General features: G+C 63.6%; 54 protein-coding genes (2 of these 54 cut by a window edge). 24 read left to right on the top strand and 30 right to left on the bottom strand.

Annotated elements, in window-relative coordinates:
• From CR105_RS18855 to CR105_RS18810, 10 genes are all read right to left on the bottom strand, one after another.
• Window positions 1–1,149, bottom strand: the 5' portion of a protein-coding gene (locus CR105_RS18855) for a cation:proton antiporter (RefSeq protein ID WP_229414009.1). Its footprint begins 51 nt before the window's first position; the window shows 1,149 of its 1,200 coding nt (coding positions 1–1,149); its start codon is at window positions 1,147–1,149; its stop codon lies off the left edge, out of view.
• A 40-nt stretch (window positions 1,150–1,189) separates the two neighbouring features.
• A complete protein-coding gene (locus CR105_RS18850; RefSeq protein WP_099791010.1) occupies window positions 1,190–2,491 on the bottom strand; it encodes a sugar MFS transporter in 1,302 nt (433 codons plus the stop codon).
• A 42-nt stretch (window positions 2,492–2,533) separates the two neighbouring features.
• Entirely contained in the window at window positions 2,534–3,526 is a 993-nt protein-coding gene (locus CR105_RS18845; RefSeq protein ID WP_099791008.1) for a glucokinase, read from the bottom strand.
• Complete coding sequence (locus CR105_RS18840) at window positions 3,523–6,063, bottom strand: glycoside hydrolase family 3 protein (protein ID WP_099791006.1); 2,541 nt, start codon at window positions 6,061–6,063, stop codon at window positions 3,523–3,525. Before CR105_RS18840 ends, CR105_RS18845 begins: the two co-directional genes overlap by 4 nt.
• Window positions 6,064–6,177: 114 nt before the next feature.
• Entirely contained in the window at window positions 6,178–7,572 is a 1,395-nt protein-coding gene (locus tag CR105_RS18835; RefSeq protein WP_099791004.1) for a GH1 family beta-glucosidase, read from the bottom strand.
• 85 nt (window positions 7,573–7,657) lie between these two features.
• Complete coding sequence (locus CR105_RS18830; RefSeq protein WP_099791002.1) at window positions 7,658–8,680, bottom strand: LacI family DNA-binding transcriptional regulator; 1,023 nt, start codon at window positions 8,678–8,680, stop codon at window positions 7,658–7,660.
• A complete protein-coding gene (locus CR105_RS18825; RefSeq protein ID WP_099791000.1) occupies window positions 8,680–9,768 on the bottom strand; it encodes an ABC transporter ATP-binding protein in 1,089 nt (362 codons plus the stop codon). Before CR105_RS18825 ends, CR105_RS18830 begins: the two co-directional genes overlap by 1 nt.
• A gap of 20 nt (window positions 9,769–9,788) precedes the next feature.
• A complete protein-coding gene (locus CR105_RS18820; RefSeq protein ID WP_099790998.1) occupies window positions 9,789–10,640 on the bottom strand; it encodes a carbohydrate ABC transporter permease in 852 nt (283 codons plus the stop codon).
• On the bottom strand, window positions 10,637–11,431 hold the full coding sequence (locus CR105_RS18815) for a carbohydrate ABC transporter permease (protein WP_229414013.1): 795 nt from the start codon (window positions 11,429–11,431) through the stop codon (window positions 10,637–10,639). Before CR105_RS18815 ends, CR105_RS18820 begins: the two co-directional genes overlap by 4 nt.
• Window positions 11,432–11,533: 102 nt before the next feature.
• Complete coding sequence (locus CR105_RS18810) at window positions 11,534–12,802, bottom strand: ABC transporter substrate-binding protein (RefSeq protein WP_099790996.1); 1,269 nt, start codon at window positions 12,800–12,802, stop codon at window positions 11,534–11,536.
• Window positions 12,803–13,177: 375 nt separating this feature from the next.
• Here CR105_RS18810 and CR105_RS18805 point away from each other — a divergent pair, with 375 nt between their 5' ends.
• From CR105_RS18805 to CR105_RS18780, 6 genes are all read left to right on the top strand, one after another.
• On the top strand, window positions 13,178–14,047 hold the full coding sequence (locus CR105_RS18805; RefSeq protein ID WP_099790994.1) for a glycoside hydrolase family 16 protein: 870 nt from the start codon (window positions 13,178–13,180) through the stop codon (window positions 14,045–14,047).
• A gap of 176 nt (window positions 14,048–14,223) precedes the next feature.
• Window positions 14,224–17,196 carry a TonB-dependent receptor gene (locus CR105_RS18800; protein ID WP_099790992.1) on the top strand — a complete coding sequence of 991 codons (2,973 nt, stop codon included), beginning with the start codon at window positions 14,224–14,226 and terminating at the stop codon, window positions 17,194–17,196.
• Between the two features lie 109 nt (window positions 17,197–17,305).
• Window positions 17,306–18,841, top strand: a complete 1,536-nt coding sequence (locus tag CR105_RS18795) for a tryptophan halogenase family protein (RefSeq protein WP_229414008.1) — start codon at window positions 17,306–17,308, stop codon at window positions 18,839–18,841.
• A gap of 25 nt (window positions 18,842–18,866) precedes the next feature.
• Window positions 18,867–19,580, top strand: a complete 714-nt coding sequence (locus tag CR105_RS18790) for a SapC family protein (RefSeq protein ID WP_099790988.1) — start codon at window positions 18,867–18,869, stop codon at window positions 19,578–19,580.
• On the top strand, window positions 19,577–20,584 hold the full coding sequence (locus CR105_RS18785) for a cupin-like domain-containing protein (protein ID WP_099790986.1): 1,008 nt from the start codon (window positions 19,577–19,579) through the stop codon (window positions 20,582–20,584). Before CR105_RS18790 ends, CR105_RS18785 begins: the two co-directional genes overlap by 4 nt.
• Window positions 20,585–20,611: 27 nt before the next feature.
• Entirely contained in the window at window positions 20,612–22,123 is a 1,512-nt protein-coding gene (locus CR105_RS18780) for a tryptophan halogenase family protein (RefSeq protein ID WP_099790984.1), read from the top strand.
• 113 nt (window positions 22,124–22,236) lie between these two features.
• Here the strand turns inward: CR105_RS18780 and CR105_RS18775 are convergent, their stop codons facing one another.
• Both CR105_RS18775 and CR105_RS18770 read right to left on the bottom strand, forming a co-directional pair.
• On the bottom strand, window positions 22,237–23,277 hold the full coding sequence (locus CR105_RS18775; protein WP_099790982.1) for an isocitrate/isopropylmalate dehydrogenase family protein: 1,041 nt from the start codon (window positions 23,275–23,277) through the stop codon (window positions 22,237–22,239).
• A gap of 117 nt (window positions 23,278–23,394) precedes the next feature.
• Entirely contained in the window at window positions 23,395–23,586 is a 192-nt protein-coding gene (locus tag CR105_RS18770; protein ID WP_099790980.1) for a DUF2970 domain-containing protein, read from the bottom strand.
• A 204-nt stretch (window positions 23,587–23,790) separates the two neighbouring features.
• Here CR105_RS18770 and CR105_RS18765 point away from each other — a divergent pair, with 204 nt between their 5' ends.
• Complete coding sequence (locus tag CR105_RS18765) at window positions 23,791–23,997, top strand: ribbon-helix-helix protein (protein ID WP_099790978.1); 207 nt, start codon at window positions 23,791–23,793, stop codon at window positions 23,995–23,997.
• Between the two features lie 7 nt (window positions 23,998–24,004).
• Here the strand turns inward: CR105_RS18765 and CR105_RS18760 are convergent, their stop codons facing one another.
• Window positions 24,005–24,223 carry a hypothetical protein gene (locus tag CR105_RS18760; protein ID WP_099790976.1) on the bottom strand — a complete coding sequence of 73 codons (219 nt, stop codon included), beginning with the start codon at window positions 24,221–24,223 and terminating at the stop codon, window positions 24,005–24,007.
• A 309-nt stretch (window positions 24,224–24,532) separates the two neighbouring features.
• Between CR105_RS18760 and CR105_RS18755 the strand changes: the two genes are divergently transcribed.
• Window positions 24,533–24,886, top strand: coding sequence for a YkgJ family cysteine cluster protein (locus CR105_RS18755; RefSeq protein ID WP_099791046.1), 354 nt, complete (start codon window positions 24,533–24,535; stop codon window positions 24,884–24,886).
• Between the two features lie 153 nt (window positions 24,887–25,039).
• Here the strand turns inward: CR105_RS18755 and CR105_RS18750 are convergent, their stop codons facing one another.
• Window positions 25,040–25,813, bottom strand: a complete 774-nt coding sequence (locus CR105_RS18750) for a fused MFS/spermidine synthase (RefSeq protein ID WP_180288237.1) — start codon at window positions 25,811–25,813, stop codon at window positions 25,040–25,042.
• Window positions 25,814–26,151: 338 nt separating this feature from the next.
• Here CR105_RS18750 and CR105_RS18745 point away from each other — a divergent pair, with 338 nt between their 5' ends.
• Window positions 26,152–26,520, top strand: coding sequence for an STAS domain-containing protein (locus tag CR105_RS18745; RefSeq protein WP_180288236.1), 369 nt, complete (start codon window positions 26,152–26,154; stop codon window positions 26,518–26,520).
• Window positions 26,521–26,614: 94 nt separating this feature from the next.
• Here the strand turns inward: CR105_RS18745 and CR105_RS18740 are convergent, their stop codons facing one another.
• The 7 genes from CR105_RS18740 to arsA all read right to left on the bottom strand — a co-directional run bounded on the left by CR105_RS18740 (window position 26,615) and on the right by arsA (window position 34,661).
• Entirely contained in the window at window positions 26,615–27,841 is a 1,227-nt protein-coding gene (locus CR105_RS18740; protein WP_099790970.1) for an ABC transporter permease, read from the bottom strand.
• Complete coding sequence (locus tag CR105_RS18735; protein WP_099790968.1) at window positions 27,841–28,587, bottom strand: ABC transporter ATP-binding protein; 747 nt, start codon at window positions 28,585–28,587, stop codon at window positions 27,841–27,843. The genes CR105_RS18740 and CR105_RS18735 overlap by 1 nt, the downstream gene beginning before the upstream one ends.
• Window positions 28,584–29,939, bottom strand: coding sequence for an efflux RND transporter periplasmic adaptor subunit (locus CR105_RS18730; RefSeq protein ID WP_099790966.1), 1,356 nt, complete (start codon window positions 29,937–29,939; stop codon window positions 28,584–28,586). The genes CR105_RS18735 and CR105_RS18730 overlap by 4 nt, the downstream gene beginning before the upstream one ends.
• Window positions 29,936–31,423: an efflux transporter outer membrane subunit gene (locus CR105_RS18725; RefSeq protein ID WP_099790964.1), complete on the bottom strand. Its 1,488-nt coding sequence runs from the start codon at window positions 31,421–31,423 to the stop codon at window positions 29,936–29,938. The genes CR105_RS18730 and CR105_RS18725 overlap by 4 nt, the downstream gene beginning before the upstream one ends.
• Before the next feature lie 115 nt (window positions 31,424–31,538).
• Window positions 31,539–32,087, bottom strand: coding sequence for a cytochrome b (locus CR105_RS18720; protein WP_099790962.1), 549 nt, complete (start codon window positions 32,085–32,087; stop codon window positions 31,539–31,541).
• A gap of 109 nt (window positions 32,088–32,196) precedes the next feature.
• Window positions 32,197–32,652, bottom strand: a complete 456-nt coding sequence (locus tag CR105_RS18715; protein WP_218968723.1) for a VOC family protein — start codon at window positions 32,650–32,652, stop codon at window positions 32,197–32,199.
• Window positions 32,649–34,661 carry an arsenical pump-driving ATPase gene (gene arsA, locus CR105_RS18710; RefSeq protein WP_099790960.1) on the bottom strand — a complete coding sequence of 671 codons (2,013 nt, stop codon included), beginning with the start codon at window positions 34,659–34,661 and terminating at the stop codon, window positions 32,649–32,651. The genes CR105_RS18715 and arsA overlap by 4 nt, the downstream gene beginning before the upstream one ends.
• Window positions 34,662–34,911: 250 nt before the next feature.
• Here arsA and CR105_RS18705 point away from each other — a divergent pair, with 250 nt between their 5' ends.
• The gene (locus CR105_RS18705; RefSeq protein WP_229414007.1) at window positions 34,912–36,627 is read left to right on the top strand and encodes a PHA/PHB synthase family protein; all 1,716 of its coding nucleotides are present in this window, start codon (window positions 34,912–34,914) and stop codon (window positions 36,625–36,627) included.
• Between the two features lie 96 nt (window positions 36,628–36,723).
• Here the strand turns inward: CR105_RS18705 and CR105_RS18700 are convergent, their stop codons facing one another.
• The 4 genes from CR105_RS18700 to CR105_RS18685 are packed head-to-tail and all read right to left on the bottom strand — an operon-like array spanning window position 36,724 to window position 38,442.
• On the bottom strand, window positions 36,724–36,915 hold the full coding sequence (locus tag CR105_RS18700; protein WP_099790957.1) for a YgaP family membrane protein: 192 nt from the start codon (window positions 36,913–36,915) through the stop codon (window positions 36,724–36,726).
• Between the two features lie 26 nt (window positions 36,916–36,941).
• Window positions 36,942–37,262 (bottom strand): chaperone modulator CbpM, encoded by a 321-nt coding sequence (locus CR105_RS18695; protein ID WP_099790955.1) that lies wholly within the window; start codon window positions 37,260–37,262, stop codon window positions 36,942–36,944.
• Entirely contained in the window at window positions 37,259–38,203 is a 945-nt protein-coding gene (locus CR105_RS18690; RefSeq protein WP_099790953.1) for a DnaJ C-terminal domain-containing protein, read from the bottom strand. The genes CR105_RS18695 and CR105_RS18690 overlap by 4 nt, the downstream gene beginning before the upstream one ends.
• Window positions 38,200–38,442 carry a hypothetical protein gene (locus CR105_RS18685; RefSeq protein ID WP_099790952.1) on the bottom strand — a complete coding sequence of 81 codons (243 nt, stop codon included), beginning with the start codon at window positions 38,440–38,442 and terminating at the stop codon, window positions 38,200–38,202. Before CR105_RS18685 ends, CR105_RS18690 begins: the two co-directional genes overlap by 4 nt.
• Window positions 38,443–38,631: 189 nt before the next feature.
• Between CR105_RS18685 and CR105_RS18680 the strand changes: the two genes are divergently transcribed.
• The gene (locus CR105_RS18680; RefSeq protein WP_229414006.1) at window positions 38,632–39,222 is read left to right on the top strand and encodes a hypothetical protein; all 591 of its coding nucleotides are present in this window, start codon (window positions 38,632–38,634) and stop codon (window positions 39,220–39,222) included.
• Window positions 39,223–39,249: 27 nt separating this feature from the next.
• Window positions 39,250–41,838, top strand: coding sequence for an ATP-dependent chaperone ClpB (gene clpB, locus CR105_RS18675; protein ID WP_099790950.1), 2,589 nt, complete (start codon window positions 39,250–39,252; stop codon window positions 41,836–41,838).
• A gap of 66 nt (window positions 41,839–41,904) precedes the next feature.
• On the opposite strand, the gene CR105_RS18670 is transcribed toward clpB, so the two are convergent.
• Together CR105_RS18670 and CR105_RS18665 are read right to left on the bottom strand one after the other, a co-directional pair.
• Window positions 41,905–43,575 carry a bifunctional protein tyrosine phosphatase family protein/NAD(P)/FAD-dependent oxidoreductase gene (locus CR105_RS18670; protein ID WP_099790948.1) on the bottom strand — a complete coding sequence of 557 codons (1,671 nt, stop codon included), beginning with the start codon at window positions 43,573–43,575 and terminating at the stop codon, window positions 41,905–41,907.
• Window positions 43,576–43,605: 30 nt separating this feature from the next.
• The gene (locus tag CR105_RS18665) at window positions 43,606–44,487 is read right to left on the bottom strand and encodes an MBL fold metallo-hydrolase (protein ID WP_099790946.1); all 882 of its coding nucleotides are present in this window, start codon (window positions 44,485–44,487) and stop codon (window positions 43,606–43,608) included.
• A gap of 233 nt (window positions 44,488–44,720) precedes the next feature.
• On the opposite strand from CR105_RS18665, the gene CR105_RS18660 reads away from it, so the two are divergent.
• From CR105_RS18660 to CR105_RS18630, 8 genes are all read left to right on the top strand, one after another.
• Window positions 44,721–46,043, top strand: coding sequence for a sigma-54 interaction domain-containing protein (locus CR105_RS18660; RefSeq protein WP_099790944.1), 1,323 nt, complete (start codon window positions 44,721–44,723; stop codon window positions 46,041–46,043).
• 144 nt (window positions 46,044–46,187) lie between these two features.
• On the top strand, window positions 46,188–46,388 hold the full coding sequence (gene cydP, locus CR105_RS27880; protein WP_131021702.1) for a cytochrome oxidase putative small subunit CydP: 201 nt from the start codon (window positions 46,188–46,190) through the stop codon (window positions 46,386–46,388).
• Window positions 46,385–47,956: a cytochrome ubiquinol oxidase subunit I gene (locus CR105_RS18655; protein WP_099790942.1), complete on the top strand. Its 1,572-nt coding sequence runs from the start codon at window positions 46,385–46,387 to the stop codon at window positions 47,954–47,956. The genes cydP and CR105_RS18655 overlap by 4 nt, the downstream gene beginning before the upstream one ends.
• On the top strand, window positions 47,949–49,085 hold the full coding sequence (gene cydB, locus CR105_RS18650) for a cytochrome d ubiquinol oxidase subunit II (protein ID WP_099790940.1): 1,137 nt from the start codon (window positions 47,949–47,951) through the stop codon (window positions 49,083–49,085). The genes CR105_RS18655 and cydB overlap by 8 nt, the downstream gene beginning before the upstream one ends.
• Before the next feature lie 27 nt (window positions 49,086–49,112).
• Window positions 49,113–49,235: a cytochrome bd-I oxidase subunit CydX gene (gene cydX / locus CR105_RS18645; protein WP_099790938.1), complete on the top strand. Its 123-nt coding sequence runs from the start codon at window positions 49,113–49,115 to the stop codon at window positions 49,233–49,235.
• The gene (locus CR105_RS18640) at window positions 49,232–49,519 is read left to right on the top strand and encodes a cyd operon YbgE family protein (RefSeq protein WP_099790936.1); all 288 of its coding nucleotides are present in this window, start codon (window positions 49,232–49,234) and stop codon (window positions 49,517–49,519) included. Before cydX ends, CR105_RS18640 begins: the two co-directional genes overlap by 4 nt.
• Before the next feature lie 152 nt (window positions 49,520–49,671).
• Entirely contained in the window at window positions 49,672–49,884 is a 213-nt protein-coding gene (locus CR105_RS18635) for a YgaP family membrane protein (protein ID WP_099790934.1), read from the top strand.
• A complete protein-coding gene (locus CR105_RS18630; protein WP_099790932.1) occupies window positions 49,884–50,240 on the top strand; it encodes a carboxymuconolactone decarboxylase family protein in 357 nt (118 codons plus the stop codon). The genes CR105_RS18635 and CR105_RS18630 overlap by 1 nt, the downstream gene beginning before the upstream one ends.
• A 311-nt stretch (window positions 50,241–50,551) precedes the next feature.
• Here the strand turns inward: CR105_RS18630 and CR105_RS18625 are convergent, their stop codons facing one another.
• Entirely contained in the window at window positions 50,552–50,863 is a 312-nt protein-coding gene (locus CR105_RS18625) for a cupin domain-containing protein (RefSeq protein WP_099790930.1), read from the bottom strand.
• A 138-nt stretch (window positions 50,864–51,001) separates the two neighbouring features.
• Between CR105_RS18625 and arsN2 the strand changes: the two genes are divergently transcribed.
• Entirely contained in the window at window positions 51,002–51,445 is a 444-nt protein-coding gene (gene arsN2 / locus CR105_RS18620; RefSeq protein ID WP_099790928.1) for an arsenic resistance N-acetyltransferase ArsN2, read from the top strand.
• Between the two features lie 434 nt (window positions 51,446–51,879).
• On the opposite strand, the gene gcvA is transcribed toward arsN2, so the two are convergent.
• Window positions 51,880–52,866, bottom strand: a complete 987-nt coding sequence (gene gcvA, locus CR105_RS18610; protein WP_099790926.1) for a transcriptional regulator GcvA — start codon at window positions 52,864–52,866, stop codon at window positions 51,880–51,882.
• 136 nt (window positions 52,867–53,002) lie between these two features.
• Here gcvA and CR105_RS18605 point away from each other — a divergent pair, with 136 nt between their 5' ends.
• Window positions 53,003–54,493 carry a dipeptidase gene (locus CR105_RS18605; RefSeq protein WP_218968722.1) on the top strand — a complete coding sequence of 497 codons (1,491 nt, stop codon included), beginning with the start codon at window positions 53,003–53,005 and terminating at the stop codon, window positions 54,491–54,493.
• 89 nt (window positions 54,494–54,582) lie between these two features.
• Here the strand turns inward: CR105_RS18605 and CR105_RS18600 are convergent, their stop codons facing one another.
• Window positions 54,583–54,804: a type 2 periplasmic-binding domain-containing protein gene (locus tag CR105_RS18600; RefSeq protein ID WP_099790922.1), complete on the bottom strand. Its 222-nt coding sequence runs from the start codon at window positions 54,802–54,804 to the stop codon at window positions 54,583–54,585.
• A 167-nt stretch (window positions 54,805–54,971) separates the two neighbouring features.
• Between CR105_RS18600 and CR105_RS18595 the strand changes: the two genes are divergently transcribed.
• Together CR105_RS18595 and CR105_RS18590 are read left to right on the top strand one after the other, a co-directional pair.
• The gene (locus tag CR105_RS18595; protein WP_099790920.1) at window positions 54,972–55,448 is read left to right on the top strand and encodes a tautomerase family protein; all 477 of its coding nucleotides are present in this window, start codon (window positions 54,972–54,974) and stop codon (window positions 55,446–55,448) included.
• A 271-nt stretch (window positions 55,449–55,719) separates the two neighbouring features.
• Window positions 55,720–56,797: the 5' portion of a pilus assembly protein TadG-related protein gene (locus CR105_RS18590; RefSeq protein WP_099790918.1), read on the top strand. Its footprint extends 371 nt past the window's final position; 1,078 of the gene's 1,449 nt are visible here — the first part of the coding sequence; its start codon is at window positions 55,720–55,722; the stop codon falls past the right edge of the window.

The raw sequence follows: 56,797 nt of genomic DNA, 5'->3' as shown, positions 1-56,797 counted from the left end.
CACCGGCACCGTCAGCATGGTGCTGGCCACCGCCATCAACAGCAGCGCGGTGAAGGTGGCGGCGGTGATGATCTGCTTGTCGAGCAGTACGTTGGCGAAAATGATCATGATCAGCGCCTTGGTCTGCAGCAGCCAGCCGATGATGCCCGCTTCGCCCGGCTCCCAGCCGAGCACCTTGCCGGCGATGTGGGTGCCGATCAATTTGCCGCCGATCGAGGCGACCAGTAGCGCGGCGGCGGCGACGAAGACGGCGGCGCCGCCCAGCTCCCAGCTGGTGCGCAGGCCGGTGCTGAGGAAAAAGACCGGCATCAGGACGATCAGCACGTGATTGCGCAGCATGTCCATCTTGCTTTGGTCGAACCAGGCCGCATCCATCACCACGCCGGCCAGGAAGGCGCCGACCATGTAGTGCAGGCCCGACCAGTCGGCGCCAAAAGCGCAGGCGGCCAGCCAGATCAGCGCCACGTACCAGCGGTCGGCATGGGGAATGCGCACCATCAGGCGGCGGTACAGAATAGTAGCGATGCCGAAGGCGAGCAGAAAGCCCACCTGGCGGCCGACTCGTTCCCAGTCCAGCAGGATCAGCGCCAACACGCCCCAGATGGCGATGTCGTCGATGCTGGCGTAGCGCAGGATGCGCTGGCCGATCGGCTGGCGCAGTATCTCCAGTTTTTCAAGCAGCAGCACCAGGATCGGCAATGCCGTGACGGCGCACGACATGCCAACGCCCAGCACGAACTGCCAGGGCAGCGCTTTGCTGCCGACCCATCCCGCATAGCCCAGCAAGGCGATGCCGACGACGCTGCCGGCGACCATCGGCACGCCCAGCGCCAGCGAGGCGGTGACGGCGCTTTCGCGGCGGTGCTGCCAGGCCTTGGCGAGATCGAGCTCGATCCCGGCAATCATCACGAACAGCATCACCGCCCACCAGGCAATGCCGTTGAGGGCGCCGATGACGGCGGGGTTGAAGATGAACTGGTAATACTCGGGATAGGCCCGGCCCAGCATGCCCGGTCCGAGCACGATGCCGACGATGATCTGCACCACCACCAGCGGCGCCCAGTAATCGGTGCGGCCAAGGCGCCAGATCAGCCAGGGAATCGAAAAGATCAACAACATCGCCAGCAGAAAAATCTCGGTGGTGTTCAAGACGACTTCCTTTCAGTGGACGCGAATCAGTGGGTAATGCTCAGGCGCTCTTGTGCAGGGCCGCGTACTTGAGGCCGAAGAACACGATGAAGGCATAGCACAGCGCCGGCACCACGAAGCTGATGCGCAGCCCCATGGTGTCGGCCATCAGGCCCTGGGCGAACGGCACCAGCGCGCCGCCGACGATGGCCATGCACAAGATGCCCGAGCCCTGGCCGGTGTGCTTGCCCAGGCCGTGCAGAGCCATGCTGAAAATAGTGGGGAACATGATCGAGTTGCACAGGCCGACGGCGAGGATCGCCCACATCGCCACCGGACCGTCGGCGACGATGGCGGTGACCACCAGGGCGATCGCGAAGCAGGCGTTGAAGGCCAGCGTTTTGCCGGGGCTGACGGTGCGCATGACGGCAAAGCCGATGAAGCGGCCGACCATGGCGCCGAGCCAGTAGACGCTGACGTACTTGGCGGCGGTGGCCGCCGGCATGGCGGCCACGTCCCCTTCGCCGAGGAAGTTGACCAGAAAACTGCCGATGCTGACTTCACCGCCGACGTACAGGAAGATGGCCAGCGCGCCCCACACCAGGTGGCGGTGGGCCAGCGCGCTGTCGCCATCGGCCTTGCCGGCGGCGTCCGGCGCATGGACGATTTTCGGCAGGCGCACGGCGGCAAAGGCCAGCGCCAGCACCGCCAGCGCGATCGCCAGCCCAATGTAAGGACCCTGCACCGTGGCCACTTCGCGCGCCCGGTAGGCTGCCTGCTCGGCCGCCGGCAAGGCCGACAGCTGGTCGGCCGCCAGCGCGCCGGCCGACAGGATCAGGATGCCGCCGACAAACGGGCCGACCGCGGTGCCGAGCGAATTGAACGCCTGCGTCAGCGTCAGGCGGCTCGATGCCGTGCGCGCGGCGCCGAGCACGGTGACGTAGGGATTGGCCGCCACTTGCAAGATGGTGATGCCCGAGGCGAGCACGAAAAACGCGAACAGGAACAGCGCATAGCCGCTTTGCGAAGCCGGATAGAACAGCGCGCAGCCGCCGGCGGCGATCAACAGGCCCACCACCGCGCCCTTCTGGTAGCCGATGCGGCGAATCAGCGCGCCGGCCGGAATCGATACCAGAAAGTAGGCGCCGAAAAAGCAGAACTGCACCAGCATCGCCTGGAGGTACGTGAGCGTGTAGATGGCCTTGAGGTGCGGGATCAGCACGTCGTTGAGCGACGTGAGCAAACCCCACATGAAAAACAGGATGGTGACGATCACCAGCGCGCTGCGGTGCGAACGTGCGCCGTCGCTGTCGATGTGGTCCTGGCCGGGCGAGAGCGCTGCGGGTTTGACTGCGGTTTCCATGCTGGTTCCTTTTGTTTGGTGACGATATGGACTTAACGCCCGCTAGTGTGCGTTGCCGGTTTGCGTGCCTGCGCCGCCGTCTTCCTCGATGGCCGCCGCCAGCATGGCCGCCACGCCGACCAGGGCCGGGTATTGTTCGGTGATCAGCCAGGTCGGAATGCGTGCGAGGTAGCTCGACAAGCGGCCCTTGTCTTCGAAGCGGCGGCGAAAGTCGGAGGCGGCGAACAAACGCCCAAGTCGCGGCACGATGCCGCCGCCGATGTACATGCCGCCGGTGGCGCCCAGGGTCAGGGCGACGTTGCCGGCCACGCTGCCAAGCACTCCGCAAAAGCACGCCACGGTGCGCTCGCACGCCGCATCATCGCCGGCCAGCGCGCGCCTGGTGATGTCGGCGGCGGCCAGGCGTTCGCCGGCCAGCACCCGGTGGATCAGCTCCAGGCCCATGCCCGACAGCAGGCGCTCGGCGGAGACGTGGCCGAAGTCCTGCCACAACGCCTGCAGGATGCGCAGCTCGTCGTCGTTACCCGGCGCGAAACTGGCGTGGCCGCCCTCGCCTGCCAGCGCCATCCAGTGTTCGCCGCAGGGCATCACGGCCGACACGCCCAGTCCCGTGCCGGGGCCGATCAGGCCAATCGGCTTGCCGGCCGTCTCGACGCCGCCGCCGATGCGCTCGCGCTGGTCGGCGCGCAAGAACGGCAGGGCCATCGCCAGCGCGGCGAAATCGTTCACCACCAGCAGCGTGCGCAGGCCGCGCTCGGCGCGCAGGCGGGCGATCGAAAAGCTCCAGTGGTGGTTCGTCATGCGCACCAGGTCGTCCTCGACCGGATTGGCAATCGCGATCGCCGCGCGGGCGATGGCGCCGGTGTCGATGCCCTGCTGCGCCGCGCGCGCCAGGTAGGCGTCGATGGCGTCGCCCAGGGTCGGGTAGTCGGCGCAGGCCAGCACGTCGATCGCTTGCAACGCGCCGGCGGCGCCCTGCAGCGCAAAGCGGGCGTTGGTGCCGCCGATGTCGGCCAGCAGGCGCAGTTCGGTCATCGCAGCGCTCCGCAGGGCACCGTGTCGGCGGCGCCGGCGGCGCCGCCCAACACTTCGATGTTGGCGAACGACGCGGCGAAAGGCCCGTCGGCGCTGACCGCGAACGGCGCATCGATGGCGGCCAGGTCGGCGCCGGCGGCGGTAAAGCAGGCCAGCGGAATCTTGACGGTCTGCTTGCCCTTGCCGGCCAGGCCGGCGAACAAGGCGGTGGCGGGAAGCGAAGCGCCGCAGGCATTGCCGTTACAGAGCATGCCGACGGTGACCTTGACGCCGGCAGCCGGCGCGCTGCCCACGATGGTATCGAAGCGCAGCACGCCGCCTTCGAGTACCGATTTCGGCAGCACCATCGGCCTCGTGCCGCGCGCTTCGAAAGCGGCCGGCCCGCTCCAGGTGGCCATGCGGGCGTCCTGCTGGGTGTTGATCTGCGCGGTTTTCACTGTCAGGCCAGGCACGCTGATGATGGCATTCAGGTCGGCGCCGAGCAAGGTGGCGACACCGCCGGCGCGCACCTGCAGCGGAAAGCTGGCGCGGTCGGCCTGGCCATGGATCGGCAGGCTGTTGCTGACGCCGCAGCCGCCGGCCGGATAGGCCGCGTCCAGCTGGCCCAGGCGCGAGCGGGCGGCGGCGCGCAAGCCGTAACCGTAGGCGAACAGCGGCGCGTAATTGGCGTCGCCGAGATTGAGCGACGTCTGGCAGGCGGCGCGCGGCCACGAGAAACTGAGCTTGCCGCTGAAGTCGACCCGCTTGCGGCCGGCCACCAGCAGGTCGGCGACGCCGCCGCCCTCGGTGCCGGGCAGCCAGGCGGCGACAAATACGTCCGACAGGTTGAGCAGGTCGTTGACGAACAAAGGTCGCCCGGCGACGAACACCGTCACCACCGGCTTGCCTTTGCCGGACACTGCCTGCAGCAACGCCAGGTCCTCGGGATAGCGGCTGCTGTGGCGCAGCGTGCCGGCCGGGCCGATGTCGCCGTCGCCCTCGGCGTAAGGGCGCTCGCCGATGACGGCGACGACGGCGTCGAACTGCCTGACGTCGAGCGCCTTGCCATCGCTGTCCCGGCCATCGAGGCTGTAGGTGACGTTGGCGGCGCCGGCGGCCTGGCGGATGCCGGCCAGGATGGTGTCGGCGTGTGGGAAATCGGCGTTGACGTTGTCGCTGCCCTGCCAGGTCAGCGACCAGCCGCCGGTCTGGTTGGGCAGGCTGTCGGCGCTTTTACCAACCACCAGGATTTTTTTGCCCGCGGCGATCGGCAGCGCGGAACCCTTCGCTTCGTTCTTGAGCAGCACCAGCGACTGGCGCACGGCGCGCCGCGCCAGCGCGCGGTCCTGCAGCGCGGCGTCCTTGCCAGCGTATGGATTGTCGGACGGCCGCTTGCCGAACAGGCCGGCGCGCAGCTTGACGCGCAGGATGCGGGTGACGGCGTCGTCGATGCGCGCCATCGGGATCTCGCCGCGCTCGACCTGGGCGATGGTATTGGCGATGAACGCTTTCCAGGCATCGGGCACCATCACCATGTCCATGCCGGCGTTGATCGCCTGCGGGCAGCTGTCGTCGCGGCAGCCGGGTACTTCGCCGATGCCGTTCCAGTCGCTGACGACAATGCCGTCGAAACCCATCTTGGTCTTGAGCAGATCGGTGAGCAGCGCGCGGCTGCCATGGATCTTGCCGTAATCTACGCCGGCGGCGGCGTCGTGCCAGCTGTTAAACGAGGCCATCACGGTCTGCGCGCCGGCGCCCAGCGCGGCGCCGTAGCCTTGCGCGTGGACAGCGCTCATCTGCGCGGCGTCGATGCGGGTCACGCCGCGGTCCTTGCCCTGGTCGGTGCCGCCGTCGCCGATGAAGTGCTTGGCGGTGGCGATCACGCCGTCGGCACTACCGAGTTTTCCCTGCAGGCCGGCCACATACGGCCCGGCATAGCTTCTCACCAGTGCCGCGTCTTCCGAAAAGCTCTCGTAGGTGCGCCCCCAGCGGTCGTCGCGTACCACGGCGATGGTCGGACCGAACACCCAGGCGATGCCGGTGGCGCGCACGGCGCGGGCGGTGGCCGCGCCAATTTGCTGCACCAGCCGGCGGTCGCGCGCGGCGCCAAGGCCAATATTGTGCGGGAACAGCGTGGCGCCATACACGTTGCTGTTGCCGTGGATGGCGTCGATGCCCCACACCACCGGCACCTTGACGGCCATGTCGGTGGCCATCGAGGCATCGTGATAGCGGTCGGCCAGCGCCAGCCAGGCGGCGGCGGTTGCGTGCTTGTCGTTGTTCGGCCAGCTGCCGCCGCCGTTGAGGACCGAGCCGAGGTAGTAGCGCCGCACATCGTCCGGGGTGGCGTTCTTGATTTCCGGCTGGGTCATCTGGCCGACCTTCTGCGCCAAGGTCATGCCGGCAAGGATCGAGGCCACGCGCGCTTCGATGGCGGCATCGCGGGCGATCGGGCTGCTGGCGACGGGCCAGGCGGCTGTGGGAGCGGCGTGGGCAAGGCTGGCAGTCATCGCTGCCAGGGCGCACGCCAGCGCCAGGGGACGCAGTTGAATGTTCATGCAGTGTCTCGACTTTATTATGGTGGTAAAAATGTCCCCGGCAGGCGCTTCGGCATGCTTTTGGAAACGATTCCAATTCTCGCCGCAAAGACAGGCGGCGTCAACATAAATGCATCAGGATTCCGCCCTACTCTTCGCGTTGCCCTCTCTCTTCAGGAACTGGCCGTACCACTGGCCGCTCGCCTTCAGGCGCCGCTGCTGGGTAGTGTAATCGACATGCACCAGGCCGAAACGGCGCCGGTAACCCTCGGCCCACTCGAAATTGTCGATCAGGCTCCAGGCGAAGTAGCCCTTGACCGGCACGCCGCCATCGATCGCCTGTTTCAACGCGGCCAGGTGGCGCTGCAGATAGTCGCGCCGGCCGACATCGAGCACGGCGCCGTCGGCTTCCACCGTGTCGTCGTAGCAGGAGCCGTTTTCGGTAATGTAGATCGGCCCCGGGTGATAATCGGCCTCGATGCGCGCGAGCAGTTCGGGCAGGCCGTCCGGCGCCACCGGCCATCCCAGCGCGGTCGTCTCGCTGCCCGCTTCCGGCGCGGCGACGACGGCGTTCAATGGCCCGCTGCCGGGAGCATCCTGGATCGTCTCGGGAAAATAGTAGTTCACGCCGAGGAAATCGGTGGCGACGGCAATCGCCGCCATGTCGCCGTCTTCCACCCGCGGGGCCGCCGCGCCGACCTGGTCGAGCGTGGCCTGGGGGTAGCCGCGGCCGAACAGCGGATCGAGGAACCAGCGGTAGCGCAGCCCGTCGTGGCGCGCCAGTGCTGCCTGGTCGGCGGCGCTGTCGCCGGCCGCGCGCACCGGATGCAGGCTCAGGGCGATGCCGACCTGCGCGTCGGGCACGTTGGCGCGGATCAGCGGCACCGCCTTGCCGTGCGAGAGCAGCACATGGTGGCACACCTGCAGCGCCGTCTTGAAATCGGTCAGGCCCGGTGCGTGCAAGCCCTCGTAATTGCCGATGATGGCGGTGCACCACGGCTCGTTGTGGGTGATCCAGTGTTTTACCCGGTCGCCGAGGCGGCGCGTCATGACGTCGGCGAATTCGAGGTAGGCATCGACGGTGGCGCGCGCGTTCCAGCCGCCTTCGTCCTGCAGGTACTGCGGCAGGTCCCAGTGGTACAAGGTGGCCCACGGCTGCAGGCCCCGTTCGAGCATGCCGTCGACCAGCCGCGAATAAAAGTCGAGGCCCTTCTGGTTCGGCGCGCCGCCGACGGCCGAAAAAATGCGCGGCCAGGCAATCGAGAAGCGGTACGCGCGCATGCCCATGTCGCGCGCCAGGTCGAGGTCCTGCGGCCAGCGGTGGTAATGGTCGCAGGCGACCTGCCCGGTGGCGCCGTCGCGCACCTTGCCGGGGGTGGCGGCGAAGCGGTCCCAGATCGACTCGGCGCGGCCGTCCTCGCCGGTGGCGCCTTCGATCTGGTAGGACGAAGTGGCGCTGCCCCACAGGAAATCGTCGGCGAAGTCGCTGCGCACGGGTGCTTGAAAGGCGGGGCAAGATGGTGTCGTCATGGGCATTGGGGTCGGGGGAATAATCAATTCTGCCAGATTGGCGGCACAGTTGGAAAGGTTTCCAGCTGAAGTATAAAAAAAAGCGTCATGGCTTTTTCAACGGCGAGGCCGTCGCCAGCGACGCGCGCAGGGTCATCGTGACGGGGAAATTGCGCGCCACCGGGCGCTCCAGGTCATAGCAGCGGTTCAGCAGCGCATTGACGCCGTTGAGCGTCATCTCGCGCCACGGCATGTGCACCGACGTCAGGCGCGGGGCCGAGAATTCGGCGCTCGGGGTGTCGTCGTAGCCGATCACCGACAGGTCGTGCGGCACGCGGATGCCGGCTTCCTGGAAGTAGCTCAGCGCGCCGACCGCCATCTCGTCGTTGGCGCAAAACAGCGCGCTGATCGGCTTGCCCGATTCGATCAGTTCCTTGGCCGCGTTCCAGCCGCCGGCCGGCGAAAAATCGCTCTCGGCGATCCACATGCTGGCCGTGTCGATGCCGTTTTCGCTCAGCTCGGCCATGAAGCCGGAGATGCGCGCCACGCTGTCGGCCAGCCGCGCCGGCCCGGCAATGACGGCGATGTCGCGGTGCTTGAAGTCGAGCAGCGTGCGGGCGGCGCGCCGTCCGCCGAGCGCGTGGTCGACCGTGAAACACTGGTCGGCGATGGCGCCGCACATGTGGTTGAGGATCACCATCTGGCTTTGCTTGGCGCCGAGCGCCTCGATGTCGACGTCCTGCAACGCGCTGGTCATGACGATCAGGCCGTCGCAGCCGCGCTCCATCAAAAATTCAATGCCGTCGATGGCCTGGCGGCGCTCGTCGCCGAGGCCAACGCCGAAGGCCACCACCATGTGCAGACCGGCGGCGCGCAGCTCGGTGTCGATGATCTGCAGGATCGGCGTGTAGAAGGTGCCCGACAACACCGGGATGTACACGCCCACCATCTGGCTAGATCCGGACAGCAGCGAGCGGGCCGCGTGCGACGGCCGGAAGTCGAGCGTCTCGATCGCCTTCTTGACTTTTTCGAGCGTGGCCGGCGACACCGATCCCTTGCCGCTGACGACGCGGGAGGCGGTGCCGAGTCCGACGCCCGCCAGGCGGGCTACATCCTTGATGGTGGCCACTATATACAATCCGTTTCTAAAGTCAGTGCTTGTTCGACCGCATATGATAAAGCCTTTCCGCTATCGGGATCGAACAGCGACACCCGCGCCGCGTCGATATTTAAGCTGACCGCCTGGCCGTGCGTGAAATGGCGGCTGTCCTGCACGACGACGGAGAGCTGCTGGCCGGCGCAGGCCAGCCACACGACCTGGTGGTTGCCCATCGGTTCGACCAGCGCGACCGTGGCGGCCAGCGCGCCGCCCGCCTCGATGCGGATGTGCTCCGGCCGCACGCCCAGCACTGCCCGCTGCGGCAAGGCCTGGCGCAGCTTGACGTGCAGCGGCCCGGCGCGGAAAAAACCGTGGGCGTCGACTTCGCCGGCGATGAAATTCATCGCCGGCGCTCCCAGGAAGCCGGCGACGAACAGGTTGGCCGGACGCTCGTAGACGTCGGCCGGGGTGCCGATCTGCTGCACCTGCCCTTCGCGCATGACGACGATGCGGCTGGCCAGGGTCATCGCCTCGACCTGGTCGTGGGTGACGTAGATCATGGTCGCGCCAAGGTTCTGGTGCAGCAGTTTGAGTTCGCGCCGCAGCTCGGCGCGCAGCTTGGCGTCGAGGTTCGACAGCGGCTCGTCGAACAGGAACACGGCCGCCTCGCGCACCAGCGCGCGGCCGATCGCCACGCGCTGGCGCTGCCCGCCCGATAACTGGGCCGGCTTGCGCTTTAACAGTTCGCCCAGCTGCAGCATGGCGGCCGCGCGCGCCACCCGTTCGGCGATCTGCGCCTTCGGCAGGCCGGCGATGCGGGCGCCGAACGACATGTTTTTTTCCACCGTCATGGTCGGGTACAGCGCGTACGACTGGAACACCATGCCGATGCCGCGCTGGCTCGGATCGACGCCGCGCATGTCGCGCCCGCCGATTTCGACGCTGCCGCCGTCGATGTCGTTCAGGCCGGCGATACTGTGCAGCAGGGTCGACTTGCCGCAGCCGGAAGGCCCCAGCAGCACGAGGAACTCGCCGTCGGCGATGTCGAGGTCGAGGCCGCGGATGACCTGGTTGCCGCCGAGGGTGATCGACAGCTTGCGCAATGCGACGTTGGCCATGGATTAGTTTTTCATCTCGGTTAGCCCTTGACCGCGCCGGCGGCGATGCCGCGCACGAACCAGCGGCCGGACAGGAAGTAGACGGCCAGCGGCAGCAGCGCGGTAAGCACGGTGGCGGCCATGTTGACGTTGTACAGCCGCGTGCCGGTGGTGGTGTTGATGACGTTATTGAGCTGCACCGTCATCGGCAGGTTGTCGCGGCCGGCGAACACCAGGCCGAGGATGTAGTCGTTCCACACGCCGGTGACCTGCATGATGGCGGCGACGACGATGATCGGCGCCGACATCGGCAGCATCACCTGCAGGAAGATGCGCCAGAAGCTGCCGCCGTCGATGCGCGCGGCCTGGAACAGCTCGCGCGGCACGCCGGCGTAGTAATTGCGGAACAGGAGCGTCATCAAGGGCATGCCGAATATCGTGTGCACCAGCACGATGGCCGGCATCGAACCGAATACGCCGAGCGTTGCCATCATGCGCACCATCGGGTACAGCATCACCTGCACCGGAATGAAGGCGCCGGCCAGCAGCACGGCAAACAGCACGGCGCCGCCGCGCGGCTTCCAGAACGACAGTGCATAGCCGTTGACGGCGCCCAGCGCGATCGGCAGCAGCGTGCTGGGAACGGTGATGGCGACCGAATTCCAGAAGCCGGCGCGCACCCCTTCGCAGGCCGCGCCCGTGCATACCTCGCTCCAGGCCAGGCGCCACGGCTCGAAGGTCGGCGCCAGCGGCAGCGCGAAGATGCCGCCGGCGCGGATCTCGTCCATCGACTTGACCGAGGTGACCAGCATGACGTACAGCGGCAGCAAAAAGAACAGCGCGGCGCTGAAGAGGAAGGCGTAGATGCCGATGCGCTCGGCGCTGTGTTTCATCGCGCGCCCTGCCGGCGGCGGCTGCGGCCGTACGCATACGGCACCAGGATCGCCAGCACGGGCGCCAGCAGCACCATGGCGCCGGCCGACGCCAGGCCGATATTCGAGCGCAAAAACAAGTGGTCCATGATGAACTTGGCCGGCACTTCGCTGGCGATGCCGGGCCCGCCCTGGGTCATGGCGACGACCGCGTCGTACAGCTTGACCACCGCGGTCGACAGCAGCAACAGCACGGTGGCAAACGTCGGGCCGAGCATCGGCAGCACGATCGACAGGTACACGCGCCAGGCCGGGATGCCGTCCAGGCGCGCCGCTTTCCAGATTTCAGGGTCGACGCCGCGCAGGCCGGCCAGCATCAGCGCCATCACCAGGCCGGATGCCTGCCAGACGCCGGCGATGACGACGGTGTAGATCACCATGTCCTGGTCGACGATCCAGTCGAAGCTGGCGCCCGGGCCGGGCGTGAGCAGCCATTGCCACACCAGGCCGGTGGCCACGAACGACATCGCGTACGGATACAGGAAAACGGTGCGCAGCACGCCTTCGCCGGTCACGTGCTGGTCGATGAAGATCGCCAGCAGGCAGCCGATCACCACGCAGGCGGCGATGAACAGCACGCCGTAGATGGCCAGGTTATGCAGCGACAGCAGCCAGCGCTCGTTGCCGAACAAGCGCTCGTACTGCGCCAGGCCGATGAACTGGTCGGATGCGAAAGTGCGCGAATTGGTAAACGAGGTGCGCAAGGTCCACAGCACGCCGCCGATGTAGGCCACTAGCACCGTCAGCGCCATCGGTAGCAGCGCGGCGTACGGCGTCACGCGGGGCAAGCGCCAAGGCGCGCGGCCTGGCGCCAGTGCTGCCGGCCGCAATACGCTGGGTTCTGGCATCGTCATCTAGCTGTTCTTCAGCGCCGCGGCGAAGTTCTTCTGCGCCTTCTCGACCGGCATGGCGGTGTTCCAGTAGGCCGTCAACACGTCCTGGATGGCGCCGTTCTGGTCGGGCGTCAGGTACACCTCGGTCACGCCGATCTGGCGCGCTTTGTCCTTCATGACGGCCATGCCCTTCTGCGCGCAGGCATCGAGCTTGGTGGCGTCGACATCCATGCGCACCGGGATCGATCCTTTGAGCTGGCTGAAGGCGAGCTGGGTGGCCGGCGCCACCACCACGCTGGCGAGCAGCTTTTGCGCGCGCACGGCAGCCGGGTTCGACGTTTTCGGGAACACGAACACGTCGCCCTGGATCAGGTACGGCACCGTCGGCCCGAGGCCGGCGATGCAGCCGTAATCCTTGCCGGCCACTTGGCGCGCGGCGGTGAATTCGCCCTTGACCCAGTCGCCCATGATCTGCACGCCCGCTTTGCCGCCCGAGACCATGGCGGTGGCGTCGTTCCAGTTGCGCCCCGGCGAGCCGGCATCGACGTAGGTCTGCAAGCGCTTGAAGGCCAGCAGCACCTTCTTGAAGGCGTCGGACGCAATCGCTTTCTGGTCGCGGTCGCGGATCACCGCCAGGTACAATTCGCGCCCACCGAGGTTGGCGAGGACGGCGGAAAACAGCACCGTCTCCTGCCAGGCCTGGCCGCCGTGGGCCAGCGGCACGATGCCGGCGGCCTTGAGCTTGTCGAGCGCGGCGAACAGTTCGTCCATCGTCGCCGGCTCTTTTGCGATGCCGGCCTTCTTGAAGGCGGCCTGCGAGTACCAGATCCAGGTCTGCATGTGGATGTTCAGCGGCACCGCGTACCAGTGGCCCTTGACCTTGATGACGTTGACGATCGGCGCCGGCAGCATCTGTTCCCAGCCCTCCTTCGCGGCGACGTCGTCGACGTTGTTGAGCATGCCCTGCTCGATTACGTCGAGGAACTGCTTGGAGGTGTTGAACTGGGCGGCGGTGGGCGGATTGCCGCCGACGATGCGGTTGATGGTGACGGCGCGCGACTGGTCGCCGCCGGCAATTGCCGTGTCGATCCAGGTGCCGCCGGCGGCGCGGTAGGCCTGCGCGACCTGCTTGACCGCGGCCGATTCGCCGCCCGAGGTCCACCAGTGGATCACTTCGGCGGTGGGACCGCGCGCCGGCGCCGCGGCCGATGCCAGCGGGCTCACCGCTGCCAGCGGCAGCGCGGCGCACAGCAAGGCGCCAGCCAGCGCCGTCATGCGATTTGGGTGCATCCTGTCTCCTGAGGTGCGGCGGACCTGGGATCCGCTCATTATCTTGCGCCAAGTGGAAACGTTACCACTTTGCTGGCCCGACTATAGCACCGGGGTAAAACCGATGTCAACGATTCAAGGCCGCGCTTGCTGACAGCGCACTTTGCCATAACTTCGCCGGGGCGGCAATCCGGCCCGCGCGGAACCCTACGGCTGCGTAAAAAGCAACACATCGGAGCACGCCATAAAATATTTTTTTCGCCCCCTGCGCCGCTCTGCGCGACGCTCTTCCCGCCAAGGAATTTGCCGATCCGTGCGGCGCTGCAAATTGACTTTAAAAATATAAGGGTGCTATATTCAAGCCACAAATTGGAAAGGTTTCCAAAGGACCCGCGAATGGATCATTTCAGTACCAGAACAGCGTCATGGATCGGCATCTGCCTGGCGCTCGTCGTCGGCTCAGCCCATGCCGCTGGTGCCGGCACCGCCGCGACGGCGATCACCGTGCCGGCCGGCTGGCAGCTGACCTGGTCCGACGAATTCGACCAGGACGGCTTGCCCGATGCGGCCAAGTGGGCCTACGACACCGCCTACAACAAGCAAGGCTGGTTCAATCACGAGCTGCAGTATTACGCCCGCGCCCGGCTGGAGAACAGCCGCGTCGAAGGCGGCAAACTGATCATTACGGCGCGGCGCGAAAGCTTGCGCGGCCTGCCCGACCACGGCGGCCAGGCCTACTCGTCGGCGCGCCTGTTCACCCGCGGCCTGGCCAGCTGGACCTATGGCTTCATCGAAGTGCGCGCCAGGCTGCCGTGCGGCGTAGGCACCTGGCCGGCCATCTGGATGCTGGGCACGAGGGGCAGCTGGCCGGTGGACGGCGAGATCGACATCATGGAGCATGTCGGCAGCAAGCCGGGCGAAGTGCTCGGAAGCATTTACACGGGCGCCCAGAACTGGCCGAAAAATACCCCGAACACGAAGACGACGCCGGTGCCGGACGCCTGCACCGCGTTCCACAACTATCAGCTGCGCTGGACGCCGGACCAGCTGGTGATCGCCGTCGACGGCCGCGCCTACAACGAACTGCGCAACCCGGGCGACGGCGACTATCAGAAATGGCCCTTCGCCAGTCCGCAATACCTGCTGCTCAACCTGGCCATCGGCGGCGACCTGGGCCGCGCGGTGGTCGACAGCAGCCTGCCGCAGCAGATGGAAATTGACTACGTGCGGGTATATCAACCGGCCGCAAGCAAAAGCTCCCAATAATCGATTGACAATATTTTTCAGGAACCTTAATATTCACGAAACCTCGGATGGAAACGTTTCCACTCCATAGAAAGCGAGGCACACGCAGCACAGCGACGAACCGTAGTACAGCAACAGCGATACGGCAGCCATGACCACTAACGAGCATGCCGGCACATAAACAATTAGGAGACAAGATGCAATATCCAAAGGCAAAGCAGACTTACCTCAGCCTTGCGGTAGCCAGTGCCTGCGCGGCCCTGGTGACGCCAGGTGTTACTTTCGCTCAATCGACCGCCGGCGCCAGCCTCAGCCCGGCCGGCGCTGAAGTGCAGACCGTGGTCGTGACGGGCTTGCGCGCCAGCTTGCAATCGTCGCTGAACCTCAAGCGCAACTCCGACGGCCTGGTCGACGGCATCGTCGCCGAGGACATCGGCAAATTCCCCGACACCAACCTGGCCGAAGCGCTGCAGCGCATTTCCGGCGTGTCGATCGACCGCAACAACGGCGAAGGCCAGAAGGTGACCGTGCGCGGCGTCGGTCCCGACTTCAACATGGTGCTGTTCAACGGCCGCCAGATGGCGACTTCGAACCTGGGCGACCTGAACGGCCGCTCGTTCGATTTCGCCAACCTCGCTTCGGAAGCGGTGTCGCAGATCCAGGTCTACAAGACAAGCCGCGCCGATTCGCCCACCGGCGGCATCGGCGCCACCCTCAACGTCATGACCGCCCGCCCCTTCGCGCGGCCGGGCCTGGTCTCGAGCATCGGCGTCAAGGCGGTGCACGACACGTCCAACAACAACCTGCCGGGCGACGTCAAGGATAGCAAAAAGGTCACGCCGGAGATTTCCGGTATCTACAGCAACACCTCGGCCGACGGCCGCTTCGGCGTGGCCGTATCGGGCAGTTACCAGGAGCGCAACAGCGGCTCCAACCAGGCCGCGGTGTCGAGCGGCTGGCATGGCCCGTTCAGGGGCGACGAAAACAACTGGGGCACGATTCCGCAACCAGGCACGCCTGGCGCAGCGGGCATCACCAACCGCCCTGCCCCGAACGACATCTATTCGGTGCCGCAAAACCTGAATTACAGCATGACCGGCATCAAACGCCAGCGCACCAACGGCCAGTTGACGTTGCAATTCGCACCCATCAAGGAACTGGTGACCACGCTCGACTATACCTATTCCGAAAACAAGATCCAGACCAAGCGCAACGACATCTCGGCCTGGTTCAACTTCGGCCCGTCGACCAGCACGTGGAGTCCGGGCCCGGTGTCCGGTCCGCTGGTCTACACCGAAATCATCAACCCGGCCAACAGCGACATCGCCATGGGCGCCGCCGATTTCGCCACCAAGACGCAGAACAATGCGATCGGCATCAACCTGGCCTGGCGCGCCACCAGCGACCTGAAACTCGAATTCGACGCCCACAAGTCGACCGCCGAATCGAAGGCCGACAGTCCGTTCGGCTCGAACAATACGCTGGGAAGCGCCAGCTTCTCGCGCGGCACCACCAGCGCCGACTTCACGAAAGACTTCCCGGTGCTGTCGATCGAGGGCGCCGATTTCGTCAAGGCGCGCCAGCAGGTCACCGGTTCGACTTTCCAGAACGGCTACATGAAAGGCGAAGTCGCGCAGGCCCAGGTCAGCGGGCGCTGGAAGGTGCGCGAAGCGTCGCAGCTGAACTTCGGCCTGGCCGCCACCAAGGTCGACAACCGCTCGGCCTTCTCCAACCAGCAGCGCGACACCTGGGGCGGCGCCACCAGCCCGGCCGACTACCCGAGCACCGTGTGGCACGCCGATACGGTGCGCCAGTACTTCGACCAGATCGACGGCAGCGACAGCACCAAGCTGTTCAACCAGTTTTACACCTTTAACTTTGCCCAGGTACGCCAGCTCGCCGCCAACGCCTCCGGTTTGCCAAACCTGTACCTGCCGAAAACGACCTACGACACTGACCGCCGCACCGGCGAAAAAACCAGGAGCGGCTTCCTGCAGTTCAACACCGACTGGAACACCGCCATGCCGATCCACACCGGCATCGGGCTGCGCTACGAGAAGACCGATGTCTCGTCAACCGCGCTGGTGCCGTCGGCCACCAGCATCACGATGGTCTCGGCCAACGAGTTTTCGGTCGGATTCGGCGCCCCCACCTTCACCACCCTGGGCGGCAGCTATCACCACCTGCTGCCAAGCCTGGACTTCGACATCGACGTGCGCAAGGACGTCAAGCTGCGCGCCAGCTACGGCGAAACCATCGGCCGGCCGCGCTACGACCAGATCCAGGGCGGCCAGACGCTCGACCAGCTGGCTCGCGTCAACGGCGGCACCGGCTCGCAAGGCAATCCTGCCCTGAAACCGGTCAAGTCGAAAAACCTCGACCTGTCGGCCGAGTGGTACTACACCAAGTCCAGCTTCGCCTCGCTCGGCGTGTTCCACAAGAACCTGAAGGACTACGCCGGCCAGAGCACCTTCACCGCGCAGCCGTTCGCCCTGCATACGCCGGTCGGCGGCGCCCTGTGGAACCAGGCCGCGGCCAGCGGTTGCGGCACCGATGCGGTCTGCATCCGCAACTTCATCTTCCGCAACCACCCGACCGCGCCAGGGGTCACCCGCGGCAAGGACGACGATACCGGCAACGCCACCGGCACCATCGTCGGCCAGCCGAGCGACCCGATCGCCAACTTCCGGATCAACTCCTTCAGCAACGCGAAGGACGCCAGCCTGCACGGCGCCGAGGTCAATCTGCAGCACATGTTCGGCAACAGCGGCTTTGGCGTGCAGGCCAACTACACCTGGGTGCATTCGGGCCTGAAGTACGACAACGCGTCGCAGGGGGAACAGTTCGCGCTGCTGGGCCTGTCGAACTCGGCGAACCTGGTCGGCATCTTCGAAAACTCGAAGTGGACCGCGCGCGCGGCCTACAACTGGCGCGGCGAGTTCCTGTCGTCGACCTTCGACGGCTACGGTCCGAACCCGAACTACACCGAACCGTTCGGCCAGCTCGATGTATCGGTGACGTACGCGTACAACGACAAACTGAGTTTCCAGGTCGAGGCGATCAACCTGACCAACGAAACCCAGCGCGTCCACGGCCGCACCAAGACGCAGGTGCTGTACGCCACCCAGGCCGGCCCGCGCTACATGATCGGCGCGCGCTACAAGTTCTGAGGCGCGCCTTGTTGAACGATCGCGGCCGCTGTCTCACAGCGGCCGTTTTCGGTTAGACTTTCCCGGGCTTCGGACCTTCTCCACCTCCAGACGAATGGATCATCGTACCTTGAACAAGCCACAGCGCATCGTCATCGTCGGCGGCGGCTCGGCCGGCTGGCTGAGCGCAGCCATCATCGCCGCCGACCATCAGCGCGGCGGCGTGCAGGTCACCGTGATCGAATCGCCCGACGTCGCGCCGATTGGCGTGGGCGAAGGCACCTGGCCGTCGATGCGCGATACGCTGCGCCGCATCGGCGTGCGCGAAAGCGATTTCCTCACCGCGTGCGACGCCGCCTTCAAGCAGGGCTCGCGCTTCGACGGCTGGGTCGATGGCGGCCCGGGCGACTCCTACTATCACCCCTTCGTGCTGCCGCAAGGCTTCGGCGAGACCGACCTGGTGGCGCACTGGCAGAGCCGGCATGGCGAGGTGCCGTTTGCCGACCTTGTCAGTTTTCAGCCGCACCTGTGCGCGCAGGGCAAGGCGCCCAAGCAGGCATCGACGCCGCAGTTCGCAGCGGTAGCCAACTACGGCTACCATCTCGACGCCGGCAAGTTCGGCGCCTTCCTGAAGACGCACTGCGTCGAAAAGCTCGGCGTGCGCTTTATCGCCGATCACGTCGACGGCGTGCGCAGCGACGCCGCCGGCGACATCGCATCGCTCTCCACGCGGGAGCACGGCGAGCTGGCCGGCGACCTGTTCATCGACTGCACCGGCGTGCGTTCGCTGCTGCTGGGCCAGCACTTCGGCGTGCCGCTGGTCAAACAAAAACACGTCCTCTTCAACGACACCGCGCTGGCGGTACAGCTGCCCTACCCGGATGCCGATAGCCCGATCGCTTCGCAGACCACCGCCACCGCCCAGCGCGCCGGCTGGATCTGGGACATCGGCCTGCCGACGCGGCGCGGCGTCGGCCACGTGTATTCGAGCGCCCATTGCAGCGACGCCGACGCGGAGACCGCGCTGCGCGCCTACATCGACGCCACCAGCGGCGGGGTCGACGTCCGGCAGCCGCGCAAGATCAGTTTTACGCCCGGCTACCGCGAACGCTTCTGGCAGCGCAACTGCGTTGCCGTCGGCCTGTCCAGCGGCTTCATCGAGCCGCTCGAAGCGTCCGCGCTGGCACTCGTTGAAATGGCCGCCATCGCGATATCGGACGACCTGCCGGCCGACCGCGCGACGATGGACATCATCGCGCGCCGCTTCAACGACAGTTTTACCTATCGCTGGGAACGGGTCATCGAGTTCCTGAAGCTGCACTATGTGCTGAGCCGGAGGAACGACAGCGACTTCTGGCGCGACCACCGCGAAGCGGCCAGCATCCCCGAGCGCCTGCGCGAACTGCTGCAGCTGTGGCGCCACCGCGCTCCCTCGCGCAGCGACTTTCCGCGCACCGGCGAGGTGTTCCCCGCCGCCAGCTACCAGTACATCCTGTACGGCATGCGCTTCGATGGCGCCGCCACCTTGCGCGGCAGCGACAGCGCGGACCTGGCCGACCAGTACTTCCGCGAGGCCGCCACGCTGACCCGCCGCATGCTCCCCGCCCTGCCCGACAACCGCAGCCTGCTGGCCCACATTGCCCGCCACGGCCTGCCGTCCATCTGAAACCGCCACCAATCGAAAGCACCGCATGTCCAACCCTGTCCTGCTCAACAACGTCGACCACAAGCACCTGCGCATCCGTACCGGCCATGGCGAGGGCCTGGGCGACCAGCACATGTTCGCGCCCACCTTCCCGGCCGAATTTCGCGAGCTGCAGGCGCACTACCCGATCGTGTTTCGCAAAACCGACGACGGCGCCCGCTTCGAACCGGTGGCCATGCTGGGCCTTGTCGAAGGCGAGAACCTGTTCTTGAGCGAGGCGGGCTGGGACAGCCCCACCGTGCCGCTCAGCGTGGCGCGCCAGCCGTTCCTGATCGGCGTCGCTGGCGACGAGCTGATGGTGCACGTCGACATGGACAGCCCGCGCTGCTCGAACATCGATGGCGAGCCGGTGTTTTTGCCGCACGGCGGCACCACCGAGTACCTGGAAAACGTCAATTCAAGCCTGCTGATGCTGCACCAGGGCCTGCAGGCCACCGCGCTGTTCATGTCGGCGCTGGTGTCGCTCGAACTGCTCGAATCGTTCGTGCTCGATGTGGAGCTCGACGACGGCACCCAGGGCCGCCTGGCGGGCTTTTATGCGATTCATGAGGAGCGCCTGGCGCAGCTCGAGGCATCGGTGCTGGGCGAACTGCACCGCGCCGGCTACCTGCAGGCGATCTTCATGGCGGTGGCCTCGCTGTCGAATTTTCGCGCCCTCATCGAACGCAAGAACCGCCTGCACGCCGCGCGCGCAACATGACGGCGAACGTGACGCCTGCCAGGCCGATGCGCGAGATCGACGCCGCCTCGTTTGACGACGCGATGCTGGCGTCGGCCGAGCCGGTCGTGCTGCGCGGCCTGGTGCGCCACTGGCCGATGGTGGCGGCGGCGCTGGCCGGCAACGCCGACGCCTACCTGCGCGGCTTTTACCGCGACGCCACCGTCAACGCGATGCTGGGCGCACCAGGCATCGACGGCAGGTTTTTCTACAACGACGATCTGTCGGGCTTTAATTTTGCGCCGGTGCGCGTGCGCCTCGACACCGTGCTGGACGAGCTGAAAAAACACGCGGCCAGCGCGCCGGCGCCGGCCATCTACGTGGGCTCGACAACCGTCGACACCTGCCTGCCTGGTTTCCGCGCCCACAACGACATCGACCTCGGTGCGCGCGACGCCCTCGCCAGCATCTGGATCGGCAACCGCACCCGCATCGCTGCCCATTACGACGTGCCCGACAATATCGCCTGCGTGGCGGCCGGGCGCCGCCGCTTCACCCTGTTCCCGCCTGGCCAGCTGAGAAACCTGTACGTCGGCCCGCTCGACTTCACCCCGGCCGGCCAGGCCATCAGCCTGGTCGACGTCAGGCAGCCCGACTTGCAGCGGTTTCCGCGCTACGCCGAAGCGCTGGCGAACGCGCAGGTGGCCGACCTGGGGCCCGGCGACGCCATCTTCATCCCCAGCATGTGGTGGCACCACGTCGAAGCGCTCGACGCCTTCAATGTGCTGGTCAACTACTGGTGGCGCTGTGTGCCGGACTACATGGACACGCCGACCAACGCGATGCTGATGGCGCTGATGACGATCCGCGAGCTGCCGCCAGAGCAGCGCGCGGCCTGGCAGGAGCAGTTCCGCCACTACGTGTTCGAAGCCGGCGCCGACACCGCCGCCCACATCGCACCGGCGGCGCGGCGCGTGCTGGCGCCGCTGGACGACGACGCCACGCGCACCCTGCGCGCACAGCTGCTCAAAAAAATAAACCGCTGAACGATAACCGCAGCATCAGGAGACCGCATGACCACGAACCGCAATGCCATTGTTCCCAAGCCGATCCGCCGCGTCGTCATCGCCGGCGGCGGCACCGCCGGCTGGATGGCCGCCGCCGGCATCTCCAAGGTGCTGGGCAAGCGCCTCGACATCAAGCTGATCGAGTCCGACGAGATCGGCACCGTGGGCGTCGGTGAAGCCACCATCCCGACGCTGCTCAATTTTCACGGCCTGCTCGAGATCAACGAGCAGGAATTCATGGCCGCGACCCAGGCCACCTTCAAGCTGGGCATCAGCTTTGAAAACTGGCGCGCCGCCGGCGAAGACTATATCCACTCGTTCGGCAGTACCGGCATCGACCACTGGACTGCCGGCTTCCAGCATTTCTGGCACAAGGGCCGCGAGCGCGGCCTGGCAGGTGACTATGGCGACTACTGCCTCGAGCTGAAGGCAGCGCAGGCGAACCGCTTTGCCCACCTGCCGAAAAGCGGCATGAACTACGCCTACCATATGGACGCGTCGCGCTACGCCAAGTACCTGCGCAAGTTCGCCGAGGGCTTCGGGGTCGAGCGCATCGAGGCGAAGATCGCCCGCGCCCTGCGCGATCCGGCCAGCGGCGACATCACTGCCCTGCTGCTCGATTCGGGCACGCTGGTCGAGGGCGACCTGTTCATCGACTGCACCGGTTTTCGCGCGCTGCTGATCGGCCAGGCCATGGGTCAACCCTACCAGGACTGGTCGCACTGGCTCTACTGCGACAGCGCCATCGCGGTGCAGACCGAAGCGGTGCGCGAGGCCGTCCCCTACACGCGCTCGATCGCGCGCGAATCGGGCTGGCAGTGGCAGATCCCGCTGCAGCACCGGGTCGGCAACGGCATCGTGTTCTCCAGCCGCTACATCGACGACGACGCCGCGCAGGCGAGCCTGATGGCCAACATCGACGGCGCCGTGCTGACGCAGCCGCGGGTGATCAAGTTCCAGCCGGGCCAGCGCCAGCAGACCTGGACGGGCAACTGCGTGGCGCTGGGCCTTGCCAGCGGCTTTCTCGAGCCGATCGAGTCGACCAGCATCCACCTGATCCAGCGCGGCATCGTGCGGCTGATGCAGATGTTCCCCACCGACGGCATTTTTCAGAGCGACATCGACGAATACAACCGCCAGACCACCACCGAAATCGAGCATATCCGCGACTTCATCATCCTCCACTACCACGTGACGAACCGCCGCGACACGCCGTTCTGGCGCGACTGCGCCGGCATGGAGGTGCCGCCGGCGCTGCGCCGGCGCATCGACCTGTTCGCCGACAGCGGCCGGGTATTTCGCGTGCCGAACGAGCTGTTTGCCGAAAACTCGTGGGTCCAGGTTATGTTGGGCCAGGGCATCCACCCGCGCCAGCACCACCAGAGCGCCGACTTGATGGGCGACGACGAACTGCACGGTTTTCTCGCCGGGATCAAGGGCTCGGTCGACCGGACGGTGGCGCAGCTGCCGGGGCACGAGGCGTATGTTGCCCGGTACGGCAGCAGCAATCCGACGTGACGCCGGTATCAACCAAAGCAATATCCGGCGGATAAAGTTGCTTTGGAAGTGTGTTTTTATATCCGAAACCATTGGTGATGCAGGGCTTCAGTTTCGATTACTGTGCAGTCTGATTATTTAAGGCTTCCCAATCGCTCAATAAGCGCATCCGTAAACTGCTGAGTCGTAGCTGTGCCCATGAGGTCACCCGTGCGTACCTGGCTAATGTTCAGAGTGTCGAAAATTGCATTGTGCAAGCGTGCCGAGAGGTCAGGAAGTCCTACATGGTCCAACATCATCTTCGCACCGAGAAGCAATGAGATCGGATTAGCAATACCTCGACCAGCGATGTCTGGCGCCGATCCATGAACAGCTTCGAATATCGCGGTGTCTGCGCCGAAATTGGCGCCTGGGGCCATCCCCAAACCTCCGACCAGACCGGCTAACTCGTCAGACAGGATATCTCCGAATAAGTTCGTACATAACAGCATGTCAAATTGCCACGGATTTAACACCAACTGCATTGCGCAGGCATCGACTATCATGTCGTTCATCGTCACGCGGCCCTCATATTCTTTGGCCACTTCGCGCGCCGCCTCCAGGAATATTCCGGTCAAGGCCTTTAATATATTGGCTTTATGAACGACGGTGACTTTTTTCCGACCATTCTTTACCGCATACTCAAACGCGAACCTTGCTATGCGTTTGCTACCCTCGCGTGTGTTCATTCCCGTAGACACTGCTACAGCTTTTGGATCATCGCCCACGGGTATGTAGTATTCATGGGCGACATAAAATCCCCCTAGATTTTCCCGTATAAGCACGATGTCGATATCGTCGTAACGACCGGCGATCAAAGTCTTTACTGGCCGCACATTGGCGAAAAGCTGGAACTCCTCACGTAACCGCACGTTGGCGGATCGAAACCCCTCGCCGATCGGGGTTGTCAAAGGGCCCTTGAGGGCAAGCTTTCGCTCACGAATGCTGGCTAATGTTTGCGGAGGCAATGCATCACCATGGGCCTCGACGCCGGCAATTCCGGCATGCTGAATGTCCCACTCAAACGGCGCGCCCAATGCATCGAGTACCTTGACAGTGGCGTCGACGACTTCGGGGCCAATGCCGTCGCCAGGAATGAGCGTCGCGTTGAATTTTTGCTGGCAATTTCGAATCATTGGAAATTCTCCGATTAAACTAGATAAGCTTTCCTCGCGTGACCGAGGCGTGAGCGAAAAATCAGACGCTATTGCCTGGCGAGCGCCGTTTTTACAAAGGTATCAGCAAGCTGTTGTTCAGACAACAGACCTTACTATCAAAATAAGCAGGGAAACAAACACGGCTACACCCAGCAATCCAGCCGCGACAATGTACACAGGGTGAAACTTTAAATCTCCACTTTTTCGAATACCCGCAAATGCACAAAGCACCGCCTTTATCGTTCCAAAGAAAGATGCTGTCTTGATCGTTCGATCTTGCTGACCCATATTTGCTCCAAATCTCATGATCGCGTTATTCGGTTCCCTGGCGCTGGAGCATAGGGATCAAAGTCAACCCTGTGATACACCCGGCAAGTCATCGTGGAGCGGGTGTCAAGACGCTCTCTGCTCTGAATGTTCGTTTGGGAACGATAGTCAATCCCGGGGCATGTGTGTATAATTATCACACGATTATCATTATTCAGGCATCTCATGGAAACCAAGTCTGCAAGGCTTACCATTCTCATTGATCCGGTGAAAAAGCAGGCTTTTGATGAGCTTTGTGCGTCTCAAGACCTGACGCCTTCTCAAGTGATCCGCCAGCTCATCCGCCAGTATCTGGACGATCATCACATCGACTATGCCACCAAAGTCAAGAAACGGACGCCGCAGGATGATCGCGCTTCCGCCGAGAAATAAGATGCCATCAGCTGCATCCCAGGGCGTCGGCCTTGGGGAAATAAAGCTCTCTGCTCACCCGTAGAACTTCTTCTACCGCTTGAAGAATATTCCGGTTGGTGAGCTGCTTGATACCAGTCGGCGCGCACGCGCCACTCCTCTTTCCCGCATCGGTTGTCCGGTCTTCTTCGCTGAGATCAAGCCGTTCAAATTCATCAATTTGCGCCTTGGAAAGTTCATTCCTCATACGTGCCTTCGCCTTCCATACAACTTTCTGTATTCCCCGTTTGTTCTTCTTCCCGCTCACGTATTGATATTTTCACAATCATAATAGGAGTTCACTGAGGGTTGCCCGTTTGCGGGAGGAAAGAAAGCGTCCGTGTTGTTTTTGGGTCCAGCCAGTTCGCCTTTCATTATAACTCCATTATCATGGTATTGTAACGTTTGTAGTCACCCAGCGACTCGTAGCTGTTTAGCAAGATCCACACGAAATGCTCGTGCCGGAGGGCACGCGAAACCACAAGATCAACCGGCACATGTTTTGGAAGAGCTTTATATGATGCGCAATCGAAAGAAAATTCGCTTTTTCCGCAGCCATATCCCCGAGTTTTCCTGCGTCCCTGGATGCCACGATTGCTGCGGACCCATAATGGCTTCAACGGAAGAAATGTCGCGCCTTCCGCTGGTAGAGGACGCGAAGCGCGAGACGGCTCTGGCAAAATGGGACTGTCCACACCTCGGGGTATCTGGTTGCCAGGTGTACGAGGAACGCCCGCTGATCTGTCGTCTATTCGGTACCACGCCACGCCTGAAGTGCCCTCACGGAAAGCAGCCTGAGACCATGATCGATGCTGCGATCGAAATGAAAATTGAGATATATTTTCGCAAAGTCCGCCATGTGATGGTGTAGCGCCAGCAAACTCGAGAAAACGTAAAAAAGGTCGAAAAAGATCGGCGTTGCGACGCATGAGCATCGCTACTACCCGTGCGATCGCAGCCCCAAATGATTGCCAGACAGTCGTAGCGCTCGGTAAGGGGGAGTGGAAATCCTGACCTGTATTGCTCACATCGAGCATTCTGTTACAACCCCGTCGCGCGCATAGGCGATTCCGTGAGCAATCAAGCGCAACGTGGCCGAGTGCAGGCAGGGGATAAATCGTGTCCTTTCCATCATCGTCCGCAGGTCCACCTTAAGAAGATCTCCTTTGCAGGCAAAAGCAATTTGATTGAGCGAGTCATAGGCGTCAATCACGTAGACCTCTCCCTTGAAGGCATCCCGCATGGCATCGACCTGGGCGTCGGTATTCTTCTCTCCACCGAGGACGTTGGTGACCATCATTCCTTGTGGTGCCAATGACGCATAGCAGTCATCGTAGAAACGCCTGCTCGACAATTGGGGAGGTTGCCCTGCTTTGTCGAATCCATCGTTCAGAAGTACATCGAAGCGAGACTTGTTGCGGGCGACAAAATCAGCGCCGTCCTGGCAATGCACCTTAAACCGGGGACCGTCAGGCGGGATCATGAATTCGCCTCTGACGGCGATGACTTGTGGGCATATTTCCGCTACTTCTATTAGCGCGTCGGACAAGTGCCGATAACAAAATTTGGCCAGCGAGCCACCACCGAGACCAATCATTCCAATGCTTCTCGGCGCCGCGTTAAATAGTAAAAAACCCATCATCAGCTGCGTGTAGCCCAAGACCAGTTCATCCGGATCGGCCAGCGACATTTCGCTCTGTACTGCGAATACGTCAAACAGTAGCGCCAGGGTATGGCGCTTCTTGTAGAGAACGGGCCCAGCCTGCAACTGGGTTACCAAATTTGTAAGGTTGCTCATCAATCTCGCAATATGCCTGGGTATGGGGTCGAGGTTCTCGGCCGCCAACATGGAAGACAAGTAACGCTGCAGCCACGGCATTACCGCAGGGGGAGGGAAAATCTCGGCTCGACGACTCTCGAGGGCGGATACGGCGGTAAGCATCCGGAGTTCGAACATGGGTGGCCATACGGCACGGGAGACTTGGATGTACATCATTTCATTATAACGAAATTACCATTGCATTATCATGCACACAGCGTAGCATGTGAACGCGGCTTCGTCCAGTTGGCCGTACTTTGGGCAGCGAGCACTACAGTGGATTGATCGTAAGCATGCTGACAATCGGGGGACCATCAATGGGTATCATTCACGAACATGTTGACCGGGACAACCGTCCGGGCAAAGGGCGCCCCCCGGCTTGGCGCCTTAAAATCTATACCGTCGAGGGTCCGTTATCTTTTGTGCTCGCTGACATCATCGAGCATGCCAAGGCGTGGCCGGAACTGAACCTGAGTGCCCTTCTGTTGCGGCTGGAACGAGTAGAAAAGATTGATGGGGAGGGATTGCTCGTCATGCGGAACCTCATGACGCATATGGAAACGCTCGGAATTCCGGTCGTTTTATGCGGTGCACACGCTGATGTGGCCGCTCGCCTTGCAGAAGCGGGCCTGCATCGTTTCCACGATAAAGTTTCCTACTGTGACGACATTTCGGTGCTCTTGTGAAGTCACGACCGATGCAGGCCTCGTGTGGGCACAAGGATGACTGCCCCCGGCGCCGCGTCCCATGGCGCCGGCCGCAGCTGCCCGCGGGCATAGGCTATTCGTGGCGCAGCGCCTCGATCGGATCCATTTGCGCCGCCCGGCGCGCCGGAAAATAGCCGAACACCACCCCGATAAACAGGGAGAACAGCAAGGCCAGCACGTTGATGCCGACATCGAAGGCGTACGGGATGCCCATCAGGGCGGACAAGCCGTACGACGCCAGCGTAGCCAGCAGCACGCCGATCGCACCGCCCAGCGCCGACAGCACCACCGCTTCGATCAGGAACTGCAGCAGGACCTCGTTCTCGAGCGCGCCGACGGCCAGCCGCAGGCCGATCTCGCGCGTGCGCTCGGTCACGCTGACGAGCATGATATTCATGATGCCGATGCCACCCACCAGCAGGCTCACCGCGGCGACCGCGCCGAGCAGCCCGGTCAGCACGCCCATCGTGCTCGACAGCGTCTCGGCCAGCTGCTGCGTGTCGAAGATATTGAAGTTGTCGTCGGCGCCGTCTGCCTCTCCCAGCCTGCGCCGCTCGCGCAGCAACTGGCGCAGGCTGGCCTTCAGGCGCGGGGCGTCGCTGCCGTCCTCCATCGACACCGCCAGCGTGCTGACCTTGCTCCCACCGGTAATGCGCCGCTGCAGCGTGTGCAGCGGCACCAGCACGAGATCGTCCTGGTCGCCCATGCCGCCCTGCCCCTTGGCCGCCAGGATGCCGATCACTTCGCACGAAAACTGTTTGACGCGCACCTGCCGGCCAAGGCCGTCCTGGCCGACGGCGCCGCCGAACAGTTCGCGCCTGACTGTCTCGCCGAGCAGGCAGACGGCGGCGCCGGCGCCCAGTTCGTTTTCCTCGAATTTGCGGCCGGCGCTGATCTTCCATTTGCCGGTGTCGAACCAGGCATTGGTGCTGCCGGTCGCGGTGGACACCCAGTTGCGGCCGTTGGCGACGAGCGTGACGCCGGCGCGGCTCTGCGGCGCCACCGCCGCCACGCCGCCGATCTGCGCTGCGATGGCGTCGGCGTCGGCCTCGGTAAACTGCGGCACGCCGCGCCCGCCGCCGCCGCCGCCGCCGGGCTGGCGCTGGCCCGGATTGACGATCAGGAGGTTGGTGCCCAGGCTGGTGATCTGGGCCTCGATCGCCCGCGTGGCGCCATTCCCCAAGGTGACCATGGTGATCACGGCGCTCACGCCGATGACGATGCCGAGGATGGTCAGGAAGGAGCGCAGCATGTTGCGCCGCACCGAACGCAAGGCCAGCATGAAGACGCTGAACAGCATCAGAGCACCTCGCTCATGTCGAGGCCGGCCGGCGCCGCCGTGACGGGATCGGCATTGAGCTCATCGCGGGCGACGCGCCCGTCGACGAACGTGATCGCGCGGTGCGCGTAAGCGGCCATGTCCGGCTCGTGGGTGACCATCAGCACGGTGATGCCGTGGTCACGGTTCAGGCCCAGCAGCAGGCCCATGATCTCGTGGCTGCGCCGGGTGTCGAGGTTGCCGGTCGGTTCGTCCGCCAGCAGCACTGCCGGTTCGGTCACGATGGCGCGCGCAATCGCCACGCGCTGCTGCTGTCCGCCCGACAGTTCGGCCGGCGTGTGATGCTCCCAGCCGGCCAGGCCGACCGCCGCCAGCGCGCGCGTGGCGGCGCTGCGGCGCGCGCCGGCGCTGTCGCCGCGGTACAGCAGCGGCAGCTCGACGTTTTCCTGCGCCGAGGTACGCGCCAGCAGGTTGAAGCCCTGGAACACGAAGCCGAGAAAGCGCCGCCGCAAGCGCGCTCGCTGGTCGCGCGTGAGCGTTTCGACATGCACGCCCTTGAACAGGTAGGCGCCGCTGCTGGGCTGGTCGAGGCAGCCAACGATGTTCATCGCGGTCGACTTGCCCGAGCCGCTGGGCCCCATGATGGCGACGAACTCGCCGGCGCCGATGATCAGGTCGATGCCTTTCACCGCCAACAGTTCGGTGGCGCCGCTGCCATAGCGCTTGCTCACGCCACGTAGCTCGATCAGCGGTTCAACGCCGCTCATTTCGCCACCGTTGACTTCTGGTCGGTGATGACCAGCATCGCCGCCTTCAGGTTGCCGCCGGTGATCTCGGTCACGTGGCCGTCGCTGATGCCGGGCGTGACGGCCACCGCCAGCGGCGCTCCCTTGCCGCCCGCAGCGAGCACCCAGACCTGTTTGGCGTTGGCGGTGCTGGCGCCGGCGGCGCCCGAGCGGCGCGTACGGCCGCCGCCCGGGATCGACGGCATCAGGCTGGCGGCGATACCTTTCTTGGCCGCCGGGGCTGGCGCGGCGGCGCTCGGCGAGAAGCGCAGCGCCGCATTCGGCACCAGCAACACGTCCTGGCGCCTGGTCGCGGTGATCGTCGCCGTCGCCGTCATCCCTGGCCGCAGGCTCAGGTCGGCATTGTCGACGTCGAGGTAAGTGAGGTAGGTGACGACGCTGTCGGTGATGGTCGAACCGAGGCCGACCCGGGTGATGACGGCCGGATAGTTGCGTGCCTGGTAGGCGCTGACGGTAAACGTGGCGCTCTGACCTTGCCGGATCGCGCCGACATCGGCTTCGTCGACGTACACCCACAGGCGCAGCCGGCTGAGGTCTTCGGCGACGGTCAGCAGCGTCACCGCCTGCAGCGACGCCGCCACCGTGCTGCCCGGGTCGACCGCGCGGGTCAGCACGACGCCATCGGTGGGCGCCACGATCGACGCCTTCGACAGGTTGATCTGGTCGGTCGACAGCGCCGCCCTGGCGTCCTTGATCCCGGCGCGCGCGCCGGCGTCGTCGGCGACGGCGCGCGCCAGCGTGGCGCGCGCACCATCGAGTTCGGCCTTCGACGGCACCTGGCCGTGCGACAGGCGCGCCACTTCTTCATAGCGGCCCAGCGCGGCGCGCGCTTCGCCCACGGTGGCGCCGCTTTGCGCCAGCTTGCCGCCCGCCGCCTCGAGCGCCGCCTGCGACCGCACGATCTGGTCGCGCAGCTTTGCCGTGTCGAGCACCACCAGCACGTCGCCCTTCTTGATGCGATCGTTGACGTCGACATTCACCTGCCGCACGGTACCGGACAGCTCGCTGCCGATGTTGACCGAGCGGGTCGGCTGCAGGGTGCCGTTGGCGTTCACCGTCAAGGTCAGATCGCCGCGCGAGACCGCCTGTGTCGTGTAGCGCGGCGCAGCGGCGTCGACCCGATGGCGCTGCCACGCATAGGCGCCGGCAGCGGCGCCAATCACCGCGGCCAGCGCCAGCCACACCGGCCAGCGACGCCACCAGGGGCGCGCGGGCGGTTCGCCGAGCAGGGTGGCGATGTCGCCGCCGGCCGCGCCCGGCACGGGCGCTGATGCCGCGGGGGCTGGTGTCAAGGGTGTTGGGGTACTGGTCATGGGGGCGTTTCACGAAAGGTGACGCCCTTCGGCGCCGGAAAAAGGATCGGCGTGTCAGATCCCCAGCCGCCGCCCAGTGCCTTGTACAGGCGCACATGGTCGGCGAGCAGATCGGTGGTGCTGGCAGCGACCGCATCTTGCGTGTTCAAGCTGGTGCGCTCGGTCTCGAGCACCACCTGGAAATCGACCAGTCCGGCGCTGTAGCGCTGGCTGGCCAGCAGCGCCGCGTTGGCCGCGGCCGCGGCGGCGATGCGCAGGCTGGCGAGCCGGTTGCGCTCGTTGCGCAATGCGACCATCTCGTCTTCGACGTCTTGCAGGGCGCCGAGCACGATGCCGGCATAGGCGGCGCCGGCCTGCTCGAGTTGCGCCTGCTGCGCCCGCACGCGCGCCTTTCCGGCGCCGCCGTCGAACAGCGGCGCGGTGACCCGGGCCAGCAGCGTGGCGACGACCGAAGCGCCGTTCGGCAGCGCGGCCGCCGTGAGCGCGTTCAGGCCAAGCGAGCCGCCCAGCGAAAAATCCGGCAGGCGCGCGGCATCGGCCTGGGTCACCAGGGCCGCCGCAGCCGCCACGCGCTCTTCGGCCGCCCGCACATCAGGGCGCTGGCGCAATGTGGCCGCCGGGATCGCGATCGCCAGTTCGGCCGGCTCGGTCAATGCCGTTGCCGGTGCAGCCGCCAGCGCCGTGACGAGCGCCGCGGGCGCGCGTCCGGTCAACACGGCCAAGCTGTATTGCGCCTGCGCGGCGGCCGTCTGCAAGGCCGGGATCCGGGAGCGCGTCTGTTCGGTGGCGGCGCGCGACTGGTCCATCTCGAGCACCGTCAAGAGGCCGGCCTGCACGCGCCAGCCGGTCAGCTCAAGCGTCTTTTCCTGGCTGCGCAAACTGGCCTGCGAGATCGCAAGTTGCGCCTGCAGGCCGCGCAAGTTGAGGTAGTTGATCGCAACCTCGGCCGCGACCGAGACCTGGATGTCGGCCAGGCTGGCGGCGCTGGCGCGTGTGTTGGCATCCACCGCCAGCATGGCGGCGCGCTGGGCACCGAAGACGTCGAGTTCCCAGCTGGCGTCGAACCCGGTCCGGAAGCTGCTGGAATCGGCGTCGCCGGCATGGTTGCGCTGCGCCGATGCCGACCCGCTCAGCACCGGCAGGCGCGCTGCCGACTGCACGGCGGCGGCGGCGCGCGACTGGGCCAGCGCCGCCCGCGCGCCGAGAATCGACGGATTGCGGCCAAGCGCATCGTCGACCAGGCGCACCAGCAGCGGATCGTCGTAGCGGCGCCACCATGCCGCCAATGGGGTCACTGGCGCGGCGCGGCCGGCGACGATCCATTGTGGCGGAATCGCCAGGTCAACGGCTGGCGGCGGCGCTGGCGTCATGACCGCGCAGCCGCCCAGCGCACCGGCGACGGCGAGGCCGGCGAGGACTGTTCTTGCTATGGGACTACACCGCTGGCGCGTGAAACCCCGGGTCGCGCTCGGTTCGTTGAACATCTGTTGAAATCCTTGGTGGTCCGCGGCTGAAGAAAAACGAGCAGCGCACGGCGGGTGAAAGCAGCACACCAGCGCCCGGCAAGCCGGACGTTGCAAGCGCGGTGGCAAGAGCAAGCTAGTCGGCGCCCGGCAGCATTCTTCGCAGCGTGTCGTCGCGCAGCAGGTAATGGTGATACAGCGCGGCTGCCGCGTGCGCGCCGATCAGGAAGTATCCTGCCGCCGCCACCGTCTCGTGAAGTTCCTTGATCGATACCGCCAACGCCTTGTTCTCATTGATGAGCGCGACGAGATGCAGTCCGAAAAAAGGAATCGGCGTTCCCTTCGCGCTGAGCAGAAGCCAGCCTAGCAGCGGCATGCCTATCATCAACAGGTACAGCGCCACCTTCAGCACACTGGCCGACGCGCCCATCCACTTGGCCGGGCGCGGCGAGATCGCCGGCACCGGACCGATGCGTTGCACGGCCAGGCGCAGCATCGCCAGCGCAACGACCGTCAGGCCCAGCATGTAGTGCCAGGTTTTCATCGCCTCGCGTACCGCGCTGCCCTTCGGATAGAAATCACGCAACTCCATGCTCGCATACACCGCCATCAGCAACATCAGCATGAACCAATGCAGGCCGGCCGATAGCCAACCATATCGTAGCGGGCTATTTCGCCATTTCATGTGTTCTCCAGGACGCTTCGGTCAAACGGACTGGCGGCCGCCACCGCGCATGTCCGGCTACGGCACGATGCCGATGAACCTGCCGGCAAGCAGCGCACAGATGCCCTGCTCACGGCTCCGTCCCTGGCACCAGGAAAGACGTTTCCATGTCGGCCGGCATCGCTGCCAGTTCGTCCGCTGTCAGGCGCGCGTAGATTTCGATCCCATACCCTGTGGGGTCGCGAAGCCATAACTCGTGCAAAGGCGTGCCGCGCCAGGTGGTCCTTGGCGGCTTGACGATCGGGACTCCCTGGGCCTTCGCCCGCAGGTAGGTCTCGATCACGGCGGCCTTGTCGGCAACGCCAAGACCGATGTGATACAGGCTGTAAGTATCGAGCGGCTTGCCGCTGTCGTTGACCAGCAGGACCAGGTTCAGGCGCAGCTCCGGCACGATGAATGTTGAAAATCGCTCTGTGCTGTCTTTCGGCTCCACACCCAGAAACGAGGTGTAGAACGCGGTGCTTTCGTCCAGGTCGCTAACCCGTATGCTGATGTGAAATTCTGCCGGCGAGACGATCATGCTCATGCGTCCTCCTTGCCGGCCTGGTGGTTCACCAGTTTGGACAACTCGGCCAATCCGATCGGTGGGCGGGTACGCCAGGGCACGATGAAGCTGCGCGCGGCCAAACCACCGGCCATGCGCGTCATCTGCTTGCGTTCGCCCGCCAGGCGCGCTGCCAGCAGCGGATCGTGCGTGCCCGCGGCCAGCACGCTCTTGTTGATCACCCAGGCGTATGGCTCGATGCTTGCGCGGCGCAGGTCGTCTTGCAGGGCCGCCGCTTGCGACACCGGGGTAATTTCCGGCAGCGTCACCAGAATGATCCTGGTATATGTCGCGTCCTGCAGCCGCATCAAGGGGGTGGTCATGCGGCCGCTGCGATGGCCTTCGAAATCGCGCAGCGTTTGCCGATGGTAGGCGCCGGCAGCGTCCATCAGCAGCAAGGAATGCCCGGTCGGCGCGGTGTCGAGCACGACAAAGGCGCTGCGCGCTTCGTTGACAATCTTCGAGAAGGCGTGAAAGACCGCCACTTCTTCGGTGCAGGGGGAGCGCAAGTCTTCCAGCAGCAGGGCTTGTTCCTGGTCGTTCAGTCCGGGCGACTTGCTGGCCATCATCCTGTCGATGTAGCGCTGCGTCTCGACCTTGGGGTCGATGCGATCGACGCGCAGGCCCGGCACCTCGCCCTCCAGTGTGCCCACCAGGTGCGCCGCGGGGTCGGTGGTGCTGAGATGAACGGTTTTGCCGCGCTCAACCAGCCCGAGGGCCAGAGCGGCGGCGACGGTCGTCTTTCCCACCCCTCCCTTACCCATGACCATGATCAGGCCGTGGCCGGTCGCCGCCAGCTCGTCGGCCAATACGTCCAGCCCCGGCAAGTGCTGGTCCGCCGCGCTCGAGGCCTTGCCAGCGCTGGCGCTGGGGGCGGCATGCGTTGCAAGCAGCGCGCGCAAGGCTGGCAACCCGACCGTGTCGAACGCGCGCAAGGGCACCTGGTCTTGCGGCAAGGTCTGCAGAACTTGCGGCATCGCGTCGAGTGCTTGCTGTCCCAGCGCCGCAATGGCACAAGCGACCGCATCGGTAGGATCGCTGGCGTGGAACACGCCGTTGATAATCAGCCGCTGGTTGTTCAGTCCGAGCGTGCGCAATTCCTCAGAAGTGCGCGCCGCCTCGGCAATTGCGCTCTTGTCGGCGCGCGCGACCAGGATGACGGTGGTCTGGCCCGGGTCGCTCAAGGCATCGAGGGCGGCCTTGAAACGCACTTCCTGCATCTTCAATCCCGAGTGCGGGCCAAGGCACGAGGCGCCGCGGTCGTTTCCGGCTAAAAATCCGCTCCATGCCTGCGGCAAGCTCAGCAGGCGCAAGGTGTGTCCGGTCGGCGCGGTGTCGAACACGATATGGTCGTAGGCGCCTGCATCGCCGGAAAGCAGTGCGGCAAATTCGTCGAAAGAAGCGATCTCCGTGGTGCAGGCGCCGGACAATTGCTCGCGGACGGTTGCGCGCTCTGTTTCAGTGGCATCCGCGTCCATCTGCACCAGCACGCGCTGGCGATACGATTCCGCCGCGTTGTCGGGGTCGATATTCAATACCGACAAACCCGCTACGCCAGGCACCGGCGTGGCGATGTTGCGCAGTTCTATCCCCAGCATTTCATCCAGGTTCGAGGCGGCGTCGGTGCTCACCAGAAGTACCTTTTTCCCGGCATCGGCAAGCCTCAGTGCGGTGGCGGTCGACAGCGACGTCTTCCCCACTCCGCCTTTGCCGGTAAAGAAAAGGTGCCGCGTCGGCCCTTTGAGGAAACCGGGAACCTCGGCGTCGAACCACCCCGCCACCGCTTCGTGCGTGGGAATGCCGCCACTGTGCACCAGCACGCCATCAACGAAAACAGCCGGCGTCGACGTGGCGCCGAGACGCTGTATTTCATCGGCGCCAGTCACCTTGTCGATGTCGACCGCAACGCCGGCCGCCCGCGCGAGCTTATCGATCAATTCGATCGTGTACTGGCACTTGCTGCATCCGGATCCTGCCACTTTGATGAGCATCTGATTTTCCACTGGCGTTGGAGATTTTTTAGGAGAAATATCGTTTGCGGCGCGCCATCACCTGGCGGCACCGAGTCCAGTGTGGGCGATGCGAAGCGCATTTTCCTTGACCCACATCAAACAGCTTGACATAGATGCATTGTTTAAAAGTATGACCCGCCGCTGTTGCAACTTATTCAGATGTTGAGCTACATCAAATACTTGGCGGAACGACACTTGCAATAATGAACAACATTAATGAGGAGCGATTGTGAAATTGACTGACATGAGTTCGATGGCAAGTCTCGCACCTGGAAAGACGAGCCAGTTCTATGCCGAGGAAGCGGGACCGAATCTGCTGGACTTGCAGGCGCAAAGCGGCGTTGCCCGGATCACCGGTGGCGTCTCGCCGATCGCACTTGCGCTCGCTTTTCAGGACTGGTTCCTGCATCTGGCAGCGTCGCCCGGCAAGCAGATCGAACTGATGACCGGACTGTGCCGTCCCGCCAGCGTTGGCGGCGATGCCCGTTTTGCCGATAGCGAATGGAACAAGTGGCCGTTCAACGTCTTTGTCACCACCTTTGCCAGCACGGGGCAATTCTGGCAGCAAGCCACCAGCGAGGTGCGCGGTGTGGCGCCCCACCATGCGCAAGTCGTCAACTTCGCGGCGAGGCAAGTGGTCGATGGATTTTCGCCTTCTAACTTTTTCTGGAGCAATCCCGAAGTATTACGGGCGGCACGCGACAGCAAAGGACAGAGCCTCCTGGCCGGCTTGGCCAATTTGCGCCAGGACCTGCGCGCTCCCCTGACGCCGGCGGCGGCGCATGCAGCAGTCGGGCGCGACGTTGCACTGACACCCGGGAAAATAGTGTATCGAAATGAACTTGTCGAGCTGATCCAGTATGAACCGCAGGGCCCGGCGGTGTATCGCGAGCCAGTGCTCATCGTGCCGTCGTGGATCTTGAAATATTACATCCTCGACTTGTCGGCCCACAATTCGATGGTGCGCTACCTGGTCGGACAGGGCCATACCGTATTCATGGTCTCCTGGCGCAATCCGGATGTGCGCGACCGCAACCTGGGCATGGACGACTACCTGGCGCGCGGACTATTCGACGTGCTGGACGAGGTGGCGCGCATCGGCGCCACCCCCGACGTCCACGCGGTCGGTTACTGCCTCGGCGGCACCCTGCTGGCCATCGCGGCGGCGGCGCTCGGTTCAGGGCGTCAGGCGTGCGAGGCCCGCTTGCACAGCGTCACTCTGCTTGCCGCCCAGACCGACTTCAGCGAGCCGGGCGAGCTCGGCCTGTTCATCGACGACAGCGAGATGAACCTGCTGGACGCCATGATGTGGCAGCAAGGCTATCTGGACGGCGCCCAGATGGGCGCCTCGTTCCAGTTGCTGAACGCGCGCAGCATGATCTGGACGCGCATCGTGCGCGAATACATGCTGGGCATCCGGGCCGAGCGGAGCGACCTGGCGCACTGGAATGCGGATGCCACGCGCATGCCCTACCGCATGCACAGCGAGTATCTGAAGCGCCTGTTTCTCGACAATGATCTGGCGGCCGGGCGGTATTGCGTGAACGGCAAGCCGGTGGCCCTGAAGGATATCAGGGCGCCGCTGTTCGTCCTCGGCACCGAGCGCGACCAGGTGGCGCCATGGCGCTCAGTGTACAAGATCAACCTGCTGTCGAATGCTTCGGTTGACTTCGTGCTCGCTTCCGGCGGGCACAATGCAGGCATCGTGTCCGAACCTGGGCATGCCCGCCGCAGCTACCGGTTCACGGCCCCGCAACCTGTCGGCCAAGCCTGGGTCGGCCCGGACGAGTGGCTGGCGAAGGCGCAGCAGGCCGAGGGCTCCTGGTGGCCCCACTGGCAACGGTGGCTGGTCGCGCATTCCGCCGCCGAACAGATTTCGCCCCCGGCGATGGGAGCAGGCGTGACCCTGGCCGACGCGCCCGGAATGTACGTGCTGGGAGACTGACCGCCGACTGAGGGGCAGCCGCGCGCCGCAGGCATCCTGCTCGTCGGGGATGCCGGGCGGCTGGGCGCGACTCATGATGCCGCATCGGTGAACCAGCTATCTCTTCACGGCGCAAGTGCGTATGCCGAACGGCAGGTACACCGGACAAAAACGAAACACACCAGTGGCAAGCGGGACAAGGCCGAGCCAACCCCACGGACCGATGGCGCCCATCAGTGTTGCCGCGATCAGGCCCAGCCCCAGCACGACGCGAATCGTCCGATCGATAGTTCCTACGTTGGCTTTCATTATCTTGTCCTCGTTAGTAAAGTTGTTCAGACGCCGGCGCCGGCCGGCCCATGCAGCGACAGCGCCTGCTCGAGCACGCTGATGCGCCGCAGCAGCGTCATGGCGAGCGCCACGCCATTGCTGTCGAGCTCGAAATCGTCGCGCAGGCGGCGCGCCTGCCGCACCGTCACCACGTGCAGCAGGTGGAAGCTGCGCGGCTGCGCGGCCGCGTCGGCCGGCCAGATCACGCCGCTTGCGGCCAGGTCTTCGACTTCATCGACCGACAGGCCGGACACTTCGGCCAGGTGGTCGATCGTGCAGACCTCGACCTCGCCCAGCCAGACCGCGTGGGTCATCGGGTAGCTCATGCTGCCTCCCCTTGCGCGAATTGCGGCCGCGGGTTGAAATCGGATGCGTCGGCCAACTGTTGGTACAAGGCCCGCTCGGTCTCGCTGACAGAAGAAGGCACGGTGATGACGATGACCGCATGCAGCGCACCGCTGCCGCCGTCGCCCGTACGCAATCCGCGCTTGGCCAGGCGCAGCTGTTGCCCCGCGGTGGCGCCGGGCTTGACGGTCAGTTCGACCGGGCCGTCCAGGGTCGGCACGCGGATCACCGCCCCCAGCACCGCTTCCCATGGCGCCAGCGGCAGGTCCATGGTCAGGTCACGCCCGCTGATCCGGTACAAGCGGTGCGGAATCAAGGCCAGCGCGACATACAGGTCGCCCGGCGGGCCGCCATGCGTGCCGGGGCCGCCCTTCGCCCCAAGGCGCAGGCGCTGGCCGTCGACGGCGCCGGCCGGCACGGTGACGCGGAAGGTCCGGCTCGAGCGATGCGGCAGGCCGTGCGCGTCGAATTCGGGGATCTGTGCGCGCACCTCGATTTCGCCGCCGTGATGAATCTGCTCTAGCGAAACGGCGGCGCTGATTTCAAAATCCTGGCCGCGCGCCGGGCTTGGTCCGCGCGCTTTACCGCTCCGGTTCGAGCGCCCGAAAGCGGCGAACAGGTCAGCCAGGTCGACGTCGTCGTAGCTGGCCGCGCCGGCGTCGAAATTGCCCTGCCAACCCGGCGGTGGCGAGAAATCCTGGCCAGCTTGCTTCTTGCCGAGCTGGTCGTAGGCCGCGCGCTTTTCCGGGTCTTTCAACACCGCATACGCTTCGCCGATTTCCTGGAAGCGCTCTTTGCCGAGCGGATCCTTGGAAATATCGGGATGAAATTGGTGCGCCAGCTTGCGATAGGCTTGCTTGATCTCGCTGACACTCGCCGCTCGCTCGACACCCATGACCTGGTAGTAATCCTTGAACTTCATGCCAGTACCGCTGAAGTGCGCAAGCTAAATCCGGCGCCGTCGACCATGCGCCGGCCAGCCAGCAGCGCCTGCTGCTCGGCGGCGCCGGCCGCGATGCATACCGGAAAGATGCCCATTCCCTCCGCCACGAAACCATTGCGCTCGACCAGCAGCTGCGACTGCCATTGGCCGGGCGCCAGTTCGAGCGCCTGGCCGCTGATCACGTAGCCGTTATATTCACATGGATTGCTAAACAACATGGTGGGCCTTTTATTCACATTTGCGGCCAGTCTACGAAGCGCGCGCAATAAAAACGTTGATGTGCGTCAAAAATGCCCATGCGCAGCAAATATGTGCTTACGTTAGAAATTTGATGTGCATCATGAGTTTTTGACATCGCACGTGCGAAGGTGCGTTCAATAAATATTACCGAGACAAAACCCTGAACCATGATGACCGATAGAATCCGCACCTTGCTGGCTGAAATGAATACGCTTGAAGAAGAGATGGCCACTGCGTTGCGGGAACAGCAGAGCAAAATGTTCTTCCAGATCGACGGCAAGCGGGTGGAATTCGAACGCACGCTGCGCGAAGAACACCGCAAACTCAAGAGCAGCCTGCTTCAATGGCTGGTCGCGTATCGCCCGCAAAACCTGCTGACCGGCCCGATCATCTACGGCATGGCGATTCCATTGCTGCTGGTCGACCTGTGCATCAGCTTCTACCAAGCTTGCTGTTTTCCGATCTATGGCATCGTCAAGGTGCGGCGCGCCAACTACATCATTTTCGATCGCCAAAATCTCGATTATCTGAACATTATCGAAAAATTCCACTGCACCTATTGCGCGTACGGCACCGGGCTGATCGCCTATTGCACCGAAATCATTTCCCGCACCGAACAATATTTTTGCCCGATCAAGCATGCACGGAAAATGCTCGGCAACCATCGGCGCTACGCGGGATTTCTGGAATTCGGCGACGCGCTGGACTACGAAAAAAGACTCGAAGAATACCGGATTGCCTTGGGCAAGCCGAACTAGGCATTTCCATTTTCCAGGAGCGACACCATGCGGCAAGAAAAAATGACGACCAAGTTACAGGAAGCGTTGTCCGACGCCCAGAGCCTGGCGGTCGGCCACGACAACCAGTACATCGAGCCGGTCCACCTGCTGACGGCGCTGCTGAACCAGGACGATGGCGCTGCCCGCTCGCTGTTGCAGCGCGCCGGCGTCAACGTCGGCGCCCTCGCCAACGCCTTGAAAAGTGCCCTCGAACGTTTGCCGAAAGTGTCAGGTACGGGTGGCGAAACCCAGATCGGCCGCGAGCTGATGTCAGTGCTCAATCTGGCCGACAAGGAAGCGCAACAGCGCGGCGACCAGTTCGTTTCGAGCGAGATGATCCTGCTGGCGCTCAATGAAGACAAGTCCGACGCCGGCAAGCTGGCCCGCGAAGCAGGCCTGTCGCGCAAGGCGATCGACGGCGCGGTCGACGCGGTGCGCGGCGGCGAAGCGGTCGGTTCGGCGGACGCCGAAGGCCAACGCGAATCGCTCAAGAAATACACGCTCGACCTGACCGAGCGCGCGCGCCAGGGCAAGCTCGATCCGGTGATCGGGCGCGACGACGAAATCCGCCGCACCATCCAGATCCTGCAACGGCGCACCAAGAACAACCCGGTGCTGATCGGCGAGCCGGGCGTCGGCAAGACCGCCATCGTCGAGGGCCTGGCGCAGCGCATCATCAACGGCGAGGTGCCCGATTCGCTCAAGGGCAAGCGCGTGCTCTCGCTGGACATGGCGGCACTGATTGCCGGCGCCAAATTCCGCGGCGAGTTCGAGGAGCGACTGAAATCCGTGCTCAAGGAGCTGGCGATGGATCAAGGCCAGACCATCGTCTTCATCGACGAGATGCACACGATGGTCGGCGCCGGCAAGGCCGAAGGTGCGATGGATGCAGGCAACATGCTGAAACCGGCGCTGGCGCGCGGCGAGCTCCATTGCGTCGGCGCCACCACGCTCGACGAGTACCGCAAGTACATCGAGAAGGACGCCGCGCTCGAGCGCCGCTTCCAGAAGGTGCTGGTCGACGAACCGAGCGTGGAGGACACGGTCGCCATCCTGCGCGGCCTGCAGGAGAAATACGAGCTGCACCACAAGGTCGAGATCACCGATGCGGCCATCATTGCCGCCGCCGAGCTGTCGCACCGCTACATCACCGACCGTTTCCTGCCCGACAAGGCGATCGACCTGATCGACGAGGCGGCCGCGAAGATCAAGATCGAAATCGACTCCAAGCCGGAAGTGATGGACCGGCTCGAGCGCCGCATCATCCAGCTGAAGATCGAGAAGGAAGCGGTCAAGAAGGAGGAGGACGAAGCGTCGCTGCGACGCCTGGGCCTGATCGACGACGAGATCGCCCGCCTGGAGCGCGAGTACAACGACTACGAAGAGATCCTCAAGGCCGAAAAAGCGATCGTGCAGGGCACTACCCACATCAAGGAAGAGATCGAACGGATCCGCCACCAGATGGACGAAGCGACGCGCGCGAGCAACTGGCAGCAGGTCTCCGAGCTCCAGTACGGCAAGCTGCCCGAGCTCGAGGCACAGCTCAAACGAGAGGAAGATGTGAGCGCGCGCGACGCGGTCGATGCCAGGCCAAAGCTGCTGCGCACCCAGGTCGGCGCCGAGGAAATCGCCGAAGTCGTGTCGCGCGCGACCGGCATCCCGGTGTCGCGCATGATGCAAGGTGAGCGCGAAAAGCTGCTGCACATCGAGGACCAGTTGCACAAGCGGGTGGTCGGCCAGGACGAGGCGATCGTCGCGGTGTCGGACGCGATCCGCCGCTCGCGCGCCGGACTGTCCGATCCGAACCGCCCGTACGGCTCCTTCATGTTCCTCGGCCCCACCGGGGTCGGCAAGACCGAGCTGTGCAAGGCACTGGCCGGGTTCCTGTTCGATACCGAGGAATCGATGATCCGCATCGACATGAGCGAATTCATGGAAAAACACTCGGTCGCGCGGCTGATCGGCGCCCCGCCCGGTTATGTCGGCTACGAAGAAGGCGGCTACCTGACCGAGGCGGTCCGGCGCCGGCCGTACAGCGTGATCCTGCTCGACGAAGTCGAGAAGGCGCACCACGACGTCTTCAACGTGCTGCTGCAGGTGTTGGATGATGGCCGCATGACGGACGGCCAGGGCCGCACCGTCGACTTCAAGAACACGGTGATCGTGATGACTTCTAACCTGGGTTCGCACATGATCCAGTCGATGGAAAGTGACGATCCGGCGCTCGTCAAGCTGGCCGTGATGGGCGAGGTGCGCAGCCATTTCCGGCCCGAGTTCATCAACCGGATCGACGAGATCGTCGTGTTCCATGCGCTCGATCAAAAGAACATCGGCGCCATCGCCAGGATCCAGCTGCGCCAGCTCGAGGCGCGCCTCGAGAAGATGGACATGGCGTTGGTGGTGTCGGAACAGGCGCTGCAACAGATTGCAGAAGCCGGCTACGATCCAGTGTACGGCGCGCGTCCGCTCAAGCGCGCGATCCAGCAGCAGATCGAAAACCCGCTGTCGAAGCTGATCCTGTCGGGAGAATTCGGCGTCAACGACACCATCGCGCTCGACGTCGAAGCCGGCCGGCTGGTGTTCAACAAGCCTTGATCAGCGCTGGCGCTGCGGGTTGGATATCCCGATCAGGGTGAAACCCACGGCTGCGCCTGGTGGATGTCAGGAATCGGCCAACTCCGGCCTGGCCATCCATTCGCGCCCTTTCAACATGGCTTTCCAGTACAGCGGCGGCAAGATGCGTTCCTTCAGAAACCATGCCAGCCGCGACGGCCGCGTGCCGTCGATGAGCCACGCTGGAAAACTGGGCGCGAGCTTGCCGCCGTAAGTGAACTCGGCCAGCACGATCTTGCCGCGCTCCACCGTCAGCGGGCAGGAACCATAGCCGTCGTACCGCGCACGGCCGGTCGCGTTGGACAAGGCCGCCAGCACATTGTGGGCAACCACAGGGGCCTGCTTGCGCGCGGCGGCGGCGGTCTTGGCATTGCTTGTATTGGCGGCATCACCGAGCGCATGGATATTTGCCCATGTCTTGTGGCGCAGGGTGGCAGGATCGACGTCGATCCAGCCGGCCGCATCGGCCAACGGGCTGACGCGGATGAAATCGGGCGCAACCTGCGGCGGCACCACGTGCAGCAGGTCGAACTGGCGCGTGACGACGTGCTCGCTGCCGTCCGGATCGCGGCGCGTGAACGTGGCGGTCCTGGCCGGCCCGTCGACGCCCGTCAGCGTGTAGCCGAAGTTGAGGTCGATGCCGTAGGCGTCGATGTACTCCATCAGCGCCGGCACGTAGGCTGCTACGCCGAACAGCACGGCGCCGGCGCTGCAAAAATCAATCTTGACCCGATCCAGCACGCCGCTGCGCTTCCAGTGATCGGCCGACAGGTACATCGCTTTCTGCGGTGCGCCGGCGCATTTGATCGGCATCGGCGGTTGGGTGAAGATGGCCCGGCCGGCGCGCAGGTTGCGCACCAGTTCCCACGTATATGGGGCCAGGTGGTACAGGTAGTTCGACGTGACGCCATTGCGCCCGAGCGTCTCGGACAGGCCTTCGATCGCCCGCCAGTCCAGTTTCAGGCCGGGGCACACCACCAGCTGTTCGTACTTGACTACCCGGCAGCCGTCGAGAATGACGGCGTTGCTGTCGGGTTCGAACGCGGCGACCGCGGCCTTGATCCAGTGGACGCCGCGCGGGATGGTCGATGCCATCGTATGGGCCGTTGCGGCGCCATCGAACACGCCGCAGCCAACCAGTGTCCAGCCGGGCTGATAGTAGTGCACGTCGGCCGGGTCGATGATCGCGATATCGAGGCCGGGTTGGCGCGCCAGCAGGCTGGCCGCCGTCGCAATGCCGGCGGCGCCGCCGCCGATGATGACCACCGCATGCGACACTTCAGCCACGTCGACCGGCGTACGGCCATGGTTGGCGATGCGGCGCATCACCCCTTTCATGTCGAAGCCCGCCTTTTTGGCCGCGTCGACGATCTGCGGCAGCGGCTCGCGCCCGGCTTGCGACAGGGCCCACATCGTCGTCGAGCGCATGCCGGTCCGGCAAAACGCCAGCACCGGTTTCGGAACGCTGGCAAGCAGTTCGCCGAATGCCGCGCCCTGCTGGTCGGTGACCTTGCCCGACTCGGCCGGCAGGTAATGGGGCTCGATGCCCCACGCCTGCGCCGCGCGTTCGATCTCGGCAAACAAGGGCTGGTCGCCGCCTTCTCCATCGGGACGGTTGCAAATGATGGCGCGAAATCCGGCTTCCCTGATCGCCACCATCTGGTCGGGCATGATTTGTCCGGATACCGATAATCCGGGCGCGAGAGCTTGAATATTCATGGCTGTCTCCGTCATATTCTTGTATATGGCTCAGACCACGTTGAGCGGGATTTTCAGGTAACGCGTGCCGTTTGCCTCGGGCTCCGGAAAATGTCCGGCGCGCATATTGACCTGAACCGACGGCAGGATCAGTATCGGCATTTCCATCGTCGCGTCGCGCCTGGTGCGCATGGCAACAAACTCTTCCTCGCTGATGCCGTTGCGGACATGGATATTGTTGGCCCGCTCGTCAGCGACAGTGCTGACGAATTGCACCTCGCGGCCATGGGGCTGGTAATCGTGGCACATGTACAGCAAGGTATCTTCCGGCAAACTCAACAGTTTATTGATTGAGCGAAATAGCGTACGCGCATCGCCGCCAGGAAAGTCACACCGAGCGCTGCCGTAGTCCGGCATGAACAAGGTGTCGCCGACAAAGGCGGCCCTGTGCGTGCCACTGCTGACGACATACGACATGCAGGCCGGGGTGTGTCCTGGCGTGTGCAGGGCACGGCATTCCAGAGTCCCGATCGCAAACTGTTCATCGTTATCGAACAAGTGGTCGAACTGGCTGCCGTCACGCGCCATCTCGCTGCCGACATTGAAAAGGTCGCCGAACACCTTCTGCACGGTCGTAATGTGCCGGCCAATGCCGATCTTGCCGCCAAGCTTTTCTTGCAAGTACGGCGCCGCGGTCAGATGATCCGCGTGGACATGGGTTTCGAGGATCCATTCGACCTTCGCGCCGAGCTCGGCCACGCGGGCAAGCAACTTGTCGGCCGACGTCGTGGCGGTTCGGCCCGATTTCGGGTCGTAGTCCAGCACACTGTCGATCACGGCGCAACTACGGCTAGCAGCGTCGAGGAGGATATAACTGATGGTGCTGGTGGCGGGATCGAAAAACTCTTCTGCGTAAAACGGTGCGCTACTCATGATCTGTTGATCTCCTTGAACGGTGACTCGGCGGGCACTCACAACATCAGTTGTGCAAAAAATGTGCCACCGAAAGGCGGCGTCGCGATCGAACGCAGGTGATTGATTTGATTGAATTTTTTTATTGAATCGAAAAAGGTGCATCGAACTGGCTATGATTGACTGCCATTTGGCAGTCACTCTTGACACCCATGGCAGCGCTGTGGCAGGATAAAACGCTGACTGGAGTAACAATGTCCCCCACCCTACCTGGCGTCGATTCGCCGCTACAACCTTCGCAGGTGCAGTCGCTGATCTCGTTTCTGGAACACGAGGCGCAGCCGATGATTGTGCTCGACCCGGACTACAACATCCTGGCGGCCAACACCGCGTACCAGCGCCAGTTCGGCAGTGTCGACCAGCCGTACATCGGCCAAAAATGCTACCGGATCTCGCATCATTACGATGTGCCGTGCGACCAGGCCGGCGAGCATTGTCCAATGAAGAAGGCGCAGGAGATGCGTGGCCCCGATCGCGTCCTGCACATCCACCATACCCCGCGCGGTCCCGAGCACGTTGAAGTGGAATTGCGTCCGATTCTTGACCAGCGCGGCGCGATCACGGCCTACGTGGAACGGCTGTCGGTGGTGCGCAGCGCCTCGGCGCGGCCCAGCGACGACGGCCTGGTCGGCCGCTCGCCGGCTTTCAATCTGGCCCTGGCGGCCCTGCAGCGGGTGGCGCCGTCGATGTTGCCGGTGCTGCTGCTGGGCGAGTCGGGCACCGGCAAGGAACTGTTCGCGCGCGCCGTGCATGAAACGAGCGAGCGCGCCAGCGGCCCGTTCGTTGTCGTCGATTGCTCGGGATTAACCGAAACGCTGTTCGAAAGCGAACTGTTCGGCCATGAAAAAGGCGCGTTCACCGGCGCCACCACACGCAAGCCGGGGCTGGTCGAGACGGCCCAGGGCGGCACGCTGTTTCTCGATGAAATAGGCGACATTCCGTTGGCGATGCAGGTCAAGCTGCTGCGCCTGATCGAATCGGGCACCTACCGGCGCGTCGGCGGCGTCGAAACCTTGCATGCCAATTTCCGCCTGGTGGCCGCGACCCACAAGCCGCTCGAGCAGATGATGGCGCAGGGGCTGTTCCGCCAGGACCTCTACTACCGCATCAGTGCCTTTCCGATTCAGCTGCCGCCCTTGCGCGAGCGTGCCGAAGACATCGCCCTGCTGATCAATTCCTTCCTTCAACGCGCCGGCGCCGGCAAGCGCAAGCTGACGATTGATGCCGGCGCCCTGACGCAATTGCAACAGCGCGCGTGGCCAGGCAACGTCCGCGAATTGCGCAACGTCCTGGAACGCGCCCGGCTGTTTGCCGACGACGGCGTGATCCGGGTCGAGCACCTTCCCGCCGTGCCAGACGGCCAGCTGCGCGCGCCGCCAATGCCGCGCCACGCCGACTCAGCGTCGCCGGCGCCAATCGCCGCCACGTTCGGCGGCACCCGCGCCGAGCTTGCCGCCCACCTCGGCATCAGCGAACGCACGCTGTACCGGCGCTTGAAAGCACAAGGGCTGGCCTGAGCGCCGGACCTCGCAGTCACTGCCAAGCGCTGCCAGACTCCCAGATTGGCAGCGTACCGCCGACATCGGGCCACACTCGCTGGCCCAACAACATCCCGCAAGTCATTGTTTTAAATCACTAAATTCACGCTCAATGCCGTTGGCATGAAACGTGCGTTAGTCGTTGGCATGACCGGTCTCGACAAACGCCTGTTACGCCACCTGACAATCGCCGTGCTGATCAAGCTGGTAGTGCTTGGCGTGTTGTGGTCGCTGTTCATCCGCGACGGGCGGGTCGGTGTCGATGCGGACGCCATTGGCGAGCGTCTCGGTACAACCGTCCCGACTCAAGGAGAAAGCAAGTGATTTCAGAACAACTGGTGGACTTGTCACGGCTGCAGTTTGCAGCCACCGCGATGTACCACTTCCTGTTTGTGCCGCTCACCGTGGGCATGGTGTGGCTGCTGGTCATCATGGAGAGCGTGTATGTGATGACCGGCAAGGTCATCTGGAAAGACATGACCCGATTCTGGGGCAAGCTGTTCGGCATTAATTTCGCCCTTGGCGTCACCACCGGCATCACCCTCGAGTTCCAGTTCGGTACCAACTGGGCATACTATTCGCACTATGTGGGCGACATCTTCGGCGCCCCGCTGGCGATCGAAGGCATGATGGCCTTCTTCCTCGAATCGACCATGATCGGCCTGTTCTTCTTCGGCTGGGATCGGCTCCGTAAAGAGCACCATTTGCTTGTGACGCTGCTGATGGCCATCGGTACCAACCTGTCGGCGCTGTGGATCCTGATCGCCAACGGCTGGATGCAAAATCCGGTCGGCTCGGAGTTCAGCTATTTAACGATGCGCATGGAGATGGTCGACTTCTGGGCGGTCGTGTTCAATCCGGTGGCCCAGGCCAAGTTCGTGCATACGGTTTCAGCCGGCTACGTCACCGGGTCGATGTTTGTGCTGTCCATATCGAGTTGGTACTTGCTCAACAAGCGCGACGTCGAATTTGCCAGGCGCAGCTTTCGGGTGGCCGCGGCGTTCGGCCTGGCGTCGGTGCTGAGCGTGATCGTGCTGGGCGACGAGTCGGGCTACACGGTCGGCGAGGCCCAGGAAACGAAAATGGCAGCCATGGAAGCGATGTGGGAAACGCGGCCGGCGCCGGCCAGCCTGACGCTGGTGGCCAGCATCAACGAAGCGGAGTCGAAGAACAACTGGGAAGTCGAGATCCCCTGGGTGATGGGCCTGATCGGCACGCGCTCGGCCAGCAAGCAGATTCCCGGCATCCACGACATCAAGCAGAAGAACCGGGCCGGCATCGTGCGCGGCATCATCGCGGTCAATGCCCTGGAGACCTTGCGCAAGCATCGCGCCGATCCGGCGGCGCGGCGGGCATTCGAGCAATACAAGGCCGACCTCGGTTTCGGCCTGCTGCTGAAGAAATACGTCGTCGACGTCAACCAGGCTACGCCGGCCATCATCGAGCGTGCCGTCAACGATACCGTGCCGCGTGTGACGCCGATGTTCTGGGCATTTCGCCTCATGGTCGGCCTCGGCTTCGCCATGCTGCTGCTGTTCGCGCTGGCCTTCTGGAGCACACTCAGGTCCGACTGCACGCAGCGCCCCTGGCTGCTGCGCTGGGCGCTGTGGATGCTGCCGGCACCGTGGCTTGCCTGCGAACTGGGCTGGTTCGTCGCCGAATATGGGCGCCAGCCCTGGACCATCTACGGCGTGCTGCCGACCCACATGAGCGTGTCCACCCTCAGCGTCGGCAACCTGTACGGTTCCCTGGCCGGCTTCATCGCCTTCTACACCGTCTTGCTGATCGTTGAAGTGTTCTTGATGGTTAAATTCGCGCGCCAGGGACCCGGCAGCCTGGGCACCGGTCGCTACGCGCACCACGCTAGTTTGAAGGAGGCGCTGCATGCTTGACTATTCCACCTTGAAGATCATCTGGTGGCTGCTGGTCGGCGCGCTGCTGATCGGATTCGCCATCATGGATGGGCACGACATGGGAGTCGGCACCCTGCTGCCTTTCGTCGGGCGCGGCGACATCGAGCGGCGCGTCGTCATCAATACGGTCGGCCCGCACTGGGATGGCAACCAGGTCTGGTTCATCACCGCCGGCGGCGCGCTGTTCGCCGCCTGGCCGGTTGTGTATGCAACCGCGTTCAGTGGCTTCTACTGGGCCATGATGCTGGTGCTGTGGGCGCTGTTCTTTCGTCCGGTCGGCTTCGACTATCGCAGCAAGATCCACAATGCGGCCTGGCGCAGCACCTGGGACTGGGGCCTGTTCATCGGCGGCGCGGTACCGCCGCTGGTGTTTGGCATCGCCTTCGGCAACTTGCTGCAAGGCGTCCCTTTCCAGTTCGACGATTACCTGGTCTCCACTTACACCGGCAGCTTCTGGCAGCTGCTCAATCCGTTTGCCTTGCTGACCGGCGTCGTCAGCAGCGCGATGATCACCCTGCAGGGCGGCACCTACCTGGCGCACCGGACCGAAGGCGCGATCCAGGCGCGCGCCATCAAGGGCGCGGTTGGCGCGGCGATCATTCTGCTGTGCGCCTTCGTGGCCGCCGGCTGGTGGTTGCAATCGATCGAAGGCTACCGCATCACGTCGGCAATCGATAGCGGTGCGCTGCCGGACATCCTCGCCAAGTCGGTGGTGCGCGAAGCGGGGGCCTGGATGGCCAATTACGCTCGCCAACCGCTGCTCTGGTTGCTGCCGGTGCTGGGCCTGGCGGGCGCGGTCACGGCGGCAGCGCTGCTGCTGTCGCGCCACACGCTCGGCGCGTTCGCGGCTTCGTCGATGGCGGTGGTAGGCGTGATCGGCACCGCTGGTGCATCGATGTTCCCCTTCATCATGCCGTCGTCGTCGATGCCGGCCGCCAGCCTGACCGTGTGGGACAGCGTCTCGAGCCATCTGAGCCTGGCGATCATGTTCTGGGCCACGCTGATCTTCCTGCCGCTGATCGTGGTGTACACCTCCTGGGCGTATCGGGTCATGCGCGGCAAGGTGACGGTTGCGCACATCGAAGCCAATGAGCATTCCGCTTACTGACAGCCGTTCAATTAAAAAGGAAACATCATGTGGTATTTCGCCTGGGTGCTCGGAGTCGGGTTTGCATTGTCGCTGGCTATCTTGAATGCGATGTGGGGTGAGAACGAAGCCGGCCGGTCGATGGCCCGGGGCGACGAGGCAGGACCATGATCGCGCGCGCCCCGTCCACCCCCGCTGCCTCGCGCATTCACGCGCCGAGTTTGACCGTCGCAGTGGCAATCATGCTCGCGTGCACCCTGTACCCCCCGATGCTGGCGGACCTTGGCGGCAACGTCGACCATGGCCTTGTCACCGCCTTGCTGGTGGCGATGAGCACCGGCTTCGTGCGCGGCGTGGGGTTCATCCCGCGCGCGCCTGTCTGGCGCTGGCTGTTTTCCGGCTGGACTTGCCTGGCGGCGCTGGTGCTGTCCGGGGCACTGAGGTTTTCACATTGAGGCGACCAATACGACTGAGCCGAGCAAGCCACAGCACATCCATGCCGACTGTTGCCCCGGTCGACTGCTTACTTGCCATATTCAAGCATTAACAAGTTTTTATAATCAGTCTCAACAGCACTTCACGCCATTTCAAAATCAAGAGGAAAATCATGCAAGCAAACTTGGGAAGTATTGACCGCACAATCCGCATCCTGGCCGGCCTGGGCCTGATCGCTGCCACCTTATCCGGCGCGATTGGCACGTGGGGCTGGGTCGGCGTGATACCTTTGGCAACGGGTATCTTTCGCTTCTGCCCTGCCTATTTGCCGTTTGGCATACGTACCTGCCCGATGCGAACCAACACGCCCAAAGGGAAAAAATGATGAGCACCGCTCCAAAAGGCTACGGCGAACTGACCGCATCGGTGTCGAAACAACTGGCCACACTGCGCAACGACCTGCCCGATGTAATGAAAGGGTTTGGCGACCTGGCAAGAGCCGCATCGCGTGACGGCGCCCTTGACAGGAAGACCAAGGAACTGATTGCGCTGGCCTTGGGCGTCGCAGCCCATTGCGATGCATGCATCGGATTTCATGTCCAGGCCCTGGTGAGGCTGGGCACCACCAAAGCCGAACTCGAAGAGGCCCTCGGGATGGCGATCTACATGGGCGGCGGGCCATCGGCAATGTATTCGGCCAACGCGTTGGCGGCATTCGAAGAATTTTCCGCGTCCAGCTGAGCAGCGTTTTCCTTCACGGCTGGCCTACGCGCTGCCGTTGAAGAATCTGACGCTGTTTTTGCGTTGGCGTTTGGCTGGTCCTGGTCCTGGACCTGCTGGCTGCTACTGGCGCCCTTTGATCAGGTGGCGTCATCCGGTACAGCCAGCGCGCATGCTGCCCCAGCCAAACCGCTGTTCAAGGCGCTGCTCGATTGGGCCGACGTACGGGAAGCGGCCGGCGCGACGCTGCAGGTGCCGATACCTAAAAATGGCTGAGCATGATTGAGCCCAACATCACATAGGTGATGCCCTTGGAAGACAGCGTAGCGAGATCAGATGCTTCCGTCACGTTCAACAACCAAAATGCGTGCTTCTCCGCGAGGATGTGCGACGTGCTCACATCCCACGTGCGCGAAAAACACGTCTCCAACCACCAGGGTCACGACGTGCTCAACGCCCAGCTCGCGGTAGTGCATATCGACCGTGCCGTCGAGAACTGCGAATACCTCTTCACCGTCGTTTATATGCCACCTGTACGGCTGGTCCGTCCAGTGAAGTCGGGTCGTAGTTCCACCCATGTTAGCGATGTCGTCAGCACCCCAAGCACGCGTTGCGGTGAAATCCTTGCTTCGAATAATTCTCATCGTTTGTCCCTCTCGAATACCAATTGATGTTAGTAGTGTAACGAAACTTTTGACAACTCACTGCCAACGGCCGACAGTGGCGGCATACAGGGCTGTGGAAACAGTGAACCGCCTTTAACCTTTTTTACCGGAGCCAATATGGAAGAGAAATCGATATTTCGCGATGCCGAGCAGGCCGACTGGCCGGCGATTGAAGCGCTGCTACAGTCGGCGGCATTGCCCCTGGACGGAGCGCGCGAGTGTCTGGCCAATTTCATTGTCGGTGAGGCGGATGGCGCACTGTGCTGCGTAGCGGGCTTCGAACATTACGGGCGCCACGGTCTGCTACGCTCGGTTGCAGTGAGCGAGTCGATGCGCGGCCGCGGTGTGGGGGAACGCTTGCTCGACGCAATCAAGTTCCGCGCGAACAGCCATCGCATTTCCAGCCTATACCTGCTGACGACCACCGCGTCGCATTTTTTCGTATCGCGCGGCTTTACCCACATCGAACGCGTGGAAGTCCCGATCGCGGTGCATGCTTCACTTGAATTCAAGGGAGTTTGCCCAGCTTCCGCCAACGCAATGGTGGCGTATCTGAACTAAGGAGTCCGACCTGTAAGCAAACAGCCGAGTAACCTAGCTGCGCCGCACAAAAAGTCGCTTTGGCCAGTTTTGCATGAAAAGTGTCAGGATCCGCCATTCTCTTTCTGATCAGTCCGGATAATACTCTCGACAAGCGCGCGACTTCCTTGCGCGCCCCGTTGAACAAGGTGGCCACAACTGGCCGTAGAGATTAATGGCGCAAATATCTATTTTGCTGACTCAGGCAGTGGGGTGCCGACCCTCTTTTTTGCATGGAATACCCGACTCCGGTTCGGTTTCGGATGAAGTTACCCCGGGTAGTAAGCAGTTCTGTCCGTTGCATCGTGCCAGACCTCCCTGGGTTTTGAGCGAGCGGCTGATCCTGACCTCCATTTCGGCCAGTACCATCAGCGAAAAACTCGGATTCAGTAGCGACTCAAGCATGCGGCGCATGTTCAAGGAACTGACGGGCTTGACCCTGACGGAATATCGTCTGGCATTCGGTCGCGGCTGAGAACTGACAGCTCCGTTGCTTGTTGCCCCAGTGTGAAAGGCACGGACTCGAGCTCGAAGCGGGCGATCTCTGCCAGCAACCAGGTTCGGAACGCCTGCACCTGGGGCTTGCCCTCGTTCGCTGGCAGGCACACCAGGTAGTAATCGTTCGGACTGGCGATCGCCAGATCGAACAGGCGAACCAGTTGGCCTGATGCGACCTCCTGCACCGCCACCACATGGCGCACCAGCGCCACCCCGTCGCCGCCCTGCGCGGAGCGGATCAGCATCGATAGATCCTCGTACATCACGCCGCCCACCGGTTCGGGAATGTCGAACCCGGCCGCCTTGAACCATGGCCGCCACGGATAGTCCGAGCGCAACAGGGTCGCCGTTGCCAGCTCGGACGGGGTTGCCGGCAGCCTGCCGTTGCGGTAATTCGGACTCGCCACGGGGTACCACCAGTCTCCCATGAGACGCTCGGACACCAGCCCCGAATACCCGCCGCGTCCGAAGCGTATGGCCACGTCGATCTCGTCGCGCTCGAGGTCCTGCAGGTGGCTGCCCGATTGCAACACCACTTCGGTATCCGGATGCAGCTCGATAAAACGGCCCAGACGTGGGGCCAGCCAGCGCGCTGCGAACGACGGAATGGTAGACACGGTCAGGCGCTTGCGGCCCCGCTGCGCGCGCACCGCATCGACGCCGGCGGCGATATCGGAAAAGGCGCGTGCCAGCGTCTGGGCCAGGCGCAGCCCTTCGAGCGTCACGCTCACATGGCGCCCGTTGCGCACGAACAGTTGGGCTTCGAGTTCGGCCTCAAGTCGACGCACCTGATGACTGATGGCCCCGTGCGTGAGGAACAATTCGTCAGCGGCGCGGGAAAAGTTTTGATGGCGGGCCGCCGCTTCGAAGGCGCGCAGGGCAGGGAAATTCGGGATTTTGGCCATGTTATGGTGAATGTATTTAGCAAGAACCAGCAAAATATATCGTTTTGGCAATACCGTAGCAACACTTAATATGTGAAATTCATTCACTACTGGAACAATCATGCGACCTCGTTCTTTCCATATGGTGGCGCTAGTCATGGGCCTGTTGTCCCCGGCTGCCTTTGCGGCCGCCCCCGCCTCCCAGATTCCTCCCAGTACGGCTGCGACGAAGGCCGCCACCCACGCGCTCAAGACCTACAGCGGCGATATCGTTGCCAGCGTTGCCAAGATGGTCAGCTATAACACCGTGGCTGTTCCAAACGTGCCGATCGCCGCCAACCCGGCCCACATCGGCTTCAAGCAGTACCTCAGGGAGCATGGAGAGCATCTTGGCTTCGACGTCACCGACTACGGCTCTGTGGTCGTGGTCGGCATGGGCAAGGGCCCTCAGCGCGTCGGCATTGTCACGCACGGCGACGTCCAGCCGGTCAATCCGGCCAAATGGGCAAAGTCGCCGTTCGAACTTGATACAACCAGCGAGCCGGGGCGTCTGATCGGGCGCGGCACGGAGGACGACAAAGGGCCGATCGCCACCGCGCTGTACGCGATGAAGGCGATCAAGGACCAGGGCATCGTGCTGTCGAAGCGGATCGAGTTATATGTTTACATGGCCGAGGAATCGGACTGGGACCCGCTCGTCGCTCACCTCAAAGAACACGCGCCCCCTCAAATGAACATCACGCTCGACTCCGAGTACCCAGTGGTGACGGCTGAAAAAGGGTTTGGCAGCGTAAGCTTCATGTTGCCAAATCAGCCTGCCCGCATCGATTCGGTTGAGCCGGACCTCATCGCTTTCACAGGCGGTTTTTTCGGCAGCCAGATCCCGGAAGACGCGGGCGCGGTGATCGCGAACGCTACGCCGCGGCTTGAAGCGCAGATCCGCCAGCGTGCGGCGGCCCAAAAAGGCATGCGCTACCAATTCCTCTGGCAGGACAAGCAACTGGCAATCACAGCGCTGGGCGTGTCGGCGCATTCGTCGCAGCCCGAAAATGGCGTGAATGCGATCAGCATGCTGGCCGACGCACTGGCCGTGCGCCCGTGGGCTGACAGCACCGCCGGTGCGCTGGTCAACTTCCTCAATGAAGTCATCGGCACCGGCGTGTACGGCCAGAAATTTGGCAATGTGGCCTACCGCGACGACTTCATGGGGCCCATGACGGTTGCGCCGACGGTGATCAAGCAAAGCCCCGAGGGCATTAGCCTCAATATCAATATCCGCCGTCCGAAGGGCAAAAGTAAGGACCAGGTGGTAGCTGAGATGAGCGCCGCCCTGACCCAGTGGCAGGCGCGCCATGTTGCGCTGACGAACATTAAACTCAATATCGGCGACCCGTGGGTCCAGGCCAACGCGCCGCAGGTCGATACGCTGCTGTCGGTGTTCTCGCATTACACAGGCATCAAGAATGCAAAGCCGCGCTCGATCGGGGGCGGAACCAATTCGCGCTTGTTCCCGAACGCTGTCAGCTTCGGGCCAGCCATGCCTGACGCAACATATAGCGGCCATTCAGAGCACGAGTTCATCACTCTCAAGCAGCTGCTGCTGAATCTCCAGATGTACACGGCGGTGCTGGTGGAATTGGCGAAATAGGATAACAAGCGAGAGCGACGCGGGGCAAAGGCCCTGCGTGGCGACAAAAGCGTTGGAATCAGCGCTTTTCAGCTGGCTTTCCCGCAGCTTTACTGGCGCACGAGCCACTCTTGCCTCAGCCAAAACCGCAAAGCCTCAACTGCTCCACCTGACGCGAAAATGCCTTTACGGCCGACCAAATAGTAGCCTTCATCAACCGCCAGCTGGCCTTCAAACGGTTCGATCAACTCGTCGCTTGCGATTTCTTGCTCTACGAGCGACGTACTGGTCAGCACGGCCGCTTGATCGCGCTTGGCGGTGTCAACCGCCAAGCGGGATGCATCGAAATTGATGGTGGGGATCTCTCCAATCTCTTGCTTCGACAGCTTTGTAAATTGGAGGAGCCAACTTTCCCAATAGGAGTGGATCCTGGCTGCCAGAATAGTCGCATTTCTTAGATTGCCCGGCTGATTGAGCTCCTAAGGACAACCGATTCCATGTGATCTCCGAACACGCGCATGCAGATCTGTTGATTGACCCGACTTACTTTGGCATCGACAGAAGTGAAGGTGCCATCATCATCCAGGTCATGCTCAACGAGAGTCGGGCGAGAGTAGAAAAGAAGAAGCTGTTCTTCAAGGCTTTGGTCGATGGTTTGCACGAACGATTGGGGATGCGCCGTGAAGATGTGGCCATCAACCTGGTCGAGGTCAAAAAAGAAAACTGGTCCTTGGGAAATGGCGAAGCGCAATACGCCAACAACTGGAGCTCATCCGGCCCACGCCGACGTTGTGGCCTACCAGAAAGTGGCCGCCAAGCTGGCGGAGACGGTGGGATTCGCATTGCGGCTGGCGCCCCGCACGCACACTGGCTTTCGGCGATCGTGCTTCGCTGGTATCCGGCTTGCTCGTCGTGGGCGGCCTATCAGTCGTTGTGCCGGCGCTGCGACGATAAGCCGACTTGGACAGGCACTTAATGGCGTGGACGGCAGGCCGGTGTCGTTGACCGATATCCACGTTCCGATTTTCGCTGTCGGCACACCGTCCAGCCGCGTGGCAGCGTCACGGTGCTGCTCCAGCTTGACGCCGGCGCCCAGAAAAGGGGGCAGCAAGGGTGCGAGCATGCGCAGCAGTCCCGTCGCCTTGCTTTCCATCAAGTCCATTAACTTTCCTGCCGATAAAATTCCCTCTTGAACCGCCTCCTCGTTCTGACGAGCAAGGCGGTACCCACGCTGAGGGAGATTTAGGATGGGCCGATACGTTGCGCGCAAGCGAGATCATGGCAACGGGAATGTGCGCCGCGATGGCGCAGCCACGTTCCGGCCTTCCGTCAGAGGCGATCCGCTGAAGAAACAAGGCGGCGTCTACCTCATGATCTTCAGCATGTCGCTGCTCTTCATACTTGGCCTGTGCGGCTTCGCGCTGGATATTTCGCGCATCTACAACCGAAAGGCGGAGTTGCAGTCGATCGCTGACGCAGTCGCGCTTGCCGCGGCCAGAGAGCTGAACGGGAACCTGTCCGGCGTCAACAATGCAGAGACGAAGGCAGCATCAGCGTTGTCCCAGCTACGTTATCGATACTCGACCACAGCGATCACGTGGTCAGCCAGTGCGCTGCGTTTCAGCGCGTCGGCAACTGCGCCCGAGTCTGGCTGGCTGGAGCTGGCGGCAGCAAAGAGCGCCCCCGGCGGTCTGATGTTCGTCAGGTTCAACACTCAGCAGCTTGATGCAGATGTTGGCCGCGTCGACACCACTCTCCTGCGCGTCCTGCCCAACGCGCCGCTCGCCACAGAAGTCACCGCCCGGGCCATCGCCGGCCGTATCAGCATCAACGTCAGTCCTTTGGCTGTATGCGCCCTGAATAACACGCCTCAGGAAGCGCTCGATCATCCGGGTCCGCCCGTGCTCAAGGAGCTGGTCCAGTATGGCTTCCGACGCGGCAATACCTACGATCTGATGGCGTTGGGTTCGAATGGCATCCTGCCGGCGCACTTTGCCGTCGATGCTGGCGATCCGCTGGGCACGCGCGATAACGCCGTAAACGTGTCCGCATCGTTTATAGGGCCCTTTGCCTGCACCGGCACCTCGCTTGCGACCAAGCTGGTCGGCGAGAACATTCACGTCGCCGCACCTTTCCCAATTGGTACACTCTACAAGCATCTGAATACCCGGTTCGGCGTCTACACGGACACAGGCTGCAACTCGCTGGAGTCGCCGCCCGACAGCAACATCAAGGCGCATCAGGCCACCGCCACGGTCAATCCGATCTGGTCATACGCCAAAGCCATTCCGTATTCATCCTACACATCGCAAGGCGCAACCGAGC

Origin of the sequence: Massilia eurypsychrophila (assembly GCF_002760655.1) — a bacterium.
Classification (GTDB): Bacteria; Pseudomonadota; Gammaproteobacteria; order Burkholderiales; family Burkholderiaceae_D; genus JAFCUW01.
The sequence above is the reverse complement of the archived record's forward strand: the minus strand, read 5'-3'. Positions and strand labels throughout refer to the sequence as shown.

Coding starts and splice junctions, on each gene's coding strand:
- CR105_RS18785 (WP_099790986.1), top strand. CDS start 19,577: ATGACGGCGAACGTGACGCCTGCCAGGCCGATGCGCGAGATCGACGCC.
- CR105_RS18825 (WP_099791000.1), bottom strand. CDS start 9,768: ATGGCCAACGTCGCATTGCGCAAGCTGTCGATCACCCTCGGCGGCAAC.
- CR105_RS18750 (WP_180288237.1), bottom strand. CDS start 25,813: ATGAGCAACCTTACAAATTTGGTAACCCAGTTGCAGGCTGGGCCCGTT.
- CR105_RS18775 (WP_099790982.1), bottom strand. CDS start 23,277: ATGATTCGAAATTGCCAGCAAAAATTCAACGCGACGCTCATTCCTGGC.
- CR105_RS18740 (WP_099790970.1), bottom strand. CDS start 27,841: ATGCTGTTCAGCGTCTTCATGCTGGCCTTGCGTTCGGTGCGGCGCAAC.
- CR105_RS18755 (WP_099791046.1), top strand. CDS start 24,533: ATGATGCGCAATCGAAAGAAAATTCGCTTTTTCCGCAGCCATATCCCC.
- CR105_RS18845 (WP_099791008.1), bottom strand. CDS start 3,526: ATGACCGAACTGCGCCTGCTGGCCGACATCGGCGGCACCAACGCCCGC.
- gcvA (WP_099790926.1), bottom strand. CDS start 52,866: ATGGCCAAAATCCCGAATTTCCCTGCCCTGCGCGCCTTCGAAGCGGCG.
- cydP (WP_131021702.1), top strand. CDS start 46,188: ATGAAACGTGCGTTAGTCGTTGGCATGACCGGTCTCGACAAACGCCTG.
- CR105_RS18745 (WP_180288236.1), top strand. CDS start 26,152: ATGGGTATCATTCACGAACATGTTGACCGGGACAACCGTCCGGGCAAA.
- clpB (WP_099790950.1), top strand. CDS start 39,250: ATGCGGCAAGAAAAAATGACGACCAAGTTACAGGAAGCGTTGTCCGAC.
- CR105_RS18725 (WP_099790964.1), bottom strand. CDS start 31,423: ATGTTCAACGAACCGAGCGCGACCCGGGGTTTCACGCGCCAGCGGTGT.
- CR105_RS18640 (WP_099790936.1), top strand. CDS start 49,232: ATGATCGCGCGCGCCCCGTCCACCCCCGCTGCCTCGCGCATTCACGCG.
- CR105_RS18820 (WP_099790998.1), bottom strand. CDS start 10,640: ATGAAACACAGCGCCGAGCGCATCGGCATCTACGCCTTCCTCTTCAGC.
- CR105_RS18635 (WP_099790934.1), top strand. CDS start 49,672: ATGCAAGCAAACTTGGGAAGTATTGACCGCACAATCCGCATCCTGGCC.
- CR105_RS18605 (WP_218968722.1), top strand. CDS start 53,003: ATGGGCCTGTTGTCCCCGGCTGCCTTTGCGGCCGCCCCCGCCTCCCAG.
- CR105_RS18805 (WP_099790994.1), top strand. CDS start 13,178: ATGGATCATTTCAGTACCAGAACAGCGTCATGGATCGGCATCTGCCTG.
- CR105_RS18810 (WP_099790996.1), bottom strand. CDS start 12,802: ATGCACCCAAATCGCATGACGGCGCTGGCTGGCGCCTTGCTGTGCGCC.
- CR105_RS18690 (WP_099790953.1), bottom strand. CDS start 38,203: ATGAAGTTCAAGGATTACTACCAGGTCATGGGTGTCGAGCGAGCGGCG.
- CR105_RS18850 (WP_099791010.1), bottom strand. CDS start 2,491: ATGGAAACCGCAGTCAAACCCGCAGCGCTCTCGCCCGGCCAGGACCAC.
- CR105_RS18630 (WP_099790932.1), top strand. CDS start 49,884: ATGAGCACCGCTCCAAAAGGCTACGGCGAACTGACCGCATCGGTGTCG.
- CR105_RS18730 (WP_099790966.1), bottom strand. CDS start 29,939: ATGACCAGTACCCCAACACCCTTGACACCAGCCCCCGCGGCATCAGCG.
- CR105_RS18780 (WP_099790984.1), top strand. CDS start 20,612: ATGACCACGAACCGCAATGCCATTGTTCCCAAGCCGATCCGCCGCGTC.
- cydB (WP_099790940.1), top strand. CDS start 47,949: ATGCTTGACTATTCCACCTTGAAGATCATCTGGTGGCTGCTGGTCGGC.
- CR105_RS18670 (WP_099790948.1), bottom strand. CDS start 43,575: ATGAATATTCAAGCTCTCGCGCCCGGATTATCGGTATCCGGACAAATC.
- CR105_RS18840 (WP_099791006.1), bottom strand. CDS start 6,063: ATGAACATTCAACTGCGTCCCCTGGCGCTGGCGTGCGCCCTGGCAGCG.
- CR105_RS18770 (WP_099790980.1), bottom strand. CDS start 23,586: ATGGGTCAGCAAGATCGAACGATCAAGACAGCATCTTTCTTTGGAACG.
- CR105_RS18720 (WP_099790962.1), bottom strand. CDS start 32,087: ATGAAATGGCGAAATAGCCCGCTACGATATGGTTGGCTATCGGCCGGC.
- CR105_RS18695 (WP_099790955.1), bottom strand. CDS start 37,262: ATGAGCTACCCGATGACCCACGCGGTCTGGCTGGGCGAGGTCGAGGTC.
- CR105_RS18800 (WP_099790992.1), top strand. CDS start 14,224: ATGCAATATCCAAAGGCAAAGCAGACTTACCTCAGCCTTGCGGTAGCC.
- arsN2 (WP_099790928.1), top strand. CDS start 51,002: ATGGAAGAGAAATCGATATTTCGCGATGCCGAGCAGGCCGACTGGCCG.
- CR105_RS18685 (WP_099790952.1), bottom strand. CDS start 38,442: ATGTTGTTTAGCAATCCATGTGAATATAACGGCTACGTGATCAGCGGC.
- CR105_RS18715 (WP_218968723.1), bottom strand. CDS start 32,652: ATGAGCATGATCGTCTCGCCGGCAGAATTTCACATCAGCATACGGGTT.
- CR105_RS18665 (WP_099790946.1), bottom strand. CDS start 44,487: ATGAGTAGCGCACCGTTTTACGCAGAAGAGTTTTTCGATCCCGCCACC.
- arsA (WP_099790960.1), bottom strand. CDS start 34,661: ATGCTCATCAAAGTGGCAGGATCCGGATGCAGCAAGTGCCAGTACACG.
- CR105_RS18790 (WP_099790988.1), top strand. CDS start 18,867: ATGTCCAACCCTGTCCTGCTCAACAACGTCGACCACAAGCACCTGCGC.
- CR105_RS18765 (WP_099790978.1), top strand. CDS start 23,791: ATGGAAACCAAGTCTGCAAGGCTTACCATTCTCATTGATCCGGTGAAA.
- CR105_RS18660 (WP_099790944.1), top strand. CDS start 44,721: ATGTCCCCCACCCTACCTGGCGTCGATTCGCCGCTACAACCTTCGCAG.
- CR105_RS18815 (WP_229414013.1), bottom strand. CDS start 11,431: ATGGCGCTGACGGTGCTAGTGGCCTACATCGGCGGCGTGCTGTGGACC.
- CR105_RS18625 (WP_099790930.1), bottom strand. CDS start 50,863: ATGAGAATTATTCGAAGCAAGGATTTCACCGCAACGCGTGCTTGGGGT.
- cydX (WP_099790938.1), top strand. CDS start 49,113: ATGTGGTATTTCGCCTGGGTGCTCGGAGTCGGGTTTGCATTGTCGCTG.
- CR105_RS18680 (WP_229414006.1), top strand. CDS start 38,632: ATGATGACCGATAGAATCCGCACCTTGCTGGCTGAAATGAATACGCTT.
- CR105_RS18760 (WP_099790976.1), bottom strand. CDS start 24,223: ATGAGGAATGAACTTTCCAAGGCGCAAATTGATGAATTTGAACGGCTT.
- CR105_RS18700 (WP_099790957.1), bottom strand. CDS start 36,915: ATGAAAGCCAACGTAGGAACTATCGATCGGACGATTCGCGTCGTGCTG.
- CR105_RS18835 (WP_099791004.1), bottom strand. CDS start 7,572: ATGACGACACCATCTTGCCCCGCCTTTCAAGCACCCGTGCGCAGCGAC.
- CR105_RS18735 (WP_099790968.1), bottom strand. CDS start 28,587: ATGAGCGGCGTTGAACCGCTGATCGAGCTACGTGGCGTGAGCAAGCGC.